The sequence below is a fragment of the Octadecabacter ascidiaceicola genome (genome assembly GCF_900185015.1).
Classification (GTDB): domain Bacteria; phylum Pseudomonadota; class Alphaproteobacteria; order Rhodobacterales; family Rhodobacteraceae; genus Octadecabacter; species Octadecabacter ascidiaceicola.
In genome coordinates this window covers 621,535-677,144 of record NZ_FXYD01000002.1, presented here as the reverse complement: position 1 = coordinate 677,144, position 55,610 = coordinate 621,535, and the positions used below count along the sequence as shown (strand labels likewise).

Annotated in this window: 50 protein-coding genes and 3 pseudogenes (1 of these 53 running past the window's edge); 21 read left to right on the top strand and 32 right to left on the bottom strand. The window is 55.3% G+C overall.

The window, feature by feature from the left end:
• A pseudogene (locus tag OCA8868_RS08760) lies at positions 1-130 on the bottom strand (transposase); the annotation flags it as partial.
• A 152-nt stretch (positions 131-282) separates the two neighbouring features.
• A complete protein-coding gene (locus OCA8868_RS08755; protein ID WP_245848139.1) occupies positions 283-585 on the bottom strand; it encodes a winged helix-turn-helix transcriptional regulator in 303 nt (100 codons plus the stop codon).
• Between the two features lie 191 nt (positions 586-776).
• Here OCA8868_RS08755 and gstA point away from each other — a divergent pair, with 191 nt between their 5' ends.
• Genes gstA through OCA8868_RS08735 form a run of 4 tightly spaced genes read left to right on the top strand, consistent with a single transcriptional unit; the run spans position 777 to position 2,949 of the window.
• A complete protein-coding gene (gene gstA / locus OCA8868_RS08750) occupies positions 777-1,385 on the top strand; it encodes a glutathione transferase GstA (RefSeq protein WP_093996155.1) in 609 nt (202 codons plus the stop codon).
• Positions 1,385-1,765, top strand: a complete 381-nt coding sequence (locus OCA8868_RS08745; protein WP_093996154.1) for a nuclear transport factor 2 family protein — start codon at positions 1,385-1,387, stop codon at positions 1,763-1,765. The genes gstA and OCA8868_RS08745 overlap by 1 nt, the downstream gene beginning before the upstream one ends.
• Positions 1,766-1,768: 3 nt before the next feature.
• A complete protein-coding gene (locus tag OCA8868_RS08740; protein WP_093996153.1) occupies positions 1,769-1,990 on the top strand; it encodes a tautomerase family protein in 222 nt (73 codons plus the stop codon).
• Positions 1,987-2,949 (top strand): NAD(P)H-dependent flavin oxidoreductase, encoded by a 963-nt coding sequence (locus OCA8868_RS08735; RefSeq protein ID WP_093996152.1) that lies wholly within the window; start codon positions 1,987-1,989, stop codon positions 2,947-2,949. The genes OCA8868_RS08740 and OCA8868_RS08735 overlap by 4 nt, the downstream gene beginning before the upstream one ends.
• Positions 2,950-3,087: 138 nt before the next feature.
• Here the strand turns inward: OCA8868_RS08735 and OCA8868_RS08730 are convergent, their stop codons facing one another.
• Together OCA8868_RS08730 and dusA are read right to left on the bottom strand one after the other, a co-directional pair.
• A complete protein-coding gene (locus OCA8868_RS08730; RefSeq protein ID WP_093996221.1) occupies positions 3,088-3,906 on the bottom strand; it encodes a sulfite exporter TauE/SafE family protein in 819 nt (272 codons plus the stop codon).
• A gap of 54 nt (positions 3,907-3,960) precedes the next feature.
• Positions 3,961-4,983: a tRNA dihydrouridine(20/20a) synthase DusA gene (dusA, locus tag OCA8868_RS08725; protein WP_093996151.1), complete on the bottom strand. Its 1,023-nt coding sequence runs from the start codon at positions 4,981-4,983 to the stop codon at positions 3,961-3,963.
• 78 nt (positions 4,984-5,061) lie between these two features.
• Between dusA and OCA8868_RS16665 the strand changes: the two genes are divergently transcribed.
• Positions 5,062-5,235, top strand: coding sequence for a hypothetical protein (locus tag OCA8868_RS16665; protein ID WP_179214818.1), 174 nt, complete (start codon positions 5,062-5,064; stop codon positions 5,233-5,235).
• Between the two features lie 382 nt (positions 5,236-5,617).
• Positions 5,618-6,049, top strand: coding sequence for a GFA family protein (locus OCA8868_RS08715; RefSeq protein ID WP_179214817.1), 432 nt, complete (start codon positions 5,618-5,620; stop codon positions 6,047-6,049).
• A 176-nt stretch (positions 6,050-6,225) separates the two neighbouring features.
• On the opposite strand, the gene OCA8868_RS08710 is transcribed toward OCA8868_RS08715, so the two are convergent.
• Complete coding sequence (locus OCA8868_RS08710) at positions 6,226-13,185, bottom strand: Ig-like domain-containing protein (protein WP_093996148.1); 6,960 nt, start codon at positions 13,183-13,185, stop codon at positions 6,226-6,228.
• 133 nt (positions 13,186-13,318) lie between these two features.
• Here OCA8868_RS08710 and OCA8868_RS08705 point away from each other — a divergent pair, with 133 nt between their 5' ends.
• Positions 13,319-13,957 (top strand): LuxR C-terminal-related transcriptional regulator, encoded by a 639-nt coding sequence (locus OCA8868_RS08705; RefSeq protein WP_093996220.1) that lies wholly within the window; start codon positions 13,319-13,321, stop codon positions 13,955-13,957.
• Positions 13,954-15,777 carry an ATP-binding protein gene (locus OCA8868_RS08700; protein ID WP_093996147.1) on the top strand — a complete coding sequence of 608 codons (1,824 nt, stop codon included), beginning with the start codon at positions 13,954-13,956 and terminating at the stop codon, positions 15,775-15,777. Before OCA8868_RS08705 ends, OCA8868_RS08700 begins: the two co-directional genes overlap by 4 nt.
• A 361-nt stretch (positions 15,778-16,138) precedes the next feature.
• On the opposite strand, the gene OCA8868_RS08695 is transcribed toward OCA8868_RS08700, so the two are convergent.
• On the bottom strand, positions 16,139-16,429 hold the full coding sequence (locus OCA8868_RS08695) for a hypothetical protein (protein WP_093996146.1): 291 nt from the start codon (positions 16,427-16,429) through the stop codon (positions 16,139-16,141).
• Between OCA8868_RS08695 and OCA8868_RS08690 the strand changes: the two are divergent.
• Positions 16,404-17,120: pseudogene (locus OCA8868_RS08690) on the top strand (phytanoyl-CoA dioxygenase family protein); the annotation flags it as partial. The gene OCA8868_RS08695 and the pseudogene OCA8868_RS08690 overlap by 26 nt on opposite strands.
• A 35-nt stretch (positions 17,121-17,155) precedes the next feature.
• Here OCA8868_RS08690 and OCA8868_RS08685 read toward each other — a convergent pair.
• A complete protein-coding gene (locus OCA8868_RS08685; protein WP_093996144.1) occupies positions 17,156-18,262 on the bottom strand; it encodes a Gfo/Idh/MocA family protein in 1,107 nt (368 codons plus the stop codon).
• Positions 18,263-18,265: 3 nt separating this feature from the next.
• Positions 18,266-18,976: a GntR family transcriptional regulator gene (locus OCA8868_RS08680; protein ID WP_093996143.1), complete on the bottom strand. Its 711-nt coding sequence runs from the start codon at positions 18,974-18,976 to the stop codon at positions 18,266-18,268.
• Positions 18,977-19,076: 100 nt separating this feature from the next.
• Here OCA8868_RS08680 and OCA8868_RS08675 point away from each other — a divergent pair, with 100 nt between their 5' ends.
• From OCA8868_RS08675 to OCA8868_RS08650, 6 genes are all read left to right on the top strand, one after another.
• Entirely contained in the window at positions 19,077-20,231 is a 1,155-nt protein-coding gene (locus tag OCA8868_RS08675) for an LLM class flavin-dependent oxidoreductase (protein ID WP_093996142.1), read from the top strand.
• Positions 20,231-21,115, top strand: coding sequence for an aldo/keto reductase (locus OCA8868_RS08670; RefSeq protein WP_093996141.1), 885 nt, complete (start codon positions 20,231-20,233; stop codon positions 21,113-21,115). The genes OCA8868_RS08675 and OCA8868_RS08670 overlap by 1 nt, the downstream gene beginning before the upstream one ends.
• Positions 21,102-21,602, top strand: a complete 501-nt coding sequence (locus OCA8868_RS08665) for a flavin reductase family protein (protein ID WP_179214816.1) — start codon at positions 21,102-21,104, stop codon at positions 21,600-21,602. Before OCA8868_RS08670 ends, OCA8868_RS08665 begins: the two co-directional genes overlap by 14 nt.
• Before the next feature lie 63 nt (positions 21,603-21,665).
• Positions 21,666-22,421 (top strand): TRAP transporter small permease, encoded by a 756-nt coding sequence (locus OCA8868_RS08660; RefSeq protein WP_093996140.1) that lies wholly within the window; start codon positions 21,666-21,668, stop codon positions 22,419-22,421.
• Entirely contained in the window at positions 22,421-23,968 is a 1,548-nt protein-coding gene (locus tag OCA8868_RS08655; RefSeq protein WP_093996139.1) for a TRAP transporter large permease, read from the top strand. The genes OCA8868_RS08660 and OCA8868_RS08655 overlap by 1 nt, the downstream gene beginning before the upstream one ends.
• Positions 23,969-24,006: 38 nt before the next feature.
• Positions 24,007-25,068, top strand: a complete 1,062-nt coding sequence (locus OCA8868_RS08650; protein WP_093996138.1) for a TRAP transporter substrate-binding protein — start codon at positions 24,007-24,009, stop codon at positions 25,066-25,068.
• A gap of 252 nt (positions 25,069-25,320) precedes the next feature.
• Here OCA8868_RS08650 and OCA8868_RS08640 read toward each other — a convergent pair whose 3' ends face one another.
• The 5 genes from OCA8868_RS08640 to OCA8868_RS08620 all read right to left on the bottom strand — a co-directional run bounded on the left by OCA8868_RS08640 (position 25,321) and on the right by OCA8868_RS08620 (position 33,203).
• The gene (locus OCA8868_RS08640) at positions 25,321-27,156 is read right to left on the bottom strand and encodes a glycosyltransferase family 2 protein (protein WP_093996136.1); all 1,836 of its coding nucleotides are present in this window, start codon (positions 27,154-27,156) and stop codon (positions 25,321-25,323) included.
• Entirely contained in the window at positions 27,153-28,676 is a 1,524-nt protein-coding gene (locus OCA8868_RS08635; protein ID WP_143849580.1) for a hypothetical protein, read from the bottom strand. Before OCA8868_RS08635 ends, OCA8868_RS08640 begins: the two co-directional genes overlap by 4 nt.
• 108 nt (positions 28,677-28,784) lie before the next feature.
• The gene (locus OCA8868_RS08630) at positions 28,785-30,002 is read right to left on the bottom strand and encodes an NAD-dependent epimerase/dehydratase family protein (protein WP_093996134.1); all 1,218 of its coding nucleotides are present in this window, start codon (positions 30,000-30,002) and stop codon (positions 28,785-28,787) included.
• A gap of 146 nt (positions 30,003-30,148) precedes the next feature.
• Complete coding sequence (locus OCA8868_RS08625) at positions 30,149-32,686, bottom strand: hybrid sensor histidine kinase/response regulator (RefSeq protein WP_093996133.1); 2,538 nt, start codon at positions 32,684-32,686, stop codon at positions 30,149-30,151.
• A gap of 40 nt (positions 32,687-32,726) precedes the next feature.
• On the bottom strand, positions 32,727-33,203 hold the full coding sequence (locus tag OCA8868_RS08620) for a putative pterin-binding protein (protein WP_143849578.1): 477 nt from the start codon (positions 33,201-33,203) through the stop codon (positions 32,727-32,729).
• A gap of 153 nt (positions 33,204-33,356) precedes the next feature.
• Here OCA8868_RS08620 and OCA8868_RS08615 point away from each other — a divergent pair, with 153 nt between their 5' ends.
• Positions 33,357-33,974 carry a response regulator transcription factor gene (locus OCA8868_RS08615; RefSeq protein ID WP_093996131.1) on the top strand — a complete coding sequence of 206 codons (618 nt, stop codon included), beginning with the start codon at positions 33,357-33,359 and terminating at the stop codon, positions 33,972-33,974.
• A 277-nt stretch (positions 33,975-34,251) separates the two neighbouring features.
• Here OCA8868_RS08615 and OCA8868_RS16800 read toward each other — a convergent pair.
• Positions 34,252-34,458, bottom strand: a pseudogene (locus tag OCA8868_RS16800) (MBL fold metallo-hydrolase); the annotation flags it as partial.
• A 252-nt stretch (positions 34,459-34,710) separates the two neighbouring features.
• Entirely contained in the window at positions 34,711-35,355 is a 645-nt protein-coding gene (locus OCA8868_RS08605) for a DUF2238 domain-containing protein (RefSeq protein WP_093996130.1), read from the bottom strand.
• A gap of 40 nt (positions 35,356-35,395) precedes the next feature.
• On the opposite strand from OCA8868_RS08605, the gene OCA8868_RS08600 reads away from it, so the two are divergent.
• Positions 35,396-36,088, top strand: coding sequence for an endonuclease/exonuclease/phosphatase family protein (locus tag OCA8868_RS08600; RefSeq protein WP_093996129.1), 693 nt, complete (start codon positions 35,396-35,398; stop codon positions 36,086-36,088).
• Between the two features lie 277 nt (positions 36,089-36,365).
• On the opposite strand, the gene OCA8868_RS08595 is transcribed toward OCA8868_RS08600, so the two are convergent.
• From OCA8868_RS08595 to OCA8868_RS08555, 9 genes are all read right to left on the bottom strand, one after another.
• Positions 36,366-37,655 carry an L-fuconate dehydratase gene (locus OCA8868_RS08595; protein ID WP_093996128.1) on the bottom strand — a complete coding sequence of 430 codons (1,290 nt, stop codon included), beginning with the start codon at positions 37,653-37,655 and terminating at the stop codon, positions 36,366-36,368.
• Positions 37,655-38,497, bottom strand: coding sequence for a fumarylacetoacetate hydrolase family protein (locus OCA8868_RS08590; protein ID WP_093996127.1), 843 nt, complete (start codon positions 38,495-38,497; stop codon positions 37,655-37,657). Before OCA8868_RS08590 ends, OCA8868_RS08595 begins: the two co-directional genes overlap by 1 nt.
• A 21-nt stretch (positions 38,498-38,518) precedes the next feature.
• Positions 38,519-39,268 (bottom strand): SDR family oxidoreductase, encoded by a 750-nt coding sequence (locus OCA8868_RS08585; RefSeq protein WP_093996126.1) that lies wholly within the window; start codon positions 39,266-39,268, stop codon positions 38,519-38,521.
• Between the two features lie 5 nt (positions 39,269-39,273).
• Complete coding sequence (locus OCA8868_RS08580; protein ID WP_245848121.1) at positions 39,274-39,606, bottom strand: L-rhamnose mutarotase; 333 nt, start codon at positions 39,604-39,606, stop codon at positions 39,274-39,276.
• Positions 39,603-40,715 carry a mandelate racemase/muconate lactonizing enzyme family protein gene (locus OCA8868_RS08575; RefSeq protein WP_093996125.1) on the bottom strand — a complete coding sequence of 371 codons (1,113 nt, stop codon included), beginning with the start codon at positions 40,713-40,715 and terminating at the stop codon, positions 39,603-39,605. The genes OCA8868_RS08580 and OCA8868_RS08575 overlap by 4 nt, the downstream gene beginning before the upstream one ends.
• Before the next feature lie 3 nt (positions 40,716-40,718).
• Positions 40,719-41,813, bottom strand: coding sequence for an ABC transporter ATP-binding protein (locus OCA8868_RS08570; RefSeq protein WP_093996124.1), 1,095 nt, complete (start codon positions 41,811-41,813; stop codon positions 40,719-40,721).
• 4 nt (positions 41,814-41,817) lie between these two features.
• Positions 41,818-42,681: a carbohydrate ABC transporter permease gene (locus tag OCA8868_RS08565; RefSeq protein ID WP_093996123.1), complete on the bottom strand. Its 864-nt coding sequence runs from the start codon at positions 42,679-42,681 to the stop codon at positions 41,818-41,820.
• Between the two features lie 4 nt (positions 42,682-42,685).
• The gene (locus OCA8868_RS08560) at positions 42,686-43,579 is read right to left on the bottom strand and encodes a carbohydrate ABC transporter permease (protein ID WP_093996122.1); all 894 of its coding nucleotides are present in this window, start codon (positions 43,577-43,579) and stop codon (positions 42,686-42,688) included.
• 71 nt (positions 43,580-43,650) lie between these two features.
• The gene (locus OCA8868_RS08555; RefSeq protein ID WP_218822675.1) at positions 43,651-44,973 is read right to left on the bottom strand and encodes an ABC transporter substrate-binding protein; all 1,323 of its coding nucleotides are present in this window, start codon (positions 44,971-44,973) and stop codon (positions 43,651-43,653) included.
• A gap of 147 nt (positions 44,974-45,120) precedes the next feature.
• Between OCA8868_RS08555 and OCA8868_RS08550 the strand changes: the two genes are divergently transcribed.
• From OCA8868_RS08550 to OCA8868_RS08540, 3 genes are read left to right on the top strand one after another with little or no spacing between them, the layout of a single operon-like run.
• Positions 45,121-45,921, top strand: a complete 801-nt coding sequence (locus OCA8868_RS08550; RefSeq protein WP_093996120.1) for an IclR family transcriptional regulator — start codon at positions 45,121-45,123, stop codon at positions 45,919-45,921.
• Positions 45,918-46,937 (top strand): aldo/keto reductase, encoded by a 1,020-nt coding sequence (locus OCA8868_RS08545; RefSeq protein ID WP_093996119.1) that lies wholly within the window; start codon positions 45,918-45,920, stop codon positions 46,935-46,937. Before OCA8868_RS08550 ends, OCA8868_RS08545 begins: the two co-directional genes overlap by 4 nt.
• Entirely contained in the window at positions 46,934-47,770 is an 837-nt protein-coding gene (locus tag OCA8868_RS08540) for an amidohydrolase family protein (RefSeq protein WP_093996118.1), read from the top strand. Before OCA8868_RS08545 ends, OCA8868_RS08540 begins: the two co-directional genes overlap by 4 nt.
• A 656-nt stretch (positions 47,771-48,426) precedes the next feature.
• Here OCA8868_RS08540 and OCA8868_RS08530 read toward each other — a convergent pair.
• A complete protein-coding gene (locus OCA8868_RS08530) occupies positions 48,427-48,906 on the bottom strand; it encodes a tetratricopeptide repeat protein (RefSeq protein ID WP_093996217.1) in 480 nt (159 codons plus the stop codon).
• Here OCA8868_RS08530 and OCA8868_RS08525 point away from each other — a divergent pair.
• Entirely contained in the window at positions 48,898-50,217 is a 1,320-nt protein-coding gene (locus OCA8868_RS08525) for a cytochrome-c peroxidase (RefSeq protein ID WP_093996116.1), read from the top strand. The two genes, OCA8868_RS08530 and OCA8868_RS08525, sit on opposite strands and share 9 nt — an antisense overlap.
• Here the strand turns inward: OCA8868_RS08525 and OCA8868_RS08520 are convergent.
• The 7 genes from OCA8868_RS08520 to fdhF all read right to left on the bottom strand — a co-directional run.
• A complete protein-coding gene (locus OCA8868_RS08520; protein WP_093996115.1) occupies positions 50,214-51,182 on the bottom strand; it encodes a hypothetical protein in 969 nt (322 codons plus the stop codon). The genes OCA8868_RS08525 and OCA8868_RS08520 overlap by 4 nt on opposite strands.
• Positions 51,179-52,375 carry a hypothetical protein gene (locus tag OCA8868_RS08515; protein WP_093996114.1) on the bottom strand — a complete coding sequence of 399 codons (1,197 nt, stop codon included), beginning with the start codon at positions 52,373-52,375 and terminating at the stop codon, positions 51,179-51,181. Before OCA8868_RS08515 ends, OCA8868_RS08520 begins: the two co-directional genes overlap by 4 nt.
• Positions 52,372-53,238, bottom strand: a complete 867-nt coding sequence (locus OCA8868_RS08510; protein ID WP_093996113.1) for a ThiF family adenylyltransferase — start codon at positions 53,236-53,238, stop codon at positions 52,372-52,374. Before OCA8868_RS08510 ends, OCA8868_RS08515 begins: the two co-directional genes overlap by 4 nt.
• The gene (locus OCA8868_RS08505; RefSeq protein ID WP_093996112.1) at positions 53,231-54,187 is read right to left on the bottom strand and encodes a hypothetical protein; all 957 of its coding nucleotides are present in this window, start codon (positions 54,185-54,187) and stop codon (positions 53,231-53,233) included. Before OCA8868_RS08505 ends, OCA8868_RS08510 begins: the two co-directional genes overlap by 8 nt.
• 194 nt (positions 54,188-54,381) lie before the next feature.
• Positions 54,382-54,591, bottom strand: a complete 210-nt coding sequence (locus OCA8868_RS08500) for a formate dehydrogenase subunit delta (protein ID WP_093996111.1) — start codon at positions 54,589-54,591, stop codon at positions 54,382-54,384.
• Positions 54,581-55,405, bottom strand: a complete 825-nt coding sequence (gene fdhD / locus OCA8868_RS08495) for a formate dehydrogenase accessory sulfurtransferase FdhD (RefSeq protein WP_093996110.1) — start codon at positions 55,403-55,405, stop codon at positions 54,581-54,583. Before fdhD ends, OCA8868_RS08500 begins: the two co-directional genes overlap by 11 nt.
• Positions 55,402-55,610, bottom strand: the end of a protein-coding gene (gene fdhF / locus OCA8868_RS08490; RefSeq protein WP_093996109.1) for a formate dehydrogenase subunit alpha. 2,680 nt of this gene lie beyond the right edge of the window; the window shows 209 of its 2,889 coding nt (coding positions 2,681-2,889); its start codon lies beyond the right edge, outside the window; its stop codon occupies positions 55,402-55,404. Before fdhF ends, fdhD begins: the two co-directional genes overlap by 4 nt.

Genomic DNA, 55,610 nt, shown 5'->3' with positions numbered 1-55,610 from the left:
CGAGGCGGCAGAACCAGCGATATGCGAGGTTCAGATGCACCTCTTCGCACAACCGGCGCTCTGACCGAATACCGAAGCAATAGCCCACCAGCAGCATCCGGATCAGCAGCTCAGGATCAATCGATGGCCTTCAAATCAAGAAGACTTTTTCAACAGAATTGGAGCAATTCGACCGATGCTGCGAACCGGATGAACGGCCACGTTCAAGAAACAGCGATCTCGTTGGCGGGCTGAGCATTCTGCAGAGCGCCAGAATTTTGGTGTTCACCGGTAACCACACTCTCAATGTTTTGACGAGTTCACAGTGGATCGCCGTGTCTTAAGTCTATGACCCACCTCAACAATTGCATCAAGAGCGGGGAGCAATTCTGTACCCAGTGCTGTCAATTCATATTCGGTTGACGGCGGAGAGGTCCTTCGTACATGGCGGACCAGCACCCCCTTTTTCTCAAGCTCACCTAACCTCGCCGACAACACTTTTGCCGAGATCGGCGGTATGTCGGCGCGCAGCTCACTGAAACGACGTGCCCCCCCGCGCAAAGACCAAATGACATTGGGTGCCCACGCACCGGAAATCACGGCCATGCATTCGGTCAGCATGCATGGTTCAGGCGGTTCCGTGCTTTTGTTCTTTCGCATTTTCAGCGGCATTTTTTGTAACCTGGTTTCTGTGGAGTAACGCATTTCTTTGAGTAACCAACGGTTACCTAATTGCTATGTGAAACTCAAGATGCCATCTCAACCGCGTAACCCAAAGGCTTTCAGAAAGGTCAAAAATGAAACTGTTCTATAAGGCGGGCGCTTGTTCGCTCGCAAGCCACATTGCATTGATCGAAACCGGCATTCCGTTTGAAATCGAAGCCGTCGATGACACCGCGGGGCTTACCGCAAAAGGTTCCGACTATACGACAATCAACCCAAAGGGATATGTGCCCGCGCTACAATTTGATGATGGTGAAGTTCTAACAGAAGGGCCCGCGATCCTTCAGTTTCTGGCGGATGCACACCCCAATGCCGGGCTTATTCCTCCAGTTGGAACGATGGACCGCGCGCGGGTGATAGAACAGCTCGTGTTCGTGTCTTCGGAACTGCATAAAGCCTTTTCCGCGTTGTTTCGGGACGGTGCCAGCGAAACCGAAACCGCCCAAGCCCGCGCGGCAGTGAAGCAAAAATTCAATGTTGTTGAGGAATTTCTATCAGACGGTCGGCAGACATTGGTCAACGGGCAATTTACTGTTGCCGACGCCTATCTTTTCGTCGTGGCGAACTGGGCAAATTTCAAAGACATCGACCTTCAGAATTGGCCGCACCTTGCTGGCTTTGTAACGCGTGTCTCTGAACGCCCAGCGGTCCAGCAGGCCCTGCGTGCAGAAGGCTTGTTGTGATGACACCGCAAGATTTTTCAGAGGTCAGCAGCCTGATGCAATCTTACTTTGACGGTCTGTACCACGCAGATAGCGACCGCCTACGAGAGGTCTTTCACCCCAAACTCGCGTATATCTGTGCGACAGAAGGCGACGAGCTTTACCTTGATCTGGATACCTACATGGCGCGGATCGATCAACGTGAAGCTCCGGCCAAGCGGAACGAGCCGCGAAAGGACACAATTTTGGAAATTAGCTTTGGCAGCGCACGTCTTGCCCACGTCACGGCACGGATGACAATGATGGGCCGCGACTATCTGGATCACCTGACCCTTGTCCGGCATGGCAGCGAATGGCGGGTCGTCACCAAGGCGTTCGCATACTTACCTCAGGAGGATTGACCCATGCCCTACGTGAATATCAAAATTACGCGCGAAGGTGGCCCAGATGGCCTAGGCCCCAGTGCAGAGGAGAAAGCATGCCTCATCGCAGGTGTTACCGATCTTTTGCAAGACGTCTTGGGCAAAAAGCCAGCGACAACATTTGTGGTGATTGACGAAGTCGATCTGGAAAATTGGGGCATCGGCGGATTGCCGGTAGAGGAATACCGGAAGGCCATTTCATGAAAACGCGCCTGACTGACGTTCTTGATCTGAAATATCCCATTATCCAAGCACCAATGGCGTTTGCCGCTGGCGGTGCGCTTGCAGCTGCTACATCTCATAGTGGCGCACTCGGTATGATCGGTGGTGGCTACGGCGACCTCGATTGGATAGATGCACAGTTCGAAGTTGCCGGTCAGGCGCACATTGGATGCGGCCTTATTACTTGGGCATTGGCAGACCGCCCTTGGATCTTAAGACACGTTATAAAACGCAATCCTAAGGCCATATATTTGTCCTTCGGCGACCCGGCACCATATGCCGAAGACATTTTGAACGCTGGTATCCCTCTGATTTGCCAAGTGCAGACATGGAAAGATGCCCGTCGTGCGATTGAAGTCGGCGCAAATGTCGTTGTGGCACAGGGAAGCGAGGCGGGTGGACACGGTGAAAACCGTGGGACAATGACCTTGGTTCCAGAAGTCTTTGACGAGATCGCAAAACAGAATTCTAATGTTGCACTGGTTGCAGCAGGCGGCATCGCAGACGGTCGTGGTTTGGCCGCGTCTTTTGCATTGGGTGCTGATGGTGTCGTCGTCGGAACACGCTACTGGGCGTCCAAAGAGGCGCTGGTTCATCCTCGTATTTTAGCAAACGCGTTAGCTGCAAATGGTGACGACACGTTACGTACCCGCGTTCTCGACATTGTCCGAGATTATGATTGGCCAAGGCGCTACACGGCGCGGGCTCAGAGAAATGCGTTTCTTAATACTTGGCACGGTTCGGAGACTGATTTGCTTGAAGATCTTGAGGTTCAGAAAGAAATCTGGGCTGACGCGCAACAACGCGGCGACACAGCAACGGTTGCAGCGTTTGCAGGAGAAGGACTTGGCTTGATCGACAGCGCACCAAGCGCGCAAGACATCGCTGGAAACATCATTGAGCAGGCCTCATCCATCTTGGTGCCGAAGTTCAAAGTTTGAGAGCTACACCCACCCTACGACGGGAGTTAGATTACTGGTCCGTAGATACTATTCTTCAAACCAAGCAGTCTTCAAGAAGCAATCATTGGCGCAACTGCAGCGATAAGGCGTAACGTCCCACACAGCGGACTTTCCTACCTAAGCTCCCAAAACCTTGCGCAACATATTCAGCGCCACAAGTATCAAGAAAAACCCGAACACTCGCTTTAATGGCTTAGGGTCCATCCGGTGCGCTAGTGCTGCGCCCCAAGGCGCCGTGATCAGCGTCATACACACCACCACCCCAAACGCACCGAAGTTCACAGCGCCCACAGTCAACGGCGGCGCAACCTCAATATCTGCAAACAGGAACCCGATGACTGCAGGCAGCGCGATAATCACGCCGTAACCCGACGCCGTTGCGACTGCGCGGTGGATCGGCACGCCAAACAATGTCATCGTCGGCACCCCAAAGCTGCCGCCTCCGATCCCCATCAAAACCGACAGAAACCCAATGATCGGAGACCCTATCGCACGGAACGCTCCCTTAGGCATCTCGTCCCCCAGCCGCCAATCAGACTTGCCGAACGCCATGTAAAGGCCGATGCAAACGCCCAAACCGCCGAACAAGGCCTGCAAAACAACGGACTGCAACCGCGTCGCCACCGCCACGCCAATGATCGCTCCAATGACAATACCAACCCCCCAGCCGCGCAGGATTTCCCATTCTACAGCGCGTTTTTTACTGTGCGAATTCAAGGACCTCAGCGATGTCACAATGATCGTCGCCAATGATGTCGCCAAACAGATTTGCATCAATTGCGGGCTGTCATAACCAAGCGCCGAGAAGGCGTAAAAGAACGCAGGCACCAAGACGATACCGCCTCCAACGCCAAGCAATCCGGCCAAAACGCCAGCAAACGCGCCGATCACCATTAGCAATCCGACAAGCGGTAAAAGAATAGACATTTCAGGCATAAGGCGCTCCAAGTGTTGCGCCAACATTGCGCATGTGCGCGGCGGCAACAACCCTTATGCGGCTGTACGTTCCATCGCGGCCAACGCGTCCTCGATCGTGGACCAACCAGCGCCCCCTAGGTGGGCATTTTCAGACAAGTAACGCCGCCACTGGCGCGCACCGGGGCGCCCAGCAAACAGCCCTAACATCGGCTTAACAACAGGCATCAACTTCCCGCCCCCGCGCGTGGTGTCCGCCATATGCGCTTCAATATAGTCACGCATCTGCAAGACCACATCGACAGGCTCAGGCCCCATGTCCTCGCCCCAGACAACGGCGTCAGCCGCTTGCAGGATATCGGTCGGGTTGTGGTAGGCCGCCCGCCCGATCATCACCCCATCAAGGCCCGCATCCAGCAATTCCTTAGCATGTTCCAACGTCGATACCCCGCCATTGATGGAGATATGTAGATTCGGAAACAGCCCCTTCATCCGGTGCACCAGATCGTAATCCAGCAGAGGCACATCGCGGTTTTCTTTGGGTGACAGCCCCTGCAACCACGCCTTACGCGCATGGATCGTGACACGGGTAACACCTGCACCGACAATGCGTGCCAAAAACTCGGGCAGCACCTCCTCCGGGTCCTGATCATCTACACCGATACGGCATTTTACCGTCACTTCAGCAGGTTGTGCGGCAATCATCGCAGCGCAACATTCCGCCACCAACGCGGGCTGCTTCATCAACACAGCCCCAAACGCGCCTGATTGCACCCGATCAGACGGGCACCCGCAGTTGAGGTTAACCTCAGGATATCCCGCATCGGCACCCATCTGCGCGGCCTTAGCCAGCTCAACCGGATCAGATCCACCAAGCTGCAACGCCACGGGCTGCTCACTCGGGTCAAACCGCAACAAATGCCGCGCATCCCCGCGCACCAATGCGGGCGACGTCACCATTTCAGTATAAAGCAGCGTGCGGCGCGACAGCAGACGATGCATGTAACGGCAATGGCGGTCCGTCCAGTCCATCATCGGTGCACAACTTAAACGTGCACTTTTGTGTATATTATATCTTTTATTTTCAGTCACTTGCATAGCCACACGTTAAGAGAAACTTGATTTGTCTAGTTAGTCGAAAATTGGACGGACAACAATAGACAGGGAAAAGCAACAATGGACACACGGTTTTTGCTGATGGCTCGATACGATGCCTTGCCCATCATTCACCGAGATTGGAAAATGTTGCGTCGCTATACCAACTTCAAACTGGAAGACTTGCATAAATTTCAAACCATCCATCAACCGTCGGAAGATGAGATTATTCGCAAGATCGTAAAGGGTGTATGACGTGTCCCGTTGCTCCTTGCCGCATCGGACACTTCGAACTCATTGCCGCCACTGAATGTGGTGCTGCATTGGGCTCTACGTCGGCGAAAACGCGACCGTAACGGCCCAAACCTGCTGTTGGCCAAAGGATCAAGTTGCCGCAATTGCAGCCCGCATTGCCGACATTCGCTGCGGCCGCGAAATCCGATGGTACACGAACTCACAGATTGCGGGACAAAGAGGCCATTTGCTGCGGTCGCACCAATGGCTGCTTCCACGAAAACTACCATTCAACAAACGACAGTTTTATGGCATGCCCCCGTTTGCTGGACAGCGAAGTTGCAGCGGTTGGTGAGGCAATCTACCATGTCATCGAAAGTGAACGTTCATGAAGGGCCGGAACATGACAATTCGTGGCGGCTGCCTGTGTAATGGTATTCAATTTGCGCTCCAAGGTGAGCTAAAAGATGTTGGAATGTGCCATTGCTCGCAATGTAGACGCGCTTCTGGCACAGCATTCGCTGCTTACACACGTGTTTCCTTGGATGGTTTCAAGTGGACGTCTGGCGAAGACATGACCGCCAAGTTTCAAACATCACCGGGTGTATATAGGCCCTTTTGCGGTCGATGCGGTTCGCCACTCGGGGCCGTCGTAGGGGATGGAAACAAGCTGGACTGGGTGGCTTTGGGCGCTGTGGTCGGCGATCCGATTGTTCGTCCCGAGGCCCATATTTTTGCCGGATCAAAAGCACCCTGGCATGAAATTACCGATGATCTACCTCTATTTGAGGATTGGCCTCCGACTACAAGTGAGTTTCACGGTCGGTTTAATTGAAGACACAAAATGGGCTTTCCTTAAAAAACGGCCCTTCGTGCTCAGCACAACATCGGTCATTCTGGGCTCGATTGCTGCCATTCGTACCCCGCGCAGCATTTCCAATTTCGCAATGACTGGGTCGCGGACAAAGTCACATTTCGCTGCACGCTGCACCAATGAACACTCTTGTGATTTTAGAATTCCCACTGGAACCCAATTTCGAGGCCGATAGCTTCAAACTCGGGTGCACCGATGCCGTCATATGATGCTCCGAGGTTGAGGCGGGCGCCGTTGTCAAACTGGGTTGAGCCGGAGAGTTCGAGCCTTGCGCGTCCCCCATTATAGCTTGTGACGACGGATTGGGCCGCGCCGGAGCCAGAAGTGGTTGAGTAGATTGCGGAGGCGCCACCGCCTAAAGTCCAGAGTTGGCCAAGAATGGTTGCAGGTGTTTCAAAATCGAGCCCCAATTCCAATTGCCCCAGTTCGATGCCCTGTTCAGGGATACGGTTCCCGAGGCTATCGGTATAAGCCAGTTGCGTATCGGTGGTGTAAGACCCGGCAAGGCTGGGGATCAGGGTTGTTTCCCCATATTCCAACTGCCCGGAAACCTTGAGCAGGGCCAACACTCGCCGGGTTTCAAAATTGTCGGTATATGTTCCGAACGGCTGGATGCGGTTGTGGCTCATTCCGGCGAGAAGACGCCCTTCAAAATAAAGCGGCTGGTTGGGAAGACGGGTGACGTAGTAAGGGCCAACCAGCCAACCGGTTCCTTCGATCTTTGATGCACCATCTGATTGCCCGACATGATCGAACTCAAACACCCCCCCCACCAGAGTGTTATCGTTGATCGCGCGATGCGATCCAAAAGCACCAAACAGATAATCGCTGTTGGCACTGCCGTCACTGGTTCTTGTGCCACTCAATTGGAACCAGACAGGCCATTCGGGGCGGGAATTGAAGTTGAATGATAACTGACCTCTGGTGACTCTTGTCTCAGTACTCCCCCCGGCACAGCTTTGCCTTAAGTGACAGGTCAGGTCGGGTTGATTAGTGACCAATTGATTGGCGCGGCCGGCCATGAACTGTGCGATTTGCCTTTGGGTTTTCTCGACTGTTTCGTTGCGTGCGATTACCAAAGAAGATGCGAGATTGCCGTTCCCGGCGCCATCCTGCGCAGCGTTTGCGGGCACTTGCATTGTGATATCCCCACGGCCTGTGGGCCTGATCCGCACAAAATACCTGGCACCCGATCCGCTCAAGGATATAGAGGTCGCATTCCCAAGGCTCAGGTCTTCTGCTTCGAACCCCGTCACAGGCTCTGAAAAGGTAATATTTGCCGCCAGGATTGCTTGATCGCTAAAGGTTTCTGGCAAGCCGGTGATTTCCACAGTGGGCGGTGTTCCGTCAAAAACAGCGCTTTGGGTGTTTGAGCGCGCGGCGTTCCTATTTCCGGCCGCATCTGAGAAGCTGCTGGTCGCGACGGTAACCGAGAGGGGGCCATTGCCCTGAGGCGTTAGCGTGACCGTGTAGGTATCGCCGCTCCCTGCAAAAACGGCAGCCGCATTGACCAGCACAAGATCATCAACGGCAAAGTCTGTGCTGGGTTCGCTAAGCGTAATGGTGGCAGTGAACACTCCGTTACTTGGCCCTGATAACGTGCTGATTGCGGCGCTTGGGCGCACCGTGTCTATGACAATAATCAACGTGTTGTCGGCATCTGCCCCGTCGGCATTGGCATTGCCTGTTGCGTCCGTGAAACGGCCGCTGGCCACATTTATTCTGCCTTCCGCGGAACTGTTTCTATCAGGCGTAAAGCTTGCGCCATAGCTTCTGCCTGATCCGCTGAAACCGCTTAATGTGCCTCCGGTAACCGCAACATCTGTTTCTTCAAAATCAGTCGCATTTGCGCTCAGCTTAAATGTAATGGTTGCGGTTTGGCCTGCGCGCAAAGTGGTCGTGTCTGCGGAAAGGGCAATTGTTGGTGGCGTGCCGTCTGTGACCACCACATCAAAATCTCTTGTAGCTTCATTGCCAGAGCCGTCGGTGGCGCGCACGGTGACTGTGGTTGTGCCAACGGGGAAATCATGCGGACTGGTGATTGGCTGGCTGTTTGCGAGCTCAAAGACAAGCGTGACGGAGGCACCAGAATTATCCGAGACGCCGGCGCTGAATGCAACGCTGGCACTGGCGACCCCGATGGGGACCGACACCGGTGCAGGCGCCGTTACGCTGATGACCGGAACTTCGTTATCCGTCACCGTGACGGTGAAACTCACCTGCGTGGCCGCATTTCCCGAAGCATCAGATACATCTGCGGTGACTGTGGTTGTGCCGATGGGGAACACCGTTCCCGAAGGATGGGATAGCGTGACACTGGCGCTGATATCGCCATCCACATCATCGCTGGCTGAGACACTATAGGTCACCGCTGCTGTGGCTTGCCCTGCGTCCGTGTTCATCGCAATATCTGCAGGCACGGTGATCACAGGTGGGGTGGTGTCTGGCGGGCGCGAAACGGTGATGGCGACAACCCCCGTCGCAGTACCGGCGCCATCGGTGAGGGTGTATTCAAACCCGTCCGTACCCGCAAATCCCGCATTCGGAGTATAGCTAAAGCTGCCGTCCGAACGAAGGGACAGGGTTCCGTCTGCCACATCCCGTGCCAGCAAAACGCTGAGCGGATCGGGGTTACTATCCGGGTCGGCATCTGCGCCTGCGCCATTGTCATCCAGCACATTGCCGTTCAGCGCTGCGCCCCCGAAAACAGAAAAGCTGTCATTTCGGGCAACCGGGGCAGTGTTCGGGGTGTTGGGCACGGCATGGATGGTGATTGTCACGGTTGCAGTGTTGGACTGCAGGCTGTCGGGGTCCGTGACCCGGTAGGTGAAACTTGCGCTGTCCTGTGGGCTTCCCGGCGTATTGTTGGCAAAGGCGTAAGTAAAGCTGCCGTCAGGGTTCAGGGACAGAACGGCTCCGGCGGGCCCACCGGAGGGGCCGGACACCAGAACCGCAATCAGCCCGGTGCTGCCGCTGGCATCCGGGTCACTGTCCGGGATCTGATCGGCGATGACATTACCGGCAAGCGTTACACTCGGTCCGCCTGCATTGGTTCCGGCAACAACATATCTGTTGTCGGTCGCAACAGGCGGCAACAGGGTTGAGGCATTGACCACCACGTCAAAGCTCTCGGTGACCGCATTGCCGGCGTTGTCAGTGGCACGCACGGTGACAGCGGTTGTGCCAATGGGGAAATCATGCGGGCTGGTGATAGGCTGGCTGTTGGCGAGTTCAAAGACAAGCGTAACAGGATCGCCGGAATTGTCCGTGGCTGAGGCCGTAAAGCTGACGCTTGCAGTCGACGCCCCGAAAGCAGCCGTGACTGGTGTGGGCGGCGTTACACTTATCACCGGGGCCTCATTATCTGTGACGGTGACTGTGAAACTGACCTGTTTGGCCACATTGCCGACCGCATCTACTGCATCCATCGTGACCACCGCATCGCCGATCGGGAAATCAAACGGCCCGCTCAGCACGCTCGCACCCACGCGGTAGGTGATCGCAGGAACCGAGCCGCTATCATCCGTTACCGACCCCAGACCCGTCACATCCAGCCGCGCAAACGCCTGACCAGCATCCGTGTTCGCGGTTTGGTTTGATGGGGCCGTCAAAACGGGCGCTTCGGTATCAGGCGCAGCAACGACAATCGGTGTGAGACGAGAAAACACCTTTGGAAAATCTCCCAGCACGGAATCGGTGAAGTCTGTGAACCCCGTCACTGGATAGCTTGACACTGGAACTGTGCCATCCACTTGAACCTGACCGGTGGCAGTGCATGTACTGTTTGCCGGCACAGTAACTCCGCTCGCAATAAAGCCCATTGCACCGCCAGGTGCTGCTGCAGGACCGCCAGTGCACCCGCCATTGAAACCCGAAAAGCTGACACTCATTCCGGTCGGTGTAACAAACGGCACCGAAGGTGTCCCCAACCCAACCGCCATGTCGGCATTCGTCACATCAACACCATTGGGGTTGCTGACGGTCACCACATAATCCACAGGCGATCCAACTCGTAGCGGACCGCCATCAATATGCGTGCTCATTTCCAAGGGTACCAGGCCGGTAGTTGGCCCAACAACAGTGAATGTTCCCTGTGCTGCTGAAAGGACCTCGTCCTGGGTGTTAGCTATCCTGATTGCTCGTGTGGGAATTGAATATGTTCCGGGGGCCAGTCCCGCTGCGACGGCATCAGGGATATCGAATGCCGCGCTAAAGGTGCAGGTGAACCCCGGCGTTAGTTCTAGGTTCGCGAGATTAAAACCACTACCTTGACGCACTGAAGTGACACTATGAAGGAGAGTACCAGTGCCACACATCGAAGTCGGCAATGACGGGTGATCAAAAAATATTCCTTGTTGGGCTAAGGTTGAGGGCGCGACGTGATCAATATCGTGCCCAAACACGGCATTGCTAAGCGGCGGTGCGTTTGTTGGTATGCTGATCGTATAGGTGATTGTCCGCCGTGCGTTCGCAGGCGCAGAAGCGGGTGTCACCTGCATATCTAACGTGGCGCCGGTCAAGAACGGGGTGACCACAACCCACCGCGTCACAACCAGCGGAGAGGTCAAGGTCTGACCCGCCGCAACAGTTATGACCTGACTGGTTCTTGAATAGATTTGCTTGGCTGGCGTCGTGTTCGGTACATCTACGGTCACATCAAAACTGCATTCAGTGCCTGCCTCTAAGGTTCCACCAACCAGTTCGAAAACCCCGCTTCCGCTTGTCACATTCAGCGAAGATCCCGCCCCGCAAGGGTCGGTTGTGTTGGTGTTCGCCAGATCAACGGTCACCCCCGGTGCTTCAAAGGCCGTATTGTGGCTGAAACCAATACTTTGGGCCGGGTTCACATTCGCGGGCAAAGTGAGCGTATATCGAAAGGTCCGCGGCTCCCCGGCCCGGGCATGTTCCGGCAAAATTTGAAGGGCAAGCGTGGCCGGTTCTGAAGGCAGAGGAGGAACGGCGACGGTTAAAGTTGAACTGGCGGCGGGGCTGGTGAACGTCGTGGCACCAATCACCGTGCGCAGGGAGCTGGTGCGTTGTTCATAGTTGCCCGGAGCGACGCCAGCGGTCAGGATTGGCACGTCGAACGTGCAGCTTGCGCCCGGTGCAACTTTACCACCCAGCAACTGGTATTGTGACGCCGACCCATATGACACGAAAGAGGATCCCGCCCCGCAAGGGTTGGAAGGCACATTCGACGTATCAAACATCACCTCTGGTACAAAGAACGCAACATCATGGTCAAATTCGATCCGGTCGGGTTGAGGCCCACTTGCAGGAAGGTTGACCGTATAGCGGATGCTGCGCGCCGCCCCTGCGACGGCTGAGGCTGGGATCAACTGCATGGCAAGGGTGGCGGCATCAGGTGAGGTGACGCTCCATGGTGCTGTGGCAGCGGGGGACGTCAGGGGCACCTCACTTACCGTGCTTCTCACCGGGCTGGTGAGCTGGGTATAGCTTCCCGGGGCCAGACCAACAGGCACATTGATCGCCACTTCAAAACTACAGCTTTGCCCGGGCAAAAGCCGACCATTGTTCAATGTGAAAAAGCCCGCGCCGCCTGCTGACGTAATGGACGATCCCGCCCCACACGGGTTGAGCGGCAAGCTGCCGGTATCCAGTGTCACCCCTGCCGCCAGATGTGCCGTATTGTGGTCAAAACTGATGTTACCGGGGGTGGGCAGGCCCGCGGGCAGTGATATGTTGTAGCGGATCCTGCGCTGGACACCGCCCAAAGCATCGGGCGGGTTCACCTGCATCGTCATGGTGGCGGGCCGCAGGTTTTCATTGGAACCGGCGACGGTGAAATGCTGTACTGGCGGGGTGCTATCTACATGAATGACTCCGCCCAGAGACCCACCAATCGGGCCGGTGATCAGGCTATAGTTGGTCCGATACGCGGGCGTCGGGACCTTTACAGACATGCGGATCTGGCAAAATCCGCCGTTTGAGACATCAATGCTACGAATATGGCGCAAGGTTGCGGACACGACCGTGGATGTTGCCGGACCGCAATTGGTGAATTGCGGTTCCTGCACGATGGTCAGCCCCGGCGCGAAGGCAACGGGATCGAAATCAAAGCTGCCATTGGTATGGCCCGAGTTTATATACGGGCTGGCATAGCGAAACCCGATCTCCATCACCGCGCCGTTTTGCACGATATCCGGGGTGTCGATGGACAGGATAGGCAACTGGCCTGAGAGTTTGGTCAAATTCCGGGCTTGGGCGGGCAGCGCGCGCTGCTCTCCATTTACTGTTATCGTCAACGGCGAAGTCAGGAAATTCACCGTACCACCGGTTAAATTGCCCAAAGCCCCGATCCCAAAATCAAAATTGCAACTGCTCGCCCCCGCAAGGGTCAACCCCCGAAACCGCACGATCGTACCATCGGACCTTGCGGTGGAACCGGGGCCGCAGAACCCATCGGCGGGCAATTGCGCTGGAAAAAGGCCGGGATCAATCAAACCGGGGCCAATGTCAAACGAACCATTGCCCAAACCTTCTAATAGCGTATTGGCATGGACCGCGAATCGTACGGGCTGAATTTGTCCCGGTGCGATTTGGGATCCGTTGGGAAAGGTCATCGACCAGTCAGCTGTTGCTTGTCCGCCGAAAAGTGGTCCGGAAACAATAACAGGGCCAACTGTAAACAATTCGGTACCGGCACCTCCCGATGCAGTAAATTCCACTCCGTTACGCCCAAGTTGCGCTGAGAAAACGCATGACACCCCAATCTGACAACGGGTCGCCGTCGCACAATTTGGTCCATTGCACCGAACTGGCACTATGTTAGTGCCAAATTTTGTAATGAGGAGAATAGCTTCGGATGTAAGGCCAGCATAACGCACGCCGATCCGAAAATCCCCCGAAGAAGACAAGCTGTTAACTTGCCAATAGTCGACGCCAGCAGACGGTAGTTGGGATTGGCAACCATTTGCAGTGATATTCACTACAGATCTGGTAATGGGTGACTGGCAAATCGCCTGCGCCTCGACAGGACGTGCGGAACCGACAGAAAGCCCCAAAACCACCACCAAAAGCATCGTGGCGCTGGCCATCCAGCGCTGTTGTGTTCGCAAACAGTTTTGGCGTGTCATCAAATGAGTCCTCCCAAATCGCTTACGTAAATTAACGAATGATGAGCGCGCGCATATGTGTGGATTCACACATGTGATATTGTCGCCACTCTGCTAGGCTGTGCTTGAATGGCGTTTCAAAGGAGGTTCCGAAGTGTCCGATACTCCCGTCCTGATCATCGAAGACCGTGCTGACATTGCCGCGCGGCTGGTTGATGCCGTGGGGGCGACCGATGGGGTCACACTGGTGGGTCATGCCATGACGCTGGATCAGGGGCTGAACATGCTCTTTGATCTGCGCCCCCGCGTGGTGCTGGTGGATATCGGCCTGCCCGACGGGTCAGGGATTGAAGCAGTGCGCGCCTGCGTTCAGGCGGACTGGCCGGTGGATGCCATGGTGGTGTCGATCTTTGGCGATGAGACCCGCGTGGTCGAGGCCATTCAGGCCGGGGCCAAGGGTTATATCCTCAAAGGCGGGGGGCTTGATCAGATTGGCGAGGATATCCTAACTGTACTGGAAGGCGGCAGCCCGATCAGCCCGTCGATTGCGCGCCATCTGCTGGCCATCGTGAAGGACGGCACAGTGACCACACCCGAGGCCTCGCCCCTGACCGAGCGCGAGACAGAAATCCTGCGCGCGGTGGCCCGTGGGTACAAACGTCAGGAGATTGCCGGGCAGTTGGGCATCAGCGCGGGCACCGTGGGCAATCACATCACCAATATCTACCGCAAGCTGGAAGTCGGTACAAATATGGAAGCCGTGGCACGTGCCTCGAAAATTGGTGTGTTGTGAACGGGCGTCTGGTGCGGGTTTCTTTTGGCATGATGGCCTGGGTTTTCGGGTTGGCGGTGCTGATCTATCTGCTGGATACTGGCCGTATCCGCCCGATCCCGGGCGCGCAGATGATCACGGAGCTGTCCATTTGCCACACGCAAGATTGCAGCACCGTCGCACCGCAGCACCTTCCCCTGTTCACGCCCATGGCCCCCAATGCCGGGACCCAAGCGCGTTACCTGCGCTTTGAGGTCGCCCAGCCCAACGCCCGGCCCAACGCTCCGGCAGAGCTTCGGGCGCTCTATCTCCCTAAAATTTCAGACAATATCGACCTTTGGGTCAACGGGCAGCTTGTGTTTGCTCATTCCCCGCCGAGGCGGCTGTGGAACACGCCCCTGCTGATCCCCTTGCCAGAGGCGACCTTGCAAGGCGAAACCCTTCAGTTCGACATAACCCTTTACGGAACTCCCAGCGAGGGGTTGGAACTGCAACCCTTTTACTATGCGCCGCTGCGGGTTCTGGCCCCCTATCAATCCTGGCGCCACTTCTGGGGGCCGGGGCTGGCCAGGTTTACCCTAGGGCTGATGATCGTACTGATGGCTGCATTGCTGGTGATATGGAGCTTTCGGCGAGGCGAGCGGGAATATCTGTGGCTTGGGCTCGCCTGTGCTACAGCAACCGGATTTCTGGCCCATTATGGCTATGGCTATTCGTTTGGCGGTTATAAACTGTGGACGGCTTTCTGGCTGACATGTGTGTCGATCTATGTCTTGCTGATCCTGAAGTTTTTGCAGGGTTTTCTGCAGCTTCCGCTCAGATGGCCCCAGATCACGCATGCAGTTGCACTGACTGGCCTTGGCGTTGTGATCCTGTTCAGCCCGTCAGGCTATGCTTTTAGTCTGTCGATCTGGGGCAATCTGCTGATCACGGTACCTTCGGGTTTTGTCGTGCTGATCATGTTATGGTTGAATCGTTCGCTGTTGACGCCATTGGATTTCTGCGTTTTCTTCGGCTGTCTCAGCACCGCGTTAGGCTTGGGCATCTACGAAGTCTGTCTGTTATACACCAGCGCACCCAGCCGCACGATGCATCTGTTCCAGCTGATGCCATTGGTCATGTCGCTGGCCTGTATCTGGCTGATCCTGTCACGCCTCATCCATTCTCTACACGGCTACGAAACCCTGACCGCCTCGCTCAACGACACGATTGAACTGAAATCTGCTGAGCTTGAGGAGAGCTTTGCCGAATTGGCCGAGGTGAAACGACGTGAAGCAATCGCCGAGGAACGCGACCGCATCATGTTGGACCTGCATGACGGGATCGGCGGGCAACTGGTCAGCACGCTAGCCTATATGGAAAGCAATAATACCGGCGACGGAAAAATCCGTCGCGCGTTGGAAGATGCATTGCGCGACCTCGCGCTGATGCTTGACAGCATGGAAAATCACGACAGCCTTGTAACACTGCTAGGTATGCTGCGCACAAGGCTGGAGGGGTTATTGTCAGAACATGGCATCGCATTTGACTGGCAGGTTCATGGCGAACCGGTTCTGCCCAATCCCGGCCCCTCGCAAAGCCTGCATCTGGCTCGAATTGTTCAGGAAGCCATCACCAATGTGATCAAACATGCCGGGGCCGATACCATCACAATCTACGTCAATGAACAGGAAATACGAATTTCCGACAACGGTAAGGGCTTTGATCCAGAGCAACAGGCAACATGCGAACACCCGGCAAACGGCATCGCCAATATGAAGCGACGAAGCACATCCATCGGGGCAGAGTTCAACCTGACAAGCGATACAACGGGAACTCACATCTCGTTGTTTCTCAAGTAACAGGGCAGAAAGGCCATAGCGGTCATTCATACAGGATGCAGCATTTGTGCCTTTGGGCTCCAGGCGGCCTTCCGCCCTGCGGCATGGTCTTTGCGCCAAAGGCCATGCCGACCGACGTGCCCGGCCCAGATGTATGTACCGGCTGCTGTTCGCAAGTGATTTCTCGCATGTTCTCGGGAATCACTCATATGTATCCGGCCTATTGATCGACACGCGGGTCGTGGCCTTTTTGGAGTTACGCTCGCACCGTGATCTCATTAGCGGACAGGTCGGTTATGACCTAATGGGCCTTAGATTCTGGGGGTGTAGTTTTCCGCTCCATGCTTTCGATCTATCGCGAACTCCTTTGGGCTGTTTCGGCTTAGACGCCGACAGCAACCTCATCTCTCCAGGCGTCGAACGCCGTTTTGCGTCTCAATATATTCCAAGCCATACGCGCCAGTTTATTGGCGAGAGCGGCGGCGGCCTTGTTTCGATGCATGCGCTCTGAAGCACGAGCCAACCAATCGCCAAAGCTGATGTCTGGCCAACGATGCGGCCGCATCATGATGATCTTAGCCGCCTGAACTTGGCTCAGCCTAACCTGCTGGGTGAAGCAGCCGGTACATCCCATTAGCGGATGGTGGTTACGCGCCGGAGTTGAGCGCAACATGGCTGAGCCCGGCCCCTACGCCGCTGAAAACCTGAAGTCGGATGAAAAAGGTCGCTTCTTTGATGACTATTGCAACTGGCAGCGCATCCCCGAGTTCGAAAGCGTCATTCGCGACAGCCCCGCGGCTGAAGTCGCCGCCGACCTGATGCAAAGCCAAACCGTGCAGCTGTTTCATGACCACGTGTTGGTCAAAGAACCGGGCACGTCAAAACCGACGCCGTGGCACAGCGATGGCCCCTATTATTTCGTTGAAGGTCAGCAAACCGTCAGCTTCTGGTCGCCGCTTGATCCGGTGACGGATGCGTCTTTGCGTTGCGTTGCTGGATCCCACAAATGGCCCAAGCCCGTCCTGCCGACCCGCTGGCTCGCCGAAACCGCGTTCTATCCAAACGAGGACGACTACATGCCCGTGCCGGACCCGGACGCGGAAGGCATGGAAATCTGCGAATATCCGATGGAGGCTGGCGACGCGGTTGCGTTCAATTACCATGTCTTGCACGGCGCACGCGGCAATGAAACCACCTCCCGCCGCCGCGCCTTTTCCCTGCGATTGCTTGGCGATGACGCGCGATACACCGAACGCCCCGGCCCCACTTCACCGCCCTTTCCGGGCCACGGCATGGTTCAAGGACAGAAATTGCGAACCGATTGGTTTCCGATCCTGAGGACCAGAGACGCCAAAATCTCATAGAGATTTTGAAACAGAAAATCCTAGATTTTCTGGCTCTACAACGAAACCGCCTGCCCCGTACGTGCACTTTCCTGCGCGGCCATGCCAATCGCGACGGCCTTGGCGCCATCCTCAAGCGTGACCTCAACAGCGCCCTGTCCGCGCACAACGGCGTTGAACCGTTGATGCTGGTAGAACGTCGATCCGTTGTGATCGCCCGCGTCCAGCAACGTCGGGTCCACAGGGATATCCATCGAAATCGGCCCTTGCGGTGCCCGTGGTGAAAATATCACCTGCGGGATTGGCGCCGGTCCGAGCTTTTCCGGCCAGAACCGCCCGGGTCCTGGAACCAAACATTCGATCTTGCCCTTCGGTCCGACGGCGCTGATCTCTTCTTGATAGCGCGACCCTTCGGCGAACATGCACAGCTCAAGCATGGCACGCGCGCCGCTGTCAAAATCAACGATCACATATCCATTGTCCCAAATGTCAGGCGTGCGCCCGTCGTAACATTCGTCCAAATGGTTCAGCGCCTGCCCCGCAGATGCCATAACCCGCACTGGTTCCGCCTTTAATATCAAACGCATAAGGTCAAAGAAATGGCAGCACTTCTCAACCAATGTGCCACCCGTGTTCTCGTTAAATCGGTTCCAGTCGCCAATTTTCTCTAAGAACGGAAAGCGGTGTTCGCGCACGGTGAGCATCGAAATCCCGCCCGTCGCCTGCTCTGCCTGCTCAATCAAAGCAGCCACTGGCGGCATATAGCGGTATTCCATCGCGACCCAAACCGGATGCGGATAGCCGTCAAACAAGGCATCTAACTTCGCTGCATCCGCAGGGTCGGTGTACAGTGGCTTTTCACACAGGATTGGCAAGGGCCGCTTGGCAACGATTTCATGCAATTGGGCGGCATGCAGGTAATTCGGGCTGACAATAACGATCGCGTCCAATTCAGGGTGCGCCAACAGATCGTCCAGCGTCTCGGCCACCGTGGCCTCTGGCCCCGTCCCGTCTTTACCCGCCAAAACCGCGCAATTTTGCGCCAGCTCCTGCACTGGATCAAACACCACCGTCACGCGACCATGGGGCAGCAAGTTGATATTCTGAATGTGCTCACGCGCCATCATTCCACAACCGATAATGCCGTAATTCACCATGTCCATGTGTCAGGTCTTCCCAAGTCTCGAAACGTAGTTGATCTGGTTCGGATCGAACCATGTTCTTGAATATTCTACAGTTTCACCGGTGTGCGACCGCCCTGTGCGTTCGATATATCCGGCAATCTCACCCGCCCGTAAACCAAATCGAGGATCAACCCAATTTGGAACAGATCCCACGTTGATCCTGTCTTCGGCGCTGGTGATAACAACGCCCAAGACCTCGGAATAATAAAGGTAAAGGGATTCAGACACCGCGTCCTCATCCACCACATCCGTCACCGCGCAATCCAGCCAGATTTCTTCCATCGCCGCCGGAATGCGATCCATGAATCGCAACCTGCGGAATCGAAACCCGTTCGGGCTGGAAAACCTGGCTTCACGCGGGGCCACCATTTGGTCAATTGACAGAACCTCAGCCGTGGGCAACCCACCGCCCTGCAACCGCTCAATACGTAAAAACGAATATATCGACGGCACATCCGCCCGCGCCCGCACGTAATTCCCAGACCCCTGAACCCGTTCCAGCAGGCTCTTTTCTACCAATAGATCCAGCGCTTTGCGCAGGGTTCCCACTGCGGTGTTCAACGTTTGGGACAGCTCTCGCTCAGGCGGCAGGCGTGCGCCATCCGCCAGCCTTCCGGCGGCAATATCGCGGATCAACATCTCTGCGATTTGAACGTATTTAGGCAGCGCCGTGGGGCGTTGACGGTCTGGCATTTGCGCCCCTCCCTAAAGTTGCGAAATAATTGATACAGTATTGATGCACTACGTTTGGGATGCTACGCAAGAGGAATACTGATCTCTGGGGAGGAGAATCATGAGCATCGTTCCAGTCACGTCTGCCGATCTTGATGCATCAGAGGTCAGCTGGTTTTCTGCTTTGTGTTCAGATGATTACGCCTATCTAGGTGTGCCTGATGGCGCGCTCCGTTCCTCATGGGAACACTGCCGCGACATCGTTCTAGAGGCTGAACAGCAAGGATTTCGCAACATCCTCGCCCCGTCCAGCTACCAAGTCGGCCAAGACACTTTGTCCTTCGTTGCGGGCATGGCACCACTCACAGAAAAGATAAACATGCTCGCCGCGATCCGTTGCGGAGAAGTGCAGCCAATCATGCTGGCACGCACCATCGCAACGCTGGATCACATGATGAAGGGCCGCCTAACCCTGAATGTCATTTCATCCGATTTCCCTGGTGAAGTCGCCGAAAGCGGCTACCGCTATCAACGCTCCCGCGAGGTTGTGGAAATACTGAAACAGGCGTGGACGCAGGACGAAATTAACTACGACGGCGAAGTCTACCAGTTCGCAAACGTCCCCACCGCACCCGCGACGCCCTACCAAACGGGCGGCCCACTTTTGTATTTCGGCGGCTACTCCCCCGCCGCGCTGGACCTGTGTGGTCAGCATTGTGACGTCTACCTGATGTGGCCTGAGCCCAAAGAACAACTCGCCCAGCGTATGAAAGACGTGAACGCCGTGGCCAAGAAGTATAACCGCACCCTCGACTACGGCCTGCGCGTCCATATGATTGTACGCGACACCGAAGCGGAAGCCCGAGAGTACGCGGATCACCTCGTCAGCAAACTGGACGATGAATACGGAAAACTGATCCGCGATCGCGCCCATGACAGCATTTCTCTGGGCGTTTCACATCAAACTAAGGCACGGGAATTGGCCGATAAATTCGGCTACGTTGAGCCGAACCTCTGGACGGGTGTTGGCCGTGCGCGGTCTGGCTGTGGCGCAGCCCTAGTGGGATCCGCCGATCAGGTGCTTTCCAAAATCGAAGACTATCGCAAGATGGGTATTCGTGCTTTCATCTTCTCGGGTTATCCGCACATTGATGAGGCCAAACACTTTGGCAAACTCGTCATGCCGGAACTGAAAACCTGTTCATTACCCCATGCCTATGGTCGTGTCCCAAGTGACACCCCAGCAACCCCTCTCGGAAACGGACCCCGCATATAATGGAACGCATAAACCTAACGCCTGACCTTTCTCTTTCACGCATTGTCTACGGCATGTGGCGCCTTGGCGATGTGGAGGACACTTCACCCAAAACCGTCCAAGCCAAGATCGAAGCCTGCCTTGAGCAAGGTATTACAACCATGGACCAAGCCGATATCTACGGCGGCTACATGGCTGAGGAAATCATGGGCGCTGGCCTGACCCAATCCATCAAAGACCAAATCGAAGTCGTCACCAAATGCGATATCCTGATCCCTGCGGGCCGCTACGGGCATGTTTCGGGAAAATTCTACGACACCAGCCGTGAACATATCCTGAAATCCGTTGATCACTCCCTTCGCCTTATGGGGATCGACAAGATTGACGTTCTACTAATCCACCGCCCCGACCCGTTGATGGACCATCATGAAACGGGCGCCGCGCTGGACGAAGTGGTGACGTCAGGCAAGGTGCGTTCCGTGGGCGTGTCCAACTTCAAACTGCACGACTGGACGCTGCTGCAATCCGCGATGAAGTCCAAACTTGTGACCAACCAGATCGAGGTTTCACTGTCCGCGCACGATGCACTGACCAACGGCGACCTCGCGTTCCTGCAAGAGCGCGGCGTGGCGCCGATGGCATGGTCGCCCTTGGGTGGCGGCACGTTGATGGCCGAGGACAACGACCTTGGCCGCGCGATGGATGCCGTTGCCGCTGAAAACTCCGTAGACCGCGCGGCGGTTGCGGTAGCTTGGTTGCTGGCGCACCCTGCCAAGATCATTCCGGTTATGGGCACCAATAATCTCAACCGTATCAAAGGCTTCTCTGACGCACTTAATGTTGAAATGGGCCGCGAAACTTGGTTCAAACTCTATGAAGCCGCGTTAGGACATGAGGTTGCTTGACGTGAATTCCTTTGACCCAGCGCAAGATGCGCGCGCATTTCGCGATGCCCTTGGCGCCTACGCCACTGGGGTTACTATCGTTACCGTTCCGTCCGAAGATGGGCCGATTGGCATCACCGCCAACAGCTTTGCCTCTGTTTCGCTCGATCCGCCGCTTGTGCTTTGGTCTCCGGCGAAATCATCCAAACGTTTCAAATACTTCACGGGCGCAACGCACTTCGCGATCCACGTTCTAGACGCCCACCAACAACAGCTGTGCAACGGGTTCACACAGAATAAATCCGCCTTTGACGGGCTCGATATGTCCGTGGGCGAACGCGACGTGCCGCTTATTAATGGCTGCCTCGCGCGGTTTGAATGCTCGCTTCACGCTGAGCATGACGCAGGCGATCATTCGATCATTATCGGCCAAGTAACCCGCGCACAATCGCGCGACGGCTTGCCGTTACTGTTTCAATCCGGAAGGTTCGTTTCGCTTAAAGGATAACTTAAGAACAGGGCGTAAGACCCTGAAACAGCTCATAAAGAGCAAAAAAGGGAGGGCAAGCCGTTGGGAGAACGTCTTGCAATCGGACTGGTTGCTGCAGCCTATGTGGTGATCTTGTTCATCGGTGCCTTTGAGGACCGCCGCGAAGCCTTGGCTGATGCCATCGGCATGGGTGATTTGGCTTTTGTCGGCCTTATGGTCGCGATCCTTTGGCTCGCCTGTTTGATCCGCCCCATTCCCGCCGCCCATGCCCACGCGGCGATCAATGAAAGCCTGCATAAAGCCTGCAAAGCCATTTCCATCGGCGCGCTTATCCTGATGGTGTGCTTCATTCTGCTGCAAGTCTTTATGCGCTACGCCCTGAACGACGCCCCCAACTGGACAGAAGAAGCCGCGCGTTTCGGCATGCTGTGGATGACGGGCCTGATGGCGCCTGTCGCCTATCGTCACGGCGGGTTCGTCGCCATTGATATGCTGGAACGTGGCCTTGCACCGCGCCTCTCGGCCCTCCTCACACTCGTCTTGTTTGGCATGTCCTTGGTCGTGCTTCTGGTGATGTGGGACAAAGGGTTGAACAACCACGTCGACACATTGTCAGGGCGCGGCTGCTCCTCAACCCTGCGCTGGCCCTTCGGCATCGAAATCGGCAAGTGCCGCGCGAAATTTAGCAATTATTATCAATACATTGCCATCTGGATCGGGGTTAACTTGCTGATCCTTGCCTGCATTGAATTGATCCTGCGCCAAACCCTGAAACTGTTCGGGAAAGATTCCGGCCTCGCCCCGCTTGGCGACGAAGACATGGCGAGTGCATCCTGATGTTGATTTGGTTCCTCCCCCTCTTCCTCGTGATCCTGATGATCGGCACGCCGGTCGTCTTCGCCCTTCTGTTCGCCCCTGGTTTCATGACGTGGATCACGGGTAACGAAAAGGATCTCGCGATCCTGTATCGCAATGTTTACACAGGGATAGACAGCTTCCCGTTGATGGCACTGCCGTTCTTTATGCTTGCCGGTGAGGTCATGAACCGAGGCGGCATCACCACCCGCCTTGTTGAGTTTTCGCAGGCCTTCATGGGTCACCTGCGCGGTGGTCTGGCACAGGTGAACATCCTGAGCTCGATCCTGTTTGCTGGCCTGTCCGGTTCCGCCGTGGCGGACACATCTGCCCTTGGGTCGACCCTGATCCCTGCTATGGAAAAGAACGGCTACACCCGTAAATTTGCCGCCGCTATCACCGCCGCCAGTTCCGTCATCGGCCCAATCATCCCGCCGTCCGGCATCATGATCATCTACGCATATGTCATGGGCGAAAGCGTGGCGGCCCTGTTCCTTGCCGGTATCGTGCCCGGCGTTCTCGTCGGCGTCGGCCTTATGGTCATGGTGCGCCTCATGGCGGATCGCTATGACCTGCCAAAGGCAGAACGTATCGTCACGAAGAACCAGACCATCGCCCCGATCGAATATTGGCTGTCCTTCATCCTCGCACGTATCAACCTGATGGGCTTGCTTTGGGCTGTTATGCGCGGCGCACAGGCGTTCACTGGCTTTGAAAAACCACAAGGTGCGATGCTGTGGGGAACGCTACTCATCCTCATCATCCTTGCGCACTTCCTACTGGTCGCGCTGCGCGGCCAAGTCAGCGCCGACTTCCGCACCGTGTGCAAAAAGGGCGTCGTGCCGCTGCAAACGCCCATCATCATCCTTGGTGGCATCCTGATCGGCGTGATGACCCCAACCGAAGCGTCCACAATCGCGGTGGCCTACGCGCTGCTTGTGTCCGTGTTCGTGCTTAAATCCCTGACATGGGCCGATTTCTTTGACGTCCTACAACGCTCCGCCCTCGCCTCGGCCTCGGTTCTGCTCCTCGTGGGCGCTGCCGTTGCATTCAAAACCATCGTTGCGACATCCGGCGCAGCAACCACGCTCGCTGACCTCATCCTTGGCCTATCTGAAAACCCGCTGATCCTGTTGTTCCTGATCAACATCCTACTGTTCATCGTCGGCATGTTCTTGGACGCAGGCCCCGCGATCATCATCCTTGGCCCCATCCTTGGGCCGATTTTTGTTGATATCGGCGTCCACCCCGTCCACTTCGCCATCATCATGAGTGTAAACCTCACCGTTGGCCTCGCAACGCCGCCAATGGGCCTTGTCCTATTCGTGGCTTCAACGGTCTCCCGCGAAAAAGTGGAAACCATCGCACGGGCCATTCTACCATTCCTTGCGGTCGAAGTTGTGGTCATCTTCCTGATCACCTTCTTCCCGCAAATCTCAATGACGGTTCCCTATCTCGCGGACTTCCTCGGATGTCCGCCTGACGTCGGCTACATGGCTTGCATAAGCCCTGAGCCACCAACCAACTAACGTCAATCTAACTTCAAAAATCTGGGAGGATTACCAACATGATGAAGTATCTCGCAACGGCCGGCATGATCGCTGCCTACACAATGGCCTCCGCGCCTGTTTACGCTGATGGCCACGCTGTCACGCTACGTGCCACAGCCAACTCTAACGAAAACGACGAAGACTATGACGGTCTGATCGTATTCAAAAACTACGTCGAGTCTGCGTCCAACGGCGCGATTGCCGTGGAAATCTTCATGGGCACTCAGATCTGTGCGACTGGCGCGGAATGTCTTGAAGGCGTTTCTGAAGGTTCCATCGACATCTATGTTTCCACATCTGGTGGCGCTGCAGGCATCTTCCCGTATGTTCAGGTCCTCGATCTGCCATACCTGATGTCTGATGACCGCGTGGCCGAAGCCGTTCTTCAGGGCGATTTCGTGCGCACAATGCGCGACATGGCGCTGGAAACATCCGACGACACGATCCGTCTGATGACGATCGGTAACACAGGCGGCTGGCGCAACTTTGCCAACACCGTGCGCCCTGTGATGACCCCTGCCGACATGGAAGGCCTGAAGATCCGCACGGTTGTGGCTGACCTGCCGCAAGAACTCGTGCGCGCCCTTGGTGCATCTCCGACGCCAATCCCATGGCCTGAGCTGTTCACATCGTTCCAAACGGGCGTTGTTGAAGGCTCCAAGAACGGCATCACCGACATCATGGGCATGAAGTTCCCCGATGCAGGGCTGCAGTACGTCACACTTGACGGCCACGCTTACATGGGTGCGCTCTGGTGGATGAACAACGAACGCTTCACGGGCATGGACGACGCACAGCGCCGCGTTATCGTGGACGGCTTCTACGCGCTACAACAGGCGACATTCGCATCCCCGAAGCGTAACTCCATCCAAGCCTACGCTGACTTCGTCGCGGGTGGCGGTAACCTTTACGTTCCAACACCGGATGAGAAAGCGATGTTCGCGACCGCAGCAGCACCCGTCCAAGACTGGTTCCGTGGCAACGTAGATGGCGCCGACCAAATCCTCGACGCGCTGATCGCGGCCGTTGACGAAGTCGAAGCAGACCTCGCAGCAGGTTATGAAGCTGACCTGAACTAATCAGTCAGCTCTAAAACAAAGAAGGCCGCTCCACCTAGGGGCGGCCTTTTTGTTTGACTGGGACGCTTTCGCCGCAAATGTCTGGTCCGAGCCCAAACCGACCGATGCTGCGGCGAGTCTAAATGGCCGCTGTCCGCTCACCTTGCTAACAAACTTGAGCCGGAAAAGGCCTTGCAGTCCGTTGTGTTGCGTCGAAAGCGGGTACACTGGACCTAACAAGCCGTCCAAAAAGTTGCGAATGGTCACCCTTGCTTATGCGACGCGCGTTGGCCTGTCTGGCACAAGGTCGAGTGTGATCACCCGTTCGAGGTCTTCGCCCTCAATGTCGACAAGGATGCTTAGCATCGACTCAAGTGTGAAATACGCACGCAGAATCCGAAACAGCAGATATTCTGGAAGCGCAAAGATGCCTTTGGGGACGCCATTCAACAGCGAAGAAACGATCGCTATGATGGCTGGTGCGCCGGTCATTACGGCGACAATGGATTGCCACAAAATCGGGCTGTCGGGATTAAGACGCAGCCCCCACTCAAGACCACCGTAGATGATAAGCGGCACAAGCATCGCTCTGCGAGCGGAATTCACCAGCATATAGGGCAAGATTACTTTGCCGCGCAGAGTCGGGTTTGGCCCATAGATCAGATCTCTGCAGCGGGATGAAATATGATAGATAGATCGGAACCACCGCATCCGTTGTTCACGCATGTGGCTATAGGATGAGGGCACCTCCGAAATGTAACGGATTTTGGGATCAACTACGGAATGAAACCCTAGTTCGCCAATTCGCAACGACACATCTGTGTCCTCACCATTCATTCCTTCGACAAATCCCCCAAGGTAACGTGGGTGATGCGTCCGGTAGACGACAAACATTCCCGGAATGCCGACAACGCCGTTCACAGCCCCCATCGCAACAGAATAGAAGCCGTGCTTCACGAGAACTTCTAATAGTCGCGCGCGGTCAAACAGCGCCCCACCGGGCGGCACAGGCACACCACCGACAACGCCAACCTGCGGGTCAATGAAATAGGGCATCGCACGGGTAAAGTTGTCTTCACCGACCTGAGTATCGGCATCCACGCGGATCAGGAATTCCGTCTCGCAAGCTTCAAGCCCCGCATTCAACGCATTCGATTTCCCCGGTTTGGGGACATTAATCACCCGCCCTTTGGCGGCACTACAGGCTGCTAAAGTTGCACGCGCGATGTCCTCGGTTTCATCCGTTGAATTGTTATTCATGATAAGGATGTTGACCTCACCGCCGTAATGGACTGCCGCGCGGTCCATCGCGTTAATCGTGTCTTCGATAATGTAGGATTCGTTGTGCGCTGGCACCATAACCGAAATTGGCGGGGTAAACCGTGCCTTCTTGGCTGTGATCACGTCATAGATGGCGAGAAAATAGAGCTGCCCAAACAAGACGGGAAGGAATAGGAAAACACCAGGACCGATCCCGCCCAGCAATGTCCATTCGCGCATCAAAGTGACTATACGCAAATCCATGCCGCCAACCCAGATAGCGACGCCACCCGCAACCACGAGTGTCACACCAAGCCTGATAAAGGCACGCATCTGACTGACCGGAACATGCTCAATCCGGATACGGGCTGGCATCAAGCCACGTTCTAACAGTTTGAAAGAATAGATGGCAAAACCAAAAAGGCCGGACGCAATTGCACTAAAGTGAAGCGAAAAAGATCTTCCGACAACAGAATGCGCAAGTGCGTTTGCGAGGTCGAACGCTGCACAACCGAGCAGGAACGTAACAACCATGTCTAAACCAAACAAAGTGCGGGCGCGCCAACCACCATTGCTATAGGCTGCAAATGAGATAAAGAAAGTGATCAAATAAATGCGGATCGCAATCGCATGACGGCCTTCATGCAACGAAAAAACTAAGTCGCGATTTGGGAATACCGCGCTCACTGGCGCTGTGTTGAAGGCCCACAACAAAGCTGTCGCTAAAGCTGTGAAAAGGACCAGCATCTTCGGCGCTTGTAACTGGCTTACCGATCCCGCGAACCGCTTTGGCGCGCTATCCACGGAGATATAATTGATCTGTTCGCGCTTATCGTCATCGGCACTCATAACGCCACCTCGGCTTTGCCAATGAAGATCAGTAAGCCAACCGCTCGGTGTGTGATTTCTGTTCGTGAAACGAGGGGAGTGACGCTTAAGTTCCCTGTCTCAGTATCTTTGGTTACATGCCAAATCTGAGCCGCTTCGGGTAATGTTGTGGGCACATCACTTGGTGTCACAACCATAATGTCGAGGTTTTCAATGGCGGGCCTCATGCGTACGTCGGCGGGCATTACCAGCACCAACAGATCGCTCGCTGCATCGGCATCAACGGCATTCAAGAGGGTCGCCGGTCCGATCCGCAACGTACCCAAGTCTGACAACTGGGTTTGCAGAATGCTTAACGCATCAGAAAAAACACTCTCGCCCGCAATAAGTGCAGTGTTGGGCAGCATCTCAGCGATCAGCGCAGGTGGTTGGCTGCAATCGTTCTGTGTCGTGCGTGATGACGACGCAGTTACTTCAATGACGTTATTTGCAGAAATCATTTCTGCTGGTAGCGAGACCAATGCATCGAAGCGCGTCGTTGTCGGCGTCAGCAGATCCTGACGTAGCAAGCGGCCGTTAAGGGTCACAACGATAGTCCACTGATCCTCTAGCGATTGACGCCCAAGTGCGAGGTGCAGGTCTAGCTCAGCTGGGATCAGCGGCACGGCGCCTTCACGCAGATCAACATTGGCGCGCCACTGCGTTGACGTCTGAAATTGACGCAGACCTGCATTCGCACCTTTGAGCGCAACGTGTCGGGGCCAAGATGCAGCTCGGGTTACTGGTACGGCGGCGATAAGGCTTGGGATGACTTCGCGTAACTCCGCAGTTGAGAGCGCATCTGCAGCGTGGTCGTCTAGGAAATGCGCTGTGATTCCTTGCTGTTTCGCCTGCGTCGCGAGCACTAAACGGCGTGCTTGTTCCCTGCGATCAAGCCAGTTCGGCCAACCCACCCGCACGACGCCGCCCCATGCGTTTACCCGATCGCTTGTCGTTGTAAGTGGGCGATCTAGGGTGAGGTGAACTGCACTTGTCGTCTCGATCTCGGCAATGGCTACAACGCCAGTTTCTGACCGGCACTGTGCATGCCGGCCGCTCCCTTGAAGTGATAGGGAGACAACAAGCTGTTGCCTTGCAAGTTCCGATGGTGAGAGCGGAACTTGCAAGGACAGGCTTACCACGCCGGGATGCAGCAACACTTCGCCTCGGCGAACATTGTCGATGGACACCCGAAGGACTCCTTCAACGCTGTTAAGCACTTGCGCTGTTGCGTCAATTTGGAGGTATCCAGACGTTGGGCGCGCATTCAAAGGTAGGTTGAACGCGATCCCTTGGTAAGCCGGCAAACCGGACAGAATGATCGGATGATTTGGATCAGACCGTACGATTATGGCTGTATATTCATCAGATGAAGGCAGCGCGTTTGGTGTTTCAAACGCCAATCGCGGACTGATGACCTGCGATTGGAACGCCCATTGCGCCTTATCCCAAATGTTCATTGTCGATAGCAGGAGAGCCACACCCGCAATTAGAAATCCCATTAGCCCAATGCCAATCATCCGCATAAAATTCACCAATTTTTAGAGAGTTGTTTGATCAGTTCAGCTGAACCCACCTCCAAGCAGGTTCAGCTGGTTAGATCAGCCGCCTTAGGCAGCTTTGTCTGTGTTACCGACGACACCTGGACGTTGATTATCTGTCCACGTGGAGACGCACGGGATCATCTCATAGATGCATCGATGCCCGTACTTCGCCGCGATTTGGAATGTTTCATCCATCAAGCCTTCTGCCAATGTGACTGGCTTTAAACCAAGCGAGATGAAAGTCTTGTTGGATACGCGCAGGTCGTTCTCTGCTGCCTCATTGCGTGGATTATCCACGTTTGCGATTTGCGCATCGCATGTCTTTGCCACCATTGCGGCAAGGGAGCGTACCGTATGCGTTTCCGTCATCTGGTTTAGGATCGCTACCTTGCCGTCCTGAGGAGGCGGGTTATTCACAGCCAAGGCGATACACTTCACCGTATCTTGGATGTGAATGAATGCACGGGTCTGGCCTCCGGTGCCATGCACCGTCAGCGGGTGGCCAACGACAGCTTGCATCAGGAACCGGTTAAGAACAGTCCCGTAATCGCCATCGTAGTCAAAGCGGTTGATCAGACGTTCATCAAGACGCGTTTCATCGGTTTGGGTGCCCCAAACGATCCCTTGGTGCAAGTCCGTAATCCGCAAACGATCATTCTTTGCGTAAAATTGGAACAACAACTGATCCATTGATTTCGTCATGTGGTAAACGCTGCCGGGGTTCGTCGGGTACAAGATTTCGCGCTGGTAAATCTTGCTGTCATCACCGGGAATGTAGACTGGTAAATAACCTTCGGGAATTTCGATCCCGTCATCATCGTACCCATATACACCCATCGTTCCGAGATGAACAAAATGGGGGTCAAGACCGAGCTCAACTGATGCCGCCAATAGATTGTGCGTGCCAGAGATATTGTTGTCGACGGTGTAGCGTTTTTCGCCAACGCCACGCATCGAATAGGGGGCGGCACGTTGTTCACCGAAGTGGATGACCGTGTCCGGTTTGATCCGCTCCATCAACTTAACCACGCGGTCAAAGTCGCGGGCCACGTCAATATTTTCAAATGTAATTGTCTGGCCTGTTTTTTCAGACCAAGCAGTCAATCGAACATCAATCGACGCAATTGGTGTCAGGCTATCTGCACCCATCTTAGCATCGATGTCGCGGCGGGACATGTTGTCTACGATGGTGACGTTGTGTCCTAATTGGGACAAGTGAAGTGCTGTCGGCCAGCCACAAAATCCGTCGCCACCTACCACGATAATATCTTTAGAATTTGTCATAATCTTTGTTCCTTTCTATGGACCCCTCCAAGCGGTCCGTGTTGTTGATGAAACAAGATTTAATTGGTCCAACCCCTTATGACGTTCGCGCTAACGCATAGTTGGTAAGGAATTGGCATAAGCGGTGTATCCAATAGGATAGGTGATTACTCCGAAGTGCTGTCTGCTATTGCGGTAGTAAATGCGGCTTGTGACCGTGTTGCAATCTCAACCAATTCAGATGCCCAAGGACCAAGATCCTTAACGGGCCCCTGCCGCGCAATATCTTCAAGATCCGAAAGCCGCGTCGCTAATTCGTGCTGACCAAGCAAAGATGCCGCGCCTATTTGCTTATGGGTCGCATCTTCTAACGCGACATCATCGAACGGCGTAGCTGTGCGCATCTCGGCGAGGAAGCTTTGGAACTCGTCAAAAAACATATCGACGTTCGCTTCAACTTTGTCCTTACCCAACATGGTGCACAGCTCTGCAAGTTCACTGGGCAAAATCGCCGAAGAACTTTCATTCTTGGAAACTTCGGTCGCGGCTTCTGATAAAATTGCGCGCAGGGATGCCAGGCGGATCGGCTTGGTGTGAAACCTGCTCATGCCCGCTTGATTACCTTTCTCACGATATTCTTCATAACCATGTGCCGTCAGTCCAACGATGTGCGTCCGCATGTTCGGGCCGTTGCCCGTTCGAAGGCGTTGCGTGGCCTCGATTCCGTCCATCACTGGCATGCTAATATCCATGAAGATCAGATCGAACGGCCGTTTTTTGGCCTGTTCCAAACAATCGGCACCATTGATGGCTTCGGTGACGGAATGGCCCAAACCTTTGAGTAAATCGCACAGGACGCTCCGATTGATGTCGTTGTCTTCGACCACCAAAATATGCATCGTATGAGTTATGTTATGTGGTTCAGTTTGTGGTGTATTCGCTACGCTTTTTCGGCGCATATCTTGACGTTTAAGCGGTACAGCCAACGTGAATATTGAGCCCATATTCACCTCGCTTTGAACAGATATATCGCCACCCAATTGCCGCGCGATCCGGCGTGAAATTGAGAGGCCAAGCCCGTCCCCACGCGATTGGCGTCCCTCACTGTGAGCGAGGGCGACAAAGTTTTCAAAAATTTGTTCATGTTGTGTAGCGTCGATGCCCGCGCCTGTGTCTTCAATGGAAATCCGCAACGATGTCTCGGACGCGGCATGTATCCCTGTGACGTCGATTGTGACGTTGCCATTATCCGTGAACTTTATTGCATTCCCAACAAGGTTCGTCAGGATTTGGCGAATACGGTTGCTATCACCGTAAAATCTAGAACGCATGGCGTTATCAATCCGCAAAGACATGACCAACTGCTTTTCACGCGCCAAAGGTTCCAGCACCTCGACCACCGAGGTGATCAGGCTTTCTAGGTCGAAGTTTTGTGGTGTCAGGTGAAAGCTGCCCGTCTCAATCCGCGTGACATCAAGCGCTTCGTTTATGTGCCCTAATAAAATTTCGCTTGATGCGGCTGCGATCCGTGAGTATCGATCTTGTTGTTCTGTTAGTTCTGTTGTGCGCAACAGATCTAGAACACCCATGATTCCATTCAATGGCGTGCGCATTTCATGACTCATGACAGTCAAGAATTGCGATTTTGCTTTGTCCGTTTGTTCGGCGCGATCACGGGCATCAATCAATTTTTGCTCGTTGATTTTGCGTTCACTGATGTCTTGAATATAGGCGATAAATTTTGTGCCGTTTTCGTCTGCGACCGAGGTGATATTCAAAGCAACAGGGAACTCTTCGCCGGTTTTGCGCAGGGCCGAAAGTTCAACCCGCCCGCCGCCAACAACACGTGGTACACCCGTCGCAAGAAACCGGTTCATGCCCGCGTGATGTGCTTCACGCATGTGTTCGGGGATGAAAGTTTCCTTCATGGTCAGGCCGATAATCTCGTCACGGGTCCAACCAAAAACATCTTCGGCTGCAGCATTGTATTCAATGATTTCACCGGCTTCGTTTGACGTAACGATGGCATCCAAAGACGCCGAAATTGTAGATTTCAACAATTTCGATGATGTCAAAAGCTCAGCATCGCGTCGTGCTGCGCGAACTAGAAGCCGGTCCAATAGAAGCATCAGTCCCCCCATCAGGATCATGAGCAGAATTGCGGCACTGCCTGTGCGGATCAACTGGCGTGAAAATGCCGCGCGTTGTGCGATTGAACGCTCCGCATGAATGTCCACGCCAAGCAAAGCCACTTTACGCACGTCAGGACGTATATCCAGTGTCAGCTCCAACAAGTTTTGCACTCTCGTTGCTGTGAGCGCCCCCGGTTCCTCGACCACAGCAATCGCTTCGTCGGCAAGTTCTGTGATTGACGCGATCAACATTTGTGCACTGTCATTTCCAGCAAAAAAGGCCGCTGAACGCCCTGATGTCAAAATGCCTAGTCTACTGAGGGCGATGTCGAACCGAAGATTGATATCTCGATCATTGTACACACCACTGTCGGGTTGTTGGGACAAAGCCACTTGCAGGTTGGCAAATTCGATATCGAGCTGCGAAATGCTCCACTGCGTATTGTCATCGTCTGCTGTGGCAAGGTCACTAAGCTGCGAATACAGTCCAAAACCCATGATCATCAAAAGCAGAAAAAGCAGGCCGATGCCTGCTATGATCACTGTCCGGTAACCTCGCAACCGTGTTTTCATGCTTATCTCCGTGTGATGAGGTAGGTGAATTTTGCCGTTCTCAATCCGCGCTCACCACTAACCTATTGAGCTGCCAAATGCTACGCGAGTAGACGGTCTCAGTCCGAAGACGTGGATCGGCATCATACGGGAAAACGACCCAATAGGGTCCTTTGTCGCGCACTGACATGACGTCACCATTCATACGCGTCGCTATGATTGGGGCATCTGTTGCTAATTCCGATACAGGCATCGTTACTGAATAATCGTTCAGAGCGATCATTTCGATGCTGTCGCCATTCGTACCCAGCGTCTCCAAGAGCGCTTTGAGCGAAACACCAGAGAACGTTACAACCCCATTCGTCCAGATCGTTGTCGTTTCAAACGTCACCTGCGACATCGCATCTAAATCCGCGAGCGACAACTCGACAGAGGTGGCAGCATCTGACACTTGCAGAATAATCTCGTCCTGAGCAGAAGCTGTGCAGGCAAACACACTAAGGCTCGCTATTAATCCAAAGAGAAATCTATAGGGCATCTTCACATCCATTCGGTAGTTTGGAGGATGTATACCTAGCTTAACAACCACATGTTGGAGGCATCGGCATAGTCACCTATACCTAAGTATAGTTTTGCCATTCTGATGTCATATTCACGTTGATATTCTTATGGAACCAAGAGGATTTATGTGATGCCAAATATTCTATTAGCCGATGATCATGACTTGGTCCGCGAAACCATTTCAGCCTACCTGGATACAGTTGACGATTTCCACGTTACTACTGCGCCTCACCTTGATGCCGCGCTAAAGATGCTGTCGGGTGTGGTCGCTTATGATTTGTTGATCCTTGATTACCATATGCCCGGCATGGACGGGCTAAATGGGCTTGAGAAAGCCCAGAAAGCGCATCCGACGGTGAAAGTTGCTTTGATGTCCGGTGTCGCGAACCGTGATGTTGCGAACACGGCTATGGCACGTGGCGCGGACGGTTTCATGCCAAAGTCATTGACAGCCGTATCAATGGTTAATGCCATCAAATTCATTCTGTCAGGTGAACGTTACTTCCCATTCGATTTCGGCACCGCGTCAAAGGGCGCAGCTCAAGACAGTACGTTCTCGGGACTTTCCGAAAGAGAAATGCAAACGCTTGAGCAGCTGTGTATTGGTCTATCCAACAAAGAAATTGCGCGGAATCTAGGGATACAAGAAGTGACCGTGAAGCTTCATGTCAAGAATGTGCTGGCCAAATTGAATGTCTCGAACCGTACACAAGCGGCACTATTGGCGAAGGATCGGCACTTGTTTTAGGCCTTACGTTGGAGCAGTAACACGCCATCTTAAGGTATCGGGCAAATTGCCACGACGCGAAGCCTTGTCCCGCCCAACCATTTTGCCGAAATTTGGCGTTCGATCAAGCTGGGCCCAGAATATCAATGAAACTCCTATTCAATTTTCGTCCTTTTCACTCGAACTCAAATAAAAGCAGCCATTTAATCCGCCATGCCCAAGGTCGGCTTTGTCCGCACAGCGAGCATTCACGCCCTCTGATGCGGGTGGTGTCACGGTCGGGCGTCGTTATCCTGCCTTACTCCCATTCCATCTCGGAATAGACGGCGCCTGCATTCTTAGTTGCCAGTTCTTCAAAGGTATCAAGATGTTCATAGGGCGACTGGTCCACGTAGTAGGCCCCCGCCAGATCGCCACCCTCATCAATATGCTCGCCAATCTTTTCGCGCAGGTAGCTGACGTAGCCATGCGTTCCTGCCCGCACCACATCCATGTTCGTCGGGTGCGTTCTCATAAGTCGGCGGTGCAGTCGCGCCGATCGCGGACCAAACATCCTTGATGACCTCAACCGGAGCCTCATACAGGACGGACTGCGGGTACTGGTCAGGAATGTCTTCATTCGCCAAAACCGACGTTGCCGCCGTCATACAAAAAATACTTGTGCGGATCATTGGGCGCGTCCTTCTGGCAATTACATTCAAAAACATGCATACGATATTTTTTGCGCGTATGACCAGTGCTTGGTTCGCTGCCAGCGCTACCCTCGGTTGCGTAACTTGCCGTACCATCGCTTGTTTGCGTCAACGAACTGCTCAAGCACCCGTCCGACACCACCAAACTGCCGCCCCTTAAGATATAGATACCCAGAAAACGCCCCAATCGCGGCACCAATGGAATCGATAATCAGGTCCTTCATCGTGTCCACGAGGCCCGATTTCTGCATGTTCATGCCGAAAAACTGATCCATCGAAAACTCGAACACTTCCCACAACGCCCCGATCGACAGCCCCACACAAAACGCCAAAAGCGCAAGCGCCCACGGCGGTGCGGCGTAGCGGTCCCCCTCAAACAGCATGAAGATCAACAAGAACCCCATCGCCCCAAAGCTGAGCGCCGAGGTGAAGTGCAATGCAACATCCCACCACCAGAACTTTTCGTAGAAATCCGCGACCTCCCCCAAAAACAGGGTCGCGAAGATGAACACCACAATCGCCGTCAAAACCGAACGCGGCAGCCTGATCCCGAAGAACCGCGCAAACCGTTCTGGTAGAAACGTTAAAAACAGGGTCGCGCCAGCCACGAAAACCGCCGGCCATGTGTGGGTCAAAACACCCGATACGATCTCAAGCCCAAGGATGGCTTGGATCAGGCGAATAACAACTGGGCCGTTAAACTCTCGCATGGGTCTTCCGATTGCTCTGTTGAATTCCAATATAGTCAGTATGCAGGAACAAACACCCCTTCGCATAGCAAGCTATAACATCCGTGCGGGGCTTGGCACCGACCTGAGGCGTGACCCGCTGCGGGTGCTGAATGCGGTGAATGCTCTAGATGCCGATGTGGTCGCCTTGCAAGAGGCCGACTTTCGCATGGGCTCACGCCCCTCCGCCCTTCCCCGCGAGCTGATCGAAACCCACACCAACCTGCGCCCGCTTCCCGTCGCGGACAACGACATCAGCCTCGGGTGGCACGGCATCGCGCTGTTGGCCCGACCAAACATCAGCGCCGAAAACGTTCACCGCTACCCGCTTCCAGGGTTGGAGCCGCGCGGCGCCATCGCCGTAGATTTACCAAACCTGCGGGTCGTCGGCGTTCACCTTGGGCTGTTGCGCAGATCGCGCCGCAGCCAGTTGGACCACATACGCGAAGAACTCGACGCCCTACCTCCGCTCCCGACAATAATCTTAGGGGATTTCAACGAATGGTCCCAGCGCGTCGGCCTCGGCCGCCTTGCCCGGCGCTACACGATCCTCACGCCGGGGCGCACGTTCCCGTCCAGCCTACCCCTCGGCGCACTAGACCGCATCGCCCACTGCGAACGCCTTGACGTGCGCATGCTAAATATCCCGCGCAAATCCAAAGGCCGCCACGCATCCGACCACCTGCCCATTTTGGCCGAGGTACAGGTCGCGTAGCGGATACACTTTAAAATGCGAATGACCGCTTCGAGCCCAACCTGTGAGTAGGATTTTCACGCTGCGTGAAACGTGCTGCAACAGCGTAGATTTCAACTCGGCAGCGCGGCATGAAAAGCGGTCATCAAAGATGCCGCAGCGACCAGAAAGCACTCCAGGAGCAAGTCGCGGACTTAGCACCCTTTCGCCGCATCAATTGCCATCGGCAGTTACTTCCACTTGGCAAATCAGAAAAACACACCAAACCTCCGTGAGGTGGTTCGGGTTCAAACAGCCTCTAATTTACCGAAACGGGAGGATCAAATTGGAAACCTTGGAGCGCTTCCGGTGTCATCTGAATTGAAAACCCGGCCGCCGTCGGAGCAATATAGGCGCCGTTCCGGACCAGACAAGGGTCGATGAAATGCTCGTGCAGATGGTCGACAAACTCGATCCGTTTTGTGTCCTTTTCCCCGGTGATTGCCACGTAGTCGATCATTGAAAGGTGCTGAACATATTCGCACAGCCCGACGCCGCCGGCGTGCGGCCAGACGGGCAAACCGAACTTTGCAGCCATCAGCTGCACCGCGAGAACCTCGTTCAATCCGCCCAAGCGGCAACTGTCGATCTGGACGAAATCTAAGGCCTCGTTGGCGATGAATTGTTTGAACAGAATGCGGTTCTGGCACATCTCGCCGGTTGCAACCTTGATCGGGGCAACGGCCTCGCGGATTTTGCGATGCCCGAAGACGTCATCGGGACTCGTGGGTTCTTCGATAAACAGGGGCCGTGCGAAGGCCAGCGCCTTGACCCAATCGATCGCCTGATCGACCTCCCAGACCTGATTTGCGTCGATCATGATGTTCATGTCGTCGCCCAGTTCTTCGCGAGCGATGGTCAGGCGACGGATGTCGTCCTCAAGGTTATGGCCTACCTTGAACTTGGTATGGGTGAAGCCAGCATCACGTGCTTCGCGGCACAGACGGCGCAGCTTTTCGTCGGAATAGCCAAGCCAGCCAGCGGATGTGGTGTAGCAGGGATAGCCTTCAGCCTTCAGCGTCGCGATACGGTCGGTTTTACCCGGCTCAGCGGCCCGTAGGATTTCAAGCGCTTCGTCTTTGCTTAGAACGTCCGTCATGTAGCGAAAGTCGATCAGGTTCACGATTTCTTCCGGTGACATTTCGCCCACCAGAAGCCAAACGGGTTTGCCGGCTTCTTTTGCCAGAAAATCCCAAACGGCATTGACCACAGCACCCGTGGCCAGATGGATCGCCCCCTTATCGGGTCCGATCCAGCGCAGCTGGCTGTCACCGGTGATATAACGCCAGAATCGGCCCATATCATCGCGCACCCAATCCAGATCGAGGCCGAGCAGAAGGTGCCGCATCGCCTCAATCGCAGCGATGCAAATCTCATTGCCGCGCCCGATTGTGAAGGTCAATCCGTGACCTTCATGATCCCCGTCGGTCTCCAGCACCACATAGGCGGCGGAATAATCCGGGTCTGGGTTCATCGCATCAGAACCATCCAGAGATTGCGACGTGGGAAACCGCAGATCATGAGTCGAGATATTTGTGATTTTCGTCATCAACCTGCCACTACATTTTGTTTCTGGATGCCCAACCCTTCGATCCCCAGTTCCATCGTGTCGCCGGGTTTCAGGTAGGTTTCGGGGGTTTGGCCAAGACCCACTCCCGGGGGGGTGCCAGTCGAGATCACATCACCGGGTTGAAGGCTCATGAATTGTGACAGGTGAGACACCACGGTTGCCACACCAAAATGCATCGTTTTGGTTGACCCGTCCTGATAGCGGTGGCCGTTGACCTCCAGATACATCGACAGGTTCTGCGGATCAGGCACGTCGTCACGCGTGACCAGCCACGGACCAATCGGACCAAATGTATCGCAGGATTTGCCTTTGACCCATTGGCCAGAGCGGTGAATCTGAAAATCTCGCTCGCTAAGGTCATTGACCACACAATAGCCCGCCACATGATCCAGTGCATCTTCGACCGCGACATATTTGGTGTGCTTGCCGATCACCACGCCCAGCTCAACTTCCCAGTCGGACTTGACCGAAGTCCGCGGAATTTCCACATCATCATCAGGACCTATGATCGAAGACGTGGCTTTGAAGAATATCACCGGCTCTTCCGGCAGCGCCATGCCGCTTTCGGCGGCGTGATCGGCATAGTTCAGGCCGATACAGATGAACTTGCCCACTTGTCCGACACAGGCGCCAATGCGCGGGTTGCCTTCGACCACCGGCAGCGTTGCCGGATCGATCCCGCGCAGCTTGGCGAGGCTGTCATCGCCCAGCACCGCTCCGCTAAGATCGCCAACAACGCCGGACAGGTCGCGAATTGCGCCGTCGGCATCCAGAAGGCCGGGTTTTTCATTGCCCAAGGGGCCAAATCGTAAAAGTTTCATTGTTGGTCTCCTTGAGGATTATTAGATGGACCAGCCGCCGTCGATGGCGTGCGTTTGGCCGGTCGTAAAAGCGCTGTCGTCGCTGGCGAGGTAAAGGGCCAAAGCGGCGATTTCTTCGGGCGTGCCGATGCGGCCCATGGGCTGACGGGCGATAAAATCGGACAGGGCCTTTTCATAGTCACCTGTTGCCCGCAGCCGCCCATGCATTGACGGGCTGTCAACCGTGCCGGGACAAATCGCATTACAGCGAATGCCGCGGGTCACGTAATCGGCGGCGACGGATTTGGTCATGCCGATGACAGCCGCCTTGGATGCACAATACGCAAAGCGATTGGGCACGCCTTTTATTGAAGAGGCGACCGAGGACATGTTGATGATGGACCCGCTGCCATTGTCCAGCATGGCCGGAAGCGTCAGCTTGATCAGCCGATACATCGCTTTGACGTTCAGATCGAAGCTGAAATCCCAGTCTTTTTCGGCGCATTCAAGGATCGAGCCGTTGGCGACATAGCCCGCGCAGTTGAACAGCACGTCCAGCGCGCCCATGTCAGCCACCGCCGCCTGAACCGCGCCTGCGTCGGTCACATCAAGCTTCAGGGCAGTAACCCCATCAATCGCGTCCAGTTCCGCCAGCGCGGCGTCGTTGATGTCGCTGGCAATAACCTGCGCGCCCTCAGCGGCCCAAAGCTCTGCTGTGGTGCGCCCGATGCCTTGGCCAGCGGCCGTGATCAGTGTCTTTTTTCTGGCCAAACGGCCCTGTTTCTCTGTCATGTCTCTCAATCCGTGTGAAATACTTCTTCCATCATCGACCACTGCTCGCCCTCTGCACGCGTCGCGAGCGGGGACTGGCAGGGGTCGGTGTGCGTCCACCATTCCCGTGTTTTCGGGTCTTCGGCCATGCGGGTCATATCACCCTCAAAATCCGTGCCATGATATTCCCAGTAGCCGAACAACAAATTCTCAGGCTCACGAAGGAAAATTGTGTAGTTCTGAATGTTGCTGCCTTTGATTTGAGCCAACACATGAGGCCAGGCGGCGGCATGCAGCCGCTTATATTCGTCGATCTTGTCGGGTTTGACACCGATGAGCATCCCCATGCGTTGCATCATGATCCCTCGGTGATCGTTTTGGACATCAGCGATTTGTGGGCAATGGCCTCGTGATCCCAACGAATTCCAAGGCCGGGTTCATCCGACGGCACTGCGTAGCCATCCGAGATTTGCATAGCTTGCGTCGTCACGCTGTCCAGCTGCGGAATATACTCCAGCCATTTGGCATTCGACACCGCGCACACTAGTGGCAGGTGCAATTCCATCAGGAAATGCGGGCAAACCATGATGTTAAAGGCCTCGGCCAAATGCGCGACCTTCAGCCAGGGCGTGATGCCGCCAACCCGTGCTACATCGACCTGCACGATACTTGCTGCGCCTGCATGCAAATAGTCTTTGAACTGGCTTAACGAATACATGCTTTCGCCCACGGCAATCGGGACCGAGGTGTGCCGGGCCAGCGCTGCGTGGCTTGCGACATCATCTGCGGGCAACGGCTCTTCGAACCATCCGATACCATGTTCCTCAAGCATCGGTGCGCGCCGGATTGCTTCGGAAAGGGTGAAGCTCTGATTGGCGTCCGTCATGATCTCATACCCATCGCCAACAGCTGAGCGCACGGCGCCAAGGCGCGCCGCATCCTCGCTGACATGGTCACGGCCGATCTTGATCTTGGACCCCTTGAAGCCTTTGGCCTGCATTTCCAGCGCATCATCGACCAGCGCCTGCGTTTCCAGATGCAGCCAGCCGCCTTCGGTGGTGTAAAGCGGGACACGGTCGCGGCTTCCGCCGGCGGCTTTCCACAAAGGCAGACCTGCCTTTTTGCACTTCAGATCCCATAGAGCAGTGTCAACCGCAGCCAGTGCAAGCGATGTGATTGCGCCCACTGCGGTGGCATTGGTCATGCGCCGAAGGTCACGCCATATCCCATTGATACGATCTGGATCGCGCCCAATCAGTGCAGGCGCGAGCGTATGTTCCAACAGCGCCATAACCGACGGTCCACCTGTGCCGATGGTATAACTGTAGCCGGTTCCAACGGCCCCATCGCTGTCATAAATCGTGACCATGGGGGTTTCTTGGCTAACAAATGACTGTATGGCGTCGACCCGCTTCACCTTGGGCACAAGGTCGATCATCTGCAATTCTATCCGAATGATTTTCGTCATGTTTTAACCTCGGATTGCTTCGGTCGTGTTCGCGTCGAAGACGTGGCACTTGTCCAGCATCAGGCGGAATTTCAGCACTTCACCGGGGCGCACAGGGCGCGGGTTGAGCATCTTCGCCTGCACCTCAGTTCCGGCAATGTCGGTAAACAGGACTGTTTCTGTGCCCAACGGCTCGGTCAGGGTTACGGTCAGCTCAAGATTGGCTTTCTCACCTTCTTCTTGAACCGCGTGACCCTCAGGCATCAGGTTATCAGCGCGGAACCCAAACTGCACTTTCTGGCCGTCCGTCACCTGCCCACGCGCGGCGGCAGGCACCGGGACGTCAAGCCCTCCAGCCAGTTTGATCGTGTCCGTGCCTGAAACCGTGCCGTCGATCAGGTTCATTGGCGGTGAGCCGATAAAGGACGCGACAAACGTGTTTACAGGTGCGTTAAACAATTCGAGCGGCGTTCCAACCTGCACGATGTACCCATCTTGCATCAACACAATCCGGTCAGCCAGCGTCATCGCCTCAACTTGATCATGGGTCACGTAGATGATCGTATTGCCGACTTTCTGGTGCAACTTCTTAATCTCAACGCGCATCTGCGTACGCAACTTGGCGTCAAGATTGGACAACGGTTCATCGAACAAAAAGACATCGGGATGGCGCACAATGGCGCGGCCCATCGCAACACGCTGACGTTGACCACCAGAGAGTTCAGCAGGCTTGCGCTCCATCAACTCATCGAGGCCCAGAATGCCGGCAGCTTCGTCCACGGCCTTTTCAATTTCCGTCTCTTCCTTCTTGGCAACTTTCAATGAGAAACCAAGGTTTTCCCGAACGGTCATATGCGGGTAGAGCGCGTAGTTTTGGAACACCATTGAGATATTGCGCTCTCGGGGGGGGAGGTCATTTACAACCCGCCCTCCGATACTGACTTCGCCGTCTGAGATATCCTCAAGGCCTGCGATCATCCGCAACGTCGTGGACTTGCCACACCCTGATGGACCAACCAGCACGACGAATTCACCGTCATGTATAGCCAGGTCAATGCCATGCACGGCACGATGCTTTCCGTAGAATTTGACGACTTTTGAAAGGTTAACTTCGGTCATTATCTTATCCTTTGACACCGCCGAACGTGAGGCCGGCAATCAGGTGTTTCTGAACGATGAAGGTGAGGATCAGTGCGGGAACGATCATTAGGACCGCCAGGGCGCACATGCCTCCCCAATTGATTGTGAATTCCGCGGTGAAGTCCAACAGGCCCACGGGCATTGTTTTGGAGCCGACTGAGCGGGTCAGTTGCGAGGCCAAAGCGAATTCATTCCACGACGTTAGGAAGGCAAAGATCGCGGCTGATGCGACTCCTGAGCGCGCAACAGGGAATTCAACCTTCCAAAACGCTTGCCAGCGGGTGCAGCCGTCGATTTCTGCGGCTTCATGCAACTCCTTTGGTATCTGACGGAAAAACCCGTCCGTCAGCCAGATTGTAAAGGGGACGTTCAGGGCGACGTAGACAAGGATCAGCCCAAAATGGGTGTCGATGATCCCGACTTTTGCAAAGACGATGAACAGAGGCAGCGACAAAGCCACACCGGGCACCGCACGAAACAGCATCAGGCCAACGAAATACCCAGCTTTGCCCTTAAAGCGATAGCGGGCAAATGCATAGCCGCCGGACATGCCGATCAGAATGGCGATTGCCGTTGAAACGACCGAAACAATCAGAGAGTTTCGAAAGTAGCTGAACACCGGCACACCACCCTCACCTGCGCCACTAAACATGGCGCGGTAGTGGTCGAGCGTGAAAGTTGGTGTCCAAATCGGTGGCTTCGCCATGATCTCGACGGTGGGGCGGAACGAGTTCAGCACAATCCAGAGACCCGGTATGCAGATGACCGACATTGTCGCAAACAAGGCGATGAAATGCAGTGTCTTGAGGGCGCGTTTGCGGTTGCGATGAGTTTGATTGCGATCCATGTTTCTACCCCCCCATGCCAATTTGGGCGCGTGCGGCGCTAAGTTTATGGAAGAAGTAGATCGTGAAGACGATGGACAAGAGGATCGAGACGTAGCCCATCGCGTTGGCTAGACCCATGCGGGCATCGACATAGCCAGTGCGGCTCATCAAGGTCCACAGCAGTTCGGTACGGCGCGCAGGGCCACCGCCGGTCATGATTTGGACGATGTCGTAGGCGCGCGCGACGTCCAGGCTGCGGATTGTCATTGCGATGAAAATGAATGGCATCAGGAACGGCAAAGTGATGTGGCGGAAGGATTGCCATGGGGTGCATCCATCAACTTTCGCGGCCTCCAGTGGATCACGCGGCATTGCGAACAATCCAGCAAGGATCAGGATCGCGAACACCGAAGTGCTCATCCAGACCTCGGCGAAGATAATCGAGAACATTGCCAGTTTTCCGTCTACCAACCACGGCAGCGCAACATTGAACCCCATCGACTGTAGTGCGTTATTCACCAGACCGATGTTGTCGTTGAATATGAATTTGAACTGGAACCCGACAAGGATGGGCGAGAACATCATCGGGAACATCAGAATTGTACGCAAAGTGCGCTGACCCCATGTGACCTTGTTCATCAAAAGCGCGATCCCGAGACCCAAGACCAACTCCAGGTTCAACACAATTGTGAGGAAAAGAACCGTGCGCCCAAAGGCGGCCCAGAACTTCGCATCCGTCAGGATCTTTTCGTAATTGTAGGTACCAACCCACGTCCAAAGCGTGGACGGGCGTGTCAGCTTATAAGGGGTAAAGCTTGAATAGAGGGAGAAGATAAGCGGGATAAGAACGACTGCGGCGATCACGATGATCGCAGGCAACAGCAGAACAAACCACTCGGGGAAGCGGCGACGAAGCATAGTTCACCTTTTGGGTAATCTGAGGAATATATCGGGGGCGACGAAGGTCGCCCCCGAACAGCGAAGTCTAGTTAGTAATAACCAGACTCGCGCATCAGTTCATCAACAGCCTCAGCGGCGTCATTGAGCGCTTCTTCAACTGTTTTGTCACCGACAATGGCAGCTTGCAGCTCAGGGAACACAAGGTTAGTGCTCTCACCCCACTCAGGGATCGCTGGGACTGCAAAGGCGTATTCAGCGCCCGCAGCAAAGGCGGCCAAAGCTTCAGCACGGAATGGATCGTCTCCGGCTTCTGCTGCCGCAATGTTGGCCTCCCAGACGGCTGTGCGTGTTGGCAAAGACCCACCGGCGGATTCGGCCAACTGGCTTTCTTCGCTCGTCAGGAACATCACAAGCGATGCCGCTGCGTCTTTGTTTTCACAATCATTGGTCACAGAGAAACCGTGATGACCGGACCAACCGGTGCGTGTTACGGACCCCATTGGCTGCACAGCGACGCCAACGTTACCAGCGGCCTGAGAGGCCTCGGGATCGTTGAAGAAACCTGCCCAACCCGGCCAATCGAGGTTCAATGCAACCGTGCCACTTGCAAAGCCCTGACCAAGGTCGTCCCAGACGTAGCTGGTAGTACCCGCAGGAACCGCGCCTGCTTCGTAAAGATCAACAAACCATTGCAGAGCGCGCTGCCCAGCGTCGGAGTTGAAGATCGGGCGGTTGTCTTCGTCCAGATAATTACCACCTTCGGCGACAACCATTTCGTAGAAACGGCCAACGATTGCTTCGTCCTTACCCGCGTATTGTGTGCCGTAGAAGTTCGGAGGATCCGCAAAGAACATTGCCTGATCTTTGACCTGCTCCCACGTATCAGGAACCGTCAACGGGTAACCATATTCAGCCTCAAAGGCCGCAGCTTGCTCGGCATCTTCGTAGTTGGATTTCAGGTAGTACAAAACTGACACGTCAAATTGCGCACGTGGCAGCATCAGCAGTTCGCCACCCACGGTAGATGCACCAATAATGCCGGGAACAAATTCGGCAATCACTTCGGCCGGAACCAGATCGTTCAGGTCAACGTAAAGGCCCTCATACTGAGGTGCGAAAGACGAGTGGTTCGACCCAACGCACCAATCGGTGGTGCCAGCGGCCATATCCGACTTGATCTCTTTATCAATCTCGAAGTGGCTCTTCTTGGAGATGATATCGACGGTTGCACCGGTCGCTGCTTCCCACTCGGCGATGCGAGCGTAGAGCCCTTCATACTGCTCACCCCCGATGAGTTTTGCTTCGATCGTAACGCCGTCGAAGCTGCCCCAATCCTGAGCCATCGCCGAATCAGCAGCCGCTACAATCGAGGTGCTGGCAAGCAAAGCCTTTAAAATATTCATTCTTTTCATCGTTTCCTCCCATGGTGCGATGATATTTCCGCCTGCTTCTCTGTGGCGATATTCGTATGTAAAACATTTATTCACACATAAATCAAGCTTGACAATACTGGCGAGTTCGCGAGACTGGCTGAGACCCGAACGTAGGAAAGAACACCAATGGACGACGCCAGCGACAAGTATCGCGCCCCCGCTCTGGAAAAGGGCTTGGACATCATTGAGTTGCTGGCCAACCACGGAGAGGGCCTGACGCAAAGAGAGCTGGCAAAGTCGCTTGATCGCTCACCGAACGAAATTTACCGGATGCTGTCGACACTGGTCCGGCGTGGCTATGTCATTCGGTCCGCGTCGGGTGATCACTACTCGCTCAGCCTCAAAATGTTCTCGATCAGCCAACGCCATCCCCCCATCGGCCGCGTGATCGAAGCTGCTTTGCCGCGCATGCGTTCCCTGACCCGCAAAGCCTGGCAGTCCTGTCACATGGGTATGGAAAGCAACGGAGACATCGTGATTGTCGCCACCGCTGAATCACCGGGAAACTGGGGGCTCGCACTTAAGACCGGAACGGTTGTCGGGCTTTGGAACACAGGGACTGGCCGTGTGCTGGCTGCGTTCCGCACACCCGAAGAGATTGACGATCTGATTGCCCGTCACAGGCGTGCCGTCGGAGAGCCCGAAGTCGTCCGGGCAGAGTTTGATGGACATCTGGCCCGTATCCGGACCGCCGGATACGAAAAGATGCCCTCGGCTACTGCGGTCGGAGTCACCAACCTTGCTTTCCCCGTCTTTAACCCCTCGGGGCAGGTGGTTGCTGTCCTCAGCTGTCCCTACCTTGAGCGCGTCGATGATCTTGTTGTCCCGCCCATAGATGAGGTCGTCGAGATTTACCGGACGTTGGCCAATGAGCTGACTGCGCTCTACGGCGGAACGAACCCATTTGAGAAAGACCTGACGCCATGAAGCTTACCACACGGCGAGTCGCCCAAACCTCTCTCCGCCTACCGACACTTGGCTTTGGCGCGGCCCCTTTGGGGGGGCTGTTTGACGCCGTTGATGAAGCCCAAGCCGCCGAAGCCCTCACAAACGCTCTGGCTGACGGGATGAGCTATGTTGATACCGCGCCGTTCTATGGCTTTGGCCGATCAGAACGCCGCGTCGGGGATCAGCTGCGCGGGCAAACCTACCAGCTTTCGACCAAAGTCGGCAGGTTGCTTGCCCCCGGCGCTCTTCCTGATTCGGCAGCGATGGGCTGGCCCGATGCGCTCCCGTTTCATCCGGTCTACGACTATAGCTATGATGGGATCATGCGGTCCTTTGAGGACTCTCTTCAGCGACTTGGTCTTGATCGGATCGACATTCTTTATGTGCATGACATCGGAGAGATGACCCACGGCGCCGAAAACCATGGCCATTTCAAGGATCTGGCGACCAGCGGCTATCGCGCTCTGGATGAGCTTCGCAGCTCGGGGCGCGTGAAAGCAATCGGGCTTGGGGTGAATGAGACCGAAGCCTGTCTTGCTGCATTAGAGATCGGCGATTGGGACGTCTTCCTGCTGGCGGGACGCTATACCCTGCTAGAGCAAGGCCCGCTGGATGATTTGTTTCCGAAATGCGCTGCCAAGAGTATTTCCGTTGTCGTAGGTGGTCCGTTCAATTCCGGCATTCTGGTGGGTGGCGACACATGGAACTATGGCGCGGCCCCTGAGCACATTCTGCAACGCGTCCGCGACCTCTCGGACGTATGCCTGGGCTTTGACGTCCCACTGCCCGCCGCCGCGCTGCAATTCCCGCTGGGGCACGACGTGGTGTGCTCGGTCATCCCCGGCTTGCGCAATCCCAAAGAGCTTGCAGACACAACTGACTGGGTCACGCGGACGATTCCTGAAGAGTTTTGGCAGGACCTAAGAAACCGGGACTTGTTGCACCCCGATGCACCTGTTCCAACGTCCGCCCCCTTTTTCGAGGCCACATCATGAAGATCGACACGCACCAGCATTTCTGGAAGCTTGACCGAGGTGATTATGGCTGGCTGACGCCGGACTTTGGGCCACTCTATCGCGATTTCCTGCCTGAAGATCTTGAACCCATGTTGAAGGCCTGCGGTATCGACGGGACGATTGCCGTGCAAGCTGCCGACAGCGAAGCCGAAACCGATTTTCTGCTCTCGCTCACGGTTCACTATCACTGGATCATCGGTGTTGTCGGCTGGGTCGATCTGGAGGCGCAATCCGCCGTCGCCAGTATCGAAAGATTGGCGCAGCATCCCAAACTTGTTGGGTTGCGGCCAATGATTCAGAATATTGAGGACGATACATGGATGTTGCGCGACACATTGCGCCCCGCGGTCGCCGCCATGATCAACCACAATCTAACCTTCGATGCGCTGGTCATGCCGCGTCATCTTGATCACCTGAAAACTTTCTTGGCCCGATACCCCGACCTGAGAGTGGTGATTGATCACTGTGCTAAGCCAGAAATCCGCAACTACACGTTCGAGCCCTGGGCCTCGCAGATTACAGAACTTGCCGGCTTTCCGAATGTGTTTTGCAAACTCTCAGGCCTGGTGACCGAATCCCGCGAGGATTGGGTGTCCGAAGATCTGACGCCATATGTCGAGCATGTTCGCAAAGCTTTTGGCCCTGACCGCGTCATGTTTGGAAGTGACTGGCCTGTGGTCAATCTCGCATCCAGCTATGAACAATGGCATGAGGTTTTCCAGTCAATTGGTCAGATCGACCGTGTTCAAGAGCAATTTTCCTACAAGAACGCGATGGAAGCATATCCGCGCATTAAGCAAAGCTCTTCATAGAATTTTCATGCGTGCGCCGGATGCTCTCTACCACCTTGTCGGCGGCGTCTTTCGATGTGCTCGGCCTCTTCGTCATCTCTATCTCCCAATTGAAAAGATGAACCAGAAGTCCTCCATTGTCTAAATCTGTTCAACAAGCGCTGACGTCGGACCCTGATCAAATATGTCCTGCTACGTAGGAGCCATCCACACAAGCCATTCGCGCATCTGCAGCAAGAGCTCACTGTGTCCGGCGAACTTCGAGTTCGGGCAGATTTTTTTGAAAAACGCCTCAATCGGAAGGTCGTGTTTTTCGGGCAGAATCGCAGGATCTGCGAAAGTCAGTTTGGATTGCCATCCAGAGAGGCTGAGGGGACTCAGCAGCGCAGTTTTTCGGACTTGGGCGCCCCCCCTCGCCAAAGCCGACCAATCGGCCTGAGCGACGAATAAAATCCTCGAATTCCCCCAAAACCCGAGTTTTTCAACACTATCGGCACAAAGCAGCTTAGGTGCTGTTTGGAAGCTGCTCAAATCTGTGCCTTTGAATGACCGCAAACGGGAAATCCGCCGCTGTGTCAAAAAAACGCACGCCGCAAGCGCGAGGGAATGCTGCGTCAGCGAAGCGCGAAAAGCGGATGTCGGCTCTGTCCGCATAGCTGCCTTCGATCATTCCCCCCTCACCGGAACGGGTACATCCAGACCTTGTAGTCATCCACCAAAACTTCTGCACGGGCGCGTTGCTCGGACGTCATGCGCGGCGTCAGTTCCTCGAGCGAGTCTGGCGCATCCACGTCGCCGCCAATCGCGGACAGCGCGTACCACATGTACGCACGCACCAAATCCGGTGCTTCGATCCCGCGCCCAAGCTCGTAATACCAGCCAATCCCTGACTGCGCACCGGGGTGCCCCTTCATCGACGCCCGCAGATACCATTCAAAGGCGCGTTCATCGTCCTGCTCAACGCCAAGGCCAAGGGCATACATCACGCCAATCAGCTCTTCAGCATCCGCATTTCCGGACCGCGCGAGAACTTCGAACTGTTCACGCGCTGCTTCGAATTCGCCCGCTTCCATCAAATCCCGCGCGTCTTCCAAGTCGGCAGCCGACATGGGGCTTGCCACGGCCAGCCCAACAGCCAAGATGACTGCATGAGCCATACCCGAACCATATCGAAACCATACAGAAACCATATCGTGATTTTCCTTTGTTTTCTGGGCCTTGGCGCGGCGCAGGCTGACCCGATCACCTTAGATGATTTCGTGGATGCCGACCCAGCGCAAGCGCGGATTGGGCAACTGCTTTTCTATGACAAAATATTGAGCGGAAACAGGAACATATCCTGCGGAACATGCCATCATCACGACCTTGCAGGCGGCGATGGGTTATCACTTGGGATTGGTGAAGGCGGTATTGGACTTGGCGAAGAACGCTTTGTCGGGGACATCCGCAAACGCATTCCCCGAAACGCGCCAGGTCTTTGGAATATTGGACATAATTCGGTTGACGTGCTGTTTCACGATGGGCGTCTTGAGGTCTCTGACCAATTCGGAAACGGGTTTGATTCACCCGCCGAAGAATGGCTCCCCCATGGCCTCGACAACATCGTCGCCGCCCAAGCCCTGTTCCCGCTGACAGCCCAGTTCGAGATGGCCGGGAACCCCGGTGAAAACGACATTGCCGGTGCCACCCATGACCGTATCGACGCAGCTTGGCCAATCGTTGCGGCGCGTGTCAGGGCGAACGAAACATACGTGAACTTGTTCCTTGAAGCCTTTGATACTGTTGAAGAACCACTGGATATTTCAATCGTCGAAGTCGGAAACGCCTTGGCCGCTTTCATCACCACCGAGTGGCGCAGCTACGATAGCCCATATGATGCCTGGCTTACCGGAACGCCCCTACCAGAAAGCGCCGAACGCGGGCGGGCGCTGTTCTTTGGTGAGGCCCGTTGTGCGTCCTGCCATTCCGGCCCCTTGTTCACGGACCAAAGCTTTCACGCCCTTGGCCTGCCAGCCTTTGGACCCGGCCGCACGCGGACCTTCGACAAGATGCCCCGCGACGTTGGCCGAATGGGTGAAACGGACCTGCTATCAGACGCTTACCGCTTCAGAACGCCATCGCTGCGCAACGTCGCCCTCACCGCGCCTTATGGACACAACGGGGCCTACCCGACGTTGGCTGATATGATCCGCCACCATGCTGATCCTGTCAGCACGCGTGCTGCATGGACCACCGATATGGCGGCCCTACCTAACGCACCGCGATTTAGAGGCGTAGACTTCGCGATCCGCCAAGACACCCGTGAAATGGCGCGGCAAGCGGCGGTGCTCGACATTCATCCGGTTGCGTTGAGTGACGCAGAAGTCGCTGATTTAGAAGCGTTTCTGAACGCGTTAACAGGTGCCACCGCGGATGACCGCCCAATGGGTCGTCCTGACAGCGTTCCCAGTGGCTTGCCAGTGGATTAGCGGATCACTTCGCTAAGCGGGCGTCGTGCACGTCGTGGTGCGTCACCCGTTGGTTCTCCGAAGCGAATGACCTGAACCAAACGGCGATCTGCCCCGATTCCAAAGCGCTCACAAACTTGTGCATTGGTTGATGGGTTGTCGGACAAAGAAGCCATCGGCCATCCGGCTAACCCCAGCAGTGATGCCTCAAGGCACATGCGTAAATAGGCCCGTCCAGCGTCGACTTGGTTCTCACTATTATCAATATTAAACAAAGCAATAAGTGGCGCAGTTAATGTCACCTCGGCTTCGGCAGTCAGCCGCCTTGTGACGCCAAACATGTTCAAGAAACTCCAGAATTTCACCAAGGCAAATGGCGCTAAACGCGCTTCGCTTTCGCTCATTTGCATTGATGCGCGGTCCATCCCATCAAGGCCCGCTCGTGGGTGCGTGTCGCTTAACCGCATCCAATCTACAAGTTCCTTGCGAAAGCCGCCCTGCTGCATAATCTGCAAACTGGCCCAGTCATTTCGCTCCGCCAGCCAAGCGCGACCTGGGTCATCCATGACAAACCTTGCATCCGCTCTCGTCCAGCCAAACAGCTTAACCGGCTCGCGTGCAAATCGGCCACGCCATGTAAAACGGTTCTCAAGCTGCTCGTGCAACCCGTCTTGCGTCCCAGACTTCAATTCTAAATGCGCGACGGCCACCAACCCTTGATTGGGCGCGGTATCATTGCCGGTTAACGTTATGTCCGCTGATAGGTCGTCTGCGGACAGCGCCAGTATCATGGCCTCAAGCACCGCACCGCACGACAACGCCGCGTCCTGTCCCGTCGGGTCACCAATGGTAAGCCCAACATTGGTATCGCAGAACAAGGACAGCACGTTTTCGTCACGCACCCATCGGGCGGGCTGCGTGTTATGGACTGTTGGGGCCAGTGCAGCCCGCATCACACAACGTTCAAAAACCTCTTGTGTTATCATGACTTTGCTTTCGACATCAGGCGTGCCATGCGCTGAACAGCGGCCAATTCAAGTTCCGCACGTGGCGATGTTGCCAATGCGGGCATAGACAACGCGACCAATGTGATCGGTGCATCGTCAGCCAACAAGATATGGCTCGCGTTAAACATCTTAAACAAATGAATGATGTGATCGCCCTCCGCCCCATCCGTAAACGGCGGATCAGCGCGGCGTAGCACTGGCCGGACCTTGAAGATGTGCGTCAACACGTTTGTATCAAGATCGCTTAGTTGTGGAGCCTCGATTAAGGCGGCGCCTTCAACCAATGGATGGACCTGTAGCCCCCGCAAGAACCCAAGTGCATCGCGCGATCGATCTTCAGCCAGATGACGCAGAAGCGTTTGCGACTGTTCTTCGGTCCGAAGTGTTTGTGCCTCAATGAACAGCACGGCGACCAAAACAGCTGCGAGGATCACTGACAGCGTCAGGATTGTCGCGTCTTTATCCATGCCTGCCATCTGCGCGATAACGAAACCCGAAAGCCCCGCCCCCAAAACGATGGCAAAGAACGAAACCAAAGGCGCCCGATGTTGGGATTGCGAGCGCCCTAGCGAAACGGCAAGCCAGCAAAGGAAAAGAACGCCCAACGGCGAAATCTGAGCCGGAAGATCCAAGTAGACCATGAGGAAATCAGCGGCGGCGAAGGGAACCAAAAGGAATAGCGAAAGGGCTAATCTTTCAACGGTTTGGTTTTCAGCAACTGTCAGGCTCGCCTTGTCGCGCGTCAGAACGAGCCATGCACCGATAAAAAACCCGCTGAGTTGGAACGCCAAAAGCCCAATGAGCCTCGGTGGATCGATACTGTTTGACCACCAGAAAGAGAGAACTGAGAACACCACTGTGCCGCCCATAACCCAGTATTTGACCCCTTGTGGTGCATGCCTGCGCAGCAATCCTTCGGCCAAAAGAAGAACCGAAAGTGGGATAAGAGTTGCTCCTAGCAGTATGAAAAATCGGAAAAATTCCCATCCGGTCAAAACCAGCAACGCGCGACCTGCGAACAGCATAGCCATCGCGCGCAAGCCCAGCAGAAAGCGGCGGTTCAACGGCGCCCAAGGATCTCTCGCACCGATCACAGACTGCAAGATGAGCAACCCCGCAAGCGCCGCAAGCGACAGAAACAAGTTTCCAGTGTCAGAGGCGGCCAAAGTCATTTCATCAGCCCATTCAAAAACTTACGAACGAGGGGGCGCATTATCGCTGCAACAATCGCTGGCTTCGGACGTTCTGCGCGCGCTTTATAAGGATTGAAAAAGTAACCGCGGTTGTCGGTTCCATGCGGGCGTCCCAGAACGGCGTTTACAACTTCATAGCACATCAATTGGCCGGTCGTGATGACCATTGGCGCGAAAGACATTCGTGATCTCTTGCCAGCGACCACGTCCCCAACGATGTCTAGATCAATGTAGTTTCGAGATGAAGAATGAATCACAACCCATTCAGATTCCATGAGAAAAGCTTGGCTTCGCTGATCGTCCGTAACCTTATCCCAATCCGTTCCCACCGTAGGATAACCCAATCTTTCTTCATGGGATTTATCCGTCGGGGCCGTAACATAGACTGATGGAAGCGGCGACGCGTAGGCATCAATCACGGACTTCCCCAAGGCCCGCGCGCGGCGGTAGAGCAGCAACGAGGCCCCAAGATCATCAGTGCCATTCACGACAATGACCGAGCGTTGAATGAGCGTATCAACCTTATCCGTCCAATCGCCGTGATGAACTTCAACCTCGATTTCCGGATTAATCTGGCGCGCAATATCTGCCGTTGCCTCGGCCTTGTGTCGATCTATCGTATGATCAAACGCAAAGACCTGCCGGTTGAGGTTGCTGACCTCAAACTCATCAAGGTCTGCGATGATCAGTTTGCCGACCCCTGCCCGAACAAGACCAAGAATACAGGCACCACCCATGCCGCCTGTTCCGCACACAAACACGGTCGCATCGCGCAGCTTTTCTTGCTCGGCTTGAGTGACAAACCCGATGTTTCGCGTTGTGAATTCGGAATACTCAAACATCGCGATCCCCTTTTGCGGGCCGTAAGATCGAAAATTGCCGCGAACTGTCTGACCAATACAGCACGGGTAGGATCAGGCGGCGAAGTGCAACGAAGATCGCAGTGGACAAAACCCCTATAACCGCGGTTCGTGGGACTTCGCGTGTCAGGTAGCGACGGATCGCGGGGAGATCCATCCGGCCGAGCTGTAGAACATCATCACCACGCACGTAGTCCAATTCAGCTACACAGAAGTCGTTGAAAGCGTCATCGCGGTGCTTGGGAGCCTCACCCCACGTCTTCTTTAGGTCATCTGAACCGCCTGTGTAGGCGTTGGCGATGACAAAGCGCGTTTCGTCGAACTCTGCATCCTGACCAACACCAAAAACATGGCGATGATTGCCCATAATTCGGCGTGCCATCAGGAGGTGGTTTAGTGTTCGCCGCTCTGCATTTGGTTTGGGCCAAACATCTGAAAACATTTCGGAAACCATGCCAACGACCGCGGGAACCTGCGTGACATTTGAAATCCACAAAGGGCGAAACTGGTTACGGACAAATAGCAGGAAACACGTGAGACCATAGAGTACCCATGACAGGCCACCGGAGCGCTGATCAGGGTCGACCATGACAAGTCCGAGGTGCAGCACATCTACGGGTTCGGGTTTCGTCTCAAGGGTCATGACCGCAAGCGCATTGAAGGCGATTGGCGTTCCGTCTTTAAGCGTTACCAGAGTTATTATGGTGTCGCGCATACGATCGCGGTCCCCTGAAAAGACACCGTAGGTAAGGTTTCCTTCGTTCAGGGTTTTCGCGGCAATTGTGCGCAGGTCAGTCGTGAGGGCGTTGAGTTGAGCTTCTGACATCCAACGGCCAGGACGTTCCATGATACGTACGATACGCTCGCGCCCGTTGCGCAGTGTCACGTCCATGTATTCACGCCGAAGCGATTTGAGGATGGGCCCGATCATGATCCGCCTGCATTGCCTGTTAACCACCAGATTATGGTGGCGACGCGTGGCAAACAAGCGAGGAAACCCTGACCTTTTTGCGGCAACGGTTCGGGTTTGCGCCTGCGGCGGGCGTGGTCAGGGGGCTGTCCGCCCCCTCTGGCCAAAGGCCATTCACCCCCGAGGATATTTTTGTAACAGAGGCAAAGTGAAGGTTAGGCTGTGACGCGTTTGCTCGCTTCTAGGGCCAGCGGGCTGAGGCCTTCGCCGCCGCTTTGGATGTGTGTGGCGAGTTTTTCCAGCATGCGTGGTTCCCAAAACTCTTTTAGATGTGCTGCAACACTTCCTGCTTTGTCAGCATCGGGCTGGCTTTCGAAGAAAGTAGCAATTTGATTTGCCATTCGGGTCATTTTTTCAGGCGACATCGGGGGCCTCATTGGATTGGGAAGGTTGCACCAAGATGCGGTGCGGATGGGTGAATATTTCAAAGGTTTCATCGCGTGCGAGGGCGACGAGTGTGATGCTTGCCGCCTCAGCCGTGGCCACCGCGAGGGTTGTCGGGGCGGATACGGCTAGGATTACAGGCGCTCCAGCCATCGCAGATTTTTGCACCATTTCAACGGACACACGAGAGGTCAGCGTGATCGCGCCAAGGCTGCAATCGGGTGTAGCGCCGATGAGTTTGTCCAGCGCGTTGTGACGGCCAACATCTTCGCGGATTTCCGCAAGTCCCTGATCTGGGATATAAAAACCTGCACCATGCACGGCGCGGGTTTTATCGTGTAAGGCTTGCCCTGCCCGCAAGCTGCGCATGGCTTTGGCGATGTTTTCTGGGGTTAGCGTTAGGTTTGCTTCAACTGCGTGCACGTCCCGCACGGCCTGATCGAGGCTGTCGATGCCGCAAAGCCCGCACCCCACAGGCCCCGACATTGCGCGGCGTCGCGACGCCAGCGCCTCGGCCCGATCTTCGGGCAGCCACATTTGGACTTCGACACCGTTTTCATGGGGGACGACTTCAACGCTGTCGACCTCGCCCCAGCCTTCGGTGCGTGTAAAACCGCGCCCGAAATCTTCCAGATCACAGGGCGTGGCCATCATCACCGCTTGGGTCGTGCCGTTGTAGACCAATGCCACGGGCACCTCTTCGGGCAGGCTTCGGGAGGCCGTCACAGCGCGGCCGTTGCTCACAACGTGAGCGCTGGTCGCGCGGGCGCCAATGCCTGCCCGGCTCGGGCTCATTCGGCCGCCGGTAGGATGCGGCGCGATTGCGCGGCCTGTGCGTTATAGTCTTCTTGCCATTCGGATGGCCCATTGGACAGGGCCACTTGCACCGCTGTCACCTTGTATTCAGGGCAGTTTGTGGCCCAGTCGGAATAATCCGTGGTGATAACGTTGGCCTGTGTGTCGGGGTGGTGGAAGGTTGTGTAAACCACGCCCGTCGACA

What these genes read in the sequence shown, in the direction of transcription:
- OCA8868_RS08555 (WP_218822675.1), bottom strand. Translation starts at nt 44,973, where the DNA reads ATGAAAAGAATGAATATTTTAAAGGCTTTGCTTGCCAGCACCTCGATT.
- OCA8868_RS08655 (WP_093996139.1), top strand. Translation starts at nt 22,421, where the DNA reads ATGTTGATTTGGTTCCTCCCCCTCTTCCTCGTGATCCTGATGATCGGC.
- OCA8868_RS08710 (WP_093996148.1), bottom strand. Translation starts at nt 13,185, where the DNA reads ATGACACGCCAAAACTGTTTGCGAACACAACAGCGCTGGATGGCCAGC.
- OCA8868_RS08545 (WP_093996119.1), top strand. Translation starts at nt 45,918, where the DNA reads ATGAAGCTTACCACACGGCGAGTCGCCCAAACCTCTCTCCGCCTACCG.
- OCA8868_RS08630 (WP_093996134.1), bottom strand. Translation starts at nt 30,002, where the DNA reads ATGACAAATTCTAAAGATATTATCGTGGTAGGTGGCGACGGATTTTGT.
- OCA8868_RS08600 (WP_093996129.1), top strand. Translation starts at nt 35,396, where the DNA reads ATGCAGGAACAAACACCCCTTCGCATAGCAAGCTATAACATCCGTGCG.
- OCA8868_RS08735 (WP_093996152.1), top strand. Translation starts at nt 1,987, where the DNA reads ATGAAAACGCGCCTGACTGACGTTCTTGATCTGAAATATCCCATTATC.
- OCA8868_RS08525 (WP_093996116.1), top strand. Translation starts at nt 48,898, where the DNA reads ATGAGCCATACCCGAACCATATCGAAACCATACAGAAACCATATCGTG.
- OCA8868_RS08640 (WP_093996136.1), bottom strand. Translation starts at nt 27,156, where the DNA reads ATGAGTGCCGATGACGATAAGCGCGAACAGATCAATTATATCTCCGTG.
- OCA8868_RS08685 (WP_093996144.1), bottom strand. Translation starts at nt 18,262, where the DNA reads ATGGACATGGTGAATTACGGCATTATCGGTTGTGGAATGATGGCGCGT.
- OCA8868_RS08665 (WP_179214816.1), top strand. Translation starts at nt 21,102, where the DNA reads ATGAGGTTGCTTGACGTGAATTCCTTTGACCCAGCGCAAGATGCGCGC.
- OCA8868_RS08745 (WP_093996154.1), top strand. Translation starts at nt 1,385, where the DNA reads ATGACACCGCAAGATTTTTCAGAGGTCAGCAGCCTGATGCAATCTTAC.
- OCA8868_RS08530 (WP_093996217.1), bottom strand. Translation starts at nt 48,906, where the DNA reads ATGGCTCATGCAGTCATCTTGGCTGTTGGGCTGGCCGTGGCAAGCCCC.
- dusA (WP_093996151.1), bottom strand. Translation starts at nt 4,983, where the DNA reads ATGCAAGTGACTGAAAATAAAAGATATAATATACACAAAAGTGCACGT.
- OCA8868_RS08595 (WP_093996128.1), bottom strand. Translation starts at nt 37,655, where the DNA reads ATGACGAAAATCACAAATATCTCGACTCATGATCTGCGGTTTCCCACG.
- OCA8868_RS08650 (WP_093996138.1), top strand. Translation starts at nt 24,007, where the DNA reads ATGATGAAGTATCTCGCAACGGCCGGCATGATCGCTGCCTACACAATG.
- OCA8868_RS08580 (WP_245848121.1), bottom strand. Translation starts at nt 39,606, where the DNA reads ATGATGCAACGCATGGGGATGCTCATCGGTGTCAAACCCGACAAGATC.
- OCA8868_RS08590 (WP_093996127.1), bottom strand. Translation starts at nt 38,497, where the DNA reads ATGAAACTTTTACGATTTGGCCCCTTGGGCAATGAAAAACCCGGCCTT.
- gstA (WP_093996155.1), top strand. Translation starts at nt 777, where the DNA reads ATGAAACTGTTCTATAAGGCGGGCGCTTGTTCGCTCGCAAGCCACATT.
- OCA8868_RS08560 (WP_093996122.1), bottom strand. Translation starts at nt 43,579, where the DNA reads ATGCTTCGTCGCCGCTTCCCCGAGTGGTTTGTTCTGCTGTTGCCTGCG.
- OCA8868_RS08670 (WP_093996141.1), top strand. Translation starts at nt 20,231, where the DNA reads ATGGAACGCATAAACCTAACGCCTGACCTTTCTCTTTCACGCATTGTC.
- OCA8868_RS08505 (WP_093996112.1), bottom strand. Translation starts at nt 54,187, where the DNA reads ATGATCGGGCCCATCCTCAAATCGCTTCGGCGTGAATACATGGACGTG.
- OCA8868_RS08730 (WP_093996221.1), bottom strand. Translation starts at nt 3,906, where the DNA reads ATGCCTGAAATGTCTATTCTTTTACCGCTTGTCGGATTGCTAATGGTG.
- OCA8868_RS08550 (WP_093996120.1), top strand. Translation starts at nt 45,121, where the DNA reads ATGGACGACGCCAGCGACAAGTATCGCGCCCCCGCTCTGGAAAAGGGC.
- OCA8868_RS08715 (WP_179214817.1), top strand. Translation starts at nt 5,618, where the DNA reads ATGACAATTCGTGGCGGCTGCCTGTGTAATGGTATTCAATTTGCGCTC.
- OCA8868_RS08520 (WP_093996115.1), bottom strand. Translation starts at nt 51,182, where the DNA reads ATGATAACACAAGAGGTTTTTGAACGTTGTGTGATGCGGGCTGCACTG.
- OCA8868_RS08625 (WP_093996133.1), bottom strand. Translation starts at nt 32,686, where the DNA reads ATGAAAACACGGTTGCGAGGTTACCGGACAGTGATCATAGCAGGCATC.
- OCA8868_RS08515 (WP_093996114.1), bottom strand. Translation starts at nt 52,375, where the DNA reads ATGACTTTGGCCGCCTCTGACACTGGAAACTTGTTTCTGTCGCTTGCG.
- OCA8868_RS08740 (WP_093996153.1), top strand. Translation starts at nt 1,769, where the DNA reads ATGCCCTACGTGAATATCAAAATTACGCGCGAAGGTGGCCCAGATGGC.
- OCA8868_RS08585 (WP_093996126.1), bottom strand. Translation starts at nt 39,268, where the DNA reads ATGACAGAGAAACAGGGCCGTTTGGCCAGAAAAAAGACACTGATCACG.
- OCA8868_RS08635 (WP_143849580.1), bottom strand. Translation starts at nt 28,676, where the DNA reads ATGGGATTTCTAATTGCGGGTGTGGCTCTCCTGCTATCGACAATGAAC.
- OCA8868_RS08570 (WP_093996124.1), bottom strand. Translation starts at nt 41,813, where the DNA reads ATGACCGAAGTTAACCTTTCAAAAGTCGTCAAATTCTACGGAAAGCAT.
- OCA8868_RS08575 (WP_093996125.1), bottom strand. Translation starts at nt 40,715, where the DNA reads ATGACGAAAATCATTCGGATAGAATTGCAGATGATCGACCTTGTGCCC.
- OCA8868_RS08675 (WP_093996142.1), top strand. Translation starts at nt 19,077, where the DNA reads ATGAGCATCGTTCCAGTCACGTCTGCCGATCTTGATGCATCAGAGGTC.
- OCA8868_RS08605 (WP_093996130.1), bottom strand. Translation starts at nt 35,355, where the DNA reads ATGCGAGAGTTTAACGGCCCAGTTGTTATTCGCCTGATCCAAGCCATC.
- OCA8868_RS16665 (WP_179214818.1), top strand. Translation starts at nt 5,062, where the DNA reads ATGGACACACGGTTTTTGCTGATGGCTCGATACGATGCCTTGCCCATC.
- OCA8868_RS08615 (WP_093996131.1), top strand. Translation starts at nt 33,357, where the DNA reads ATGCCAAATATTCTATTAGCCGATGATCATGACTTGGTCCGCGAAACC.
- OCA8868_RS08620 (WP_143849578.1), bottom strand. Translation starts at nt 33,203, where the DNA reads ATGCCCTATAGATTTCTCTTTGGATTAATAGCGAGCCTTAGTGTGTTT.
- OCA8868_RS08680 (WP_093996143.1), bottom strand. Translation starts at nt 18,976, where the DNA reads ATGCCAGACCGTCAACGCCCCACGGCGCTGCCTAAATACGTTCAAATC.
- OCA8868_RS08540 (WP_093996118.1), top strand. Translation starts at nt 46,934, where the DNA reads ATGAAGATCGACACGCACCAGCATTTCTGGAAGCTTGACCGAGGTGAT.
- OCA8868_RS08695 (WP_093996146.1), bottom strand. Translation starts at nt 16,429, where the DNA reads ATGTTGCGCTCAACTCCGGCGCGTAACCACCATCCGCTAATGGGATGT.
- fdhD (WP_093996110.1), bottom strand. Translation starts at nt 55,405, where the DNA reads ATGAGCCCGAGCCGGGCAGGCATTGGCGCCCGCGCGACCAGCGCTCAC.
- OCA8868_RS08755 (WP_245848139.1), bottom strand. Translation starts at nt 585, where the DNA reads ATGGCCGTGATTTCCGGTGCGTGGGCACCCAATGTCATTTGGTCTTTG.
- OCA8868_RS08565 (WP_093996123.1), bottom strand. Translation starts at nt 42,681, where the DNA reads ATGGATCGCAATCAAACTCATCGCAACCGCAAACGCGCCCTCAAGACA.
- OCA8868_RS08500 (WP_093996111.1), bottom strand. Translation starts at nt 54,591, where the DNA reads ATGTCGCCTGAAAAAATGACCCGAATGGCAAATCAAATTGCTACTTTC.
- OCA8868_RS08510 (WP_093996113.1), bottom strand. Translation starts at nt 53,238, where the DNA reads ATGTTTGAGTATTCCGAATTCACAACGCGAAACATCGGGTTTGTCACT.